The sequence below is a fragment of the Puia sp. P3 genome (assembly GCF_050632245.1).
Lineage (GTDB): Bacteria > Bacteroidota > Bacteroidia > Chitinophagales > Chitinophagaceae > Puia.
Genome location: NZ_CP192583.1, coordinates 2,066,187 through 2,123,857 on the forward strand (window position 1 = coordinate 2,066,187; position 57,671 = coordinate 2,123,857).

Below are 57,671 nucleotides of genomic sequence, written 5' to 3' on the forward strand. Positions count from 1 at the left end.
CAAAGTTCCATGCACCGATAGACGTCGCGGTCGCGGCGGACGGTACGGTCTACGTCGCGGACTACCTCAGCCATCGGATCCGCAGGATCACAAATGGTCAGGTGTCTACGCTGGCCGGCAGTGACAGTACCGGTATTGTCGACGGGCGTGGTGGACTTGCGCGTTTCAGGAACCCATATCGCATCACTACAGACCCAAACGGCAACGTATTTGTGCTCGACGAGGTCGACGCCCGGATCCGAAAGATAACGCCGGCGGGTGATGTGACGGTCTATGCGGGTGTGGCGCAGCCGGGATTTTTGGACGGCCCGGCGGCAAACGCCCAATTCCTGATCAATGCGGGAGGACTGGCCGCGGACAAGGCCGGTAATATCTATGTAGGCGATACCTTCAACGGACGCATCCGGGCGGTAAGCCTGGCCGGAACAGTGACGACCGTAGCGGGAGACGGAACAGTGGGTCTACTTAACGGCGGCGCCAAAACTGCGAAGTTCAGGTATGCAACATCTGTAGCATGTGACGCGGACGGCAATCTCTATGTGGCGGATGCAGGTAATTTCTATGTACGTCAGATCACCCCGATAGGACTGGTCGCTGTGATGGCGGGCAGCGGCGTCAGAGGGTATGTGGATGGCGTTTCGATCCAGGTGCAGTTTGACCAGATGGACGATATGGTCGCGGACAGTAAAGGAAATGTGTTTGTGATCGACGACAACAGGATCCGTAGGGTCACCCCGCAGGGAGCAGTCACGACCATTGCCGGAGCGGATGCGGGTTACGCGGACGGCGACGGCGCCACGGCCAGGTTCAGAAACCCCGGCGGACTGGGGATCGACGCGCAGGACAATATCTACGTAGCCGATATCAACAATAACAGGATCAGAAAGATCAGCTTTGTGCGCTAGGAGCCGGCCGGGGGACCGTGAAATAAAAACAGGACCCTTCCCCGGGGGTCGAATCCACCCAAATGGACCCACCCCCGTTTCTACGATCTTCTTAACCATGGCGAGACCGATGCCGGTACCGGAATATTGGTCGGGCCAGTGAAGCCGCTGAAAGATCCCGAAGATCTTTTCGTGATACTTTTTTCGATGCCGATGCCGTTGTCCTTTACGCTGAACTGCCAGTACAGCGGCGTCTCGCTGCAGGCAATTTCGATGGCTGGAATGGCGGCCGAATATTTTAGGGCGTTTCCGATGAGGTTCTGCATTACGAGATGCATATGGGTTTTGTCCGCAAGGATCGTCGGCATGGGAGGATGTATACGGATCGAAGCGTGTTTCGTGTCGATACTCAATGCGAGGTCTTTAAGGGTGTCCCTTATCACTTCGTCCATATCGACCGTTTGTGAATAGTCGCCCGATCCGAGCCTTGCGATGTCGAGCAGCCCTTTTACCCGGTCCTGCATCCGTTGAGCGCTGCCGGTCGCGATCGAAATATATTGCCTTGCTTTGTCGTCGAGTCCGTTGTCGTATTTCTTTTGAAGCTGTCCCAGGAAGCTCCTAACCATCCGGAGGGGTTCCTGAAGATCGTGTGAAGCCGCGTAGACGAACCGCTCGAGTTCCTGGTTGGCTTTTGCCAGTTCGGCAGACCGGTGCCGGAGGTCCTCCCGGAGGAAATGTTCCCTCGAGATATCCCGGGTAACGCCTACCGTTCGGGTATTGCGGCCTTCATAGTCGTAAAGGGCGATGCACCGGACGTCCACCCAAATGACGGTCCCGTCTTTCCGGATATACCGATGTGCCGGACACTGAAAGATCTTCATCTTGTAGCGGTAGCAGTCGGCAACAAAGGCCGCCACCCTTTCCCGGTCATCGGGGTGGATCAGTTTGCTCATCACATCCTGCCAGCGCCATTCTTTTTCCGGGTCGTAGCCATAAACGGTGGTCAGGGCTTCACTGAAATAATAGCGGTCGCGGGCAAAGTTTCTCTCCCAGATCATGTCATAGCTTGCCCGGGTAGCAAGGAGATACCGCTGATTGCTTTCGGTCGAGCTGCTCTTCCAACCCGGCTGGCTGGGTTATGTCATTCATCTTGATCAGCATCCCCGAAAATCCGTCTTCGCCGTCAAAGCGATTGACCGCGAATTGATATACCACCGGCGCTTTTGTTCTGAATTTCCTTGTCCAGGTGATCGGGCCTCCGGCCACGGCCTTTTCAGCCAGGGCGCGCATCCGCGGTTTCGACGAGACCCTGCAAAATGCGGTCACAGCCATGCCCGCAGTCGGGCCTGTACCGGTGATTTTTTTCACCATTTCTGCGGCTTTCGTATTTAGATAGCGTATCCGCAGGTCGCTGTCTAAAAGCATGAATCCCTGATCAAGATTGTCGGCGATATTTTGTAGTAGCCGAAGTTCGTCGGGACAGGATAGAGAAAGCATAGTCTACGTAAAATTGACCCCAAAACCGTAAGAGGGCGAACCCGGAAAGGGTTTTCTCGGAAAACTAACAAAATGGACGACGCAGGGCTAAGTACTTGTATCTAATTTTAGAGTCGCCAATAAAAATGTCCCGGCAGTTGTCGTTGCCGGGACATCCTGTTTACAGGGATTTAAAAACGTTTACAGAGGAAAAGCCTTTTTCATGGTATTTCCAGGTCGTCTTTTCCGTTACTCTTACCTGGATCGTACCGTTGGAAGACAACTCGACGTTCTCAAGATCGTAGAATCCCGACTGGCAATCGACGGGGATGCTCAGCCCTTCTACCTTCACCTGCGCGGGGATCTCATTGCCGTCTCCTTCGTTGAGGACCTCCAGCACTTCGATGGATTGCATGGGGCAGAAATACAGCACTGCTGCACCATGAGTCATGTCCATTCGGACGGGCGACAGATTAGCTTTAACGGTCCCGCCATGGGATAGTTTTTCTTCTTTCATCCGGGTTTGCAGGACGTGGGGTTGAGAGAATGAGGTGACCGTTACCGGCGTTGATTCGTTTTGCATACACCAAAAATTTTTTGAATGATAAAATTTCCGGGGACATCCTTGACGCACAAAAAAGACCAGACAGTTGCAGAATCAGACTATATGTAATTGACATTTTCCGGAAGAGAACTTCTCTTATCATAGAACATGCAATACGTGGGCCGGGTTCATAAAAAGTGAATTATTTCGATTTTTTAATTTGTGCTTTTTTTTGTAAATTCTCTAGGTGCGAAAGCCCCATTGTCGAGCCAGATCTTCACCTGCGCCGCAAATGCCGGACGGCTCAGCGGAGGCAGTGTCCTCCCTTCTCCCGGCTGCCATCCCCAGCCTACCAGGTCGTCTTTCGCCATGTGCTCATACAGCTGCTCCTTCGTTCGTCCGCCATTGCGTTTCAGGTCAAGCAGTTGCCGGGCCAGCTTGCCCCGGCGTGCGTCCCTGGAAGACCATTGGCGTGTCGGCCGGCGGGAGTCTCCATTTTGGGTTTCCGGGCGGTGTATGCATGCCCGCCGTGTTCTCCGGCTGGTGGCAGTTGGTGCATTTCATCGCGTATAGCCCCCGGCCGTCCGGCCCACGCCTGACGTTCATGGTGTGGGGGTGACTGTCGTCGCCCTGCAGCGGAGCGTCGCCGGAAGGGTGGCAGTTCATGCAACGCGGACTCATCAGCACTTCATAGACGGCCATGAAGGCTTTTACGCTGGTAATGCTATCCTTTACGGAGTATACGGTGGAGGTCCCCCGCCGTAGCGCCCGTGACGGTCCTCCCGGCGGCGGCGCCGCAAGGACCCCGGACAGAAGGATCAGGGACAGGCCGATAATGATCTTCATAAATTACCTCCTTCCTGCTGCAGGCGGGCCGCCCGGTGAATGGACCCGGCGGATGCGGGCATAGGTGCCGCAGCGGCAGAGGTTGCCCGACATGGCATTGTCGATGTCCTCGGTCGGTAGGACGTGGATTTTCACGCAGCAGGACGGCCGCCGCCATCAGCTGCCCGGACTGGCAATAGCCGCACTGCGGCACGCCAAGCTCGATCCACGCCAGCTGGAGGGGATGGTCGTTGTTTGGCGAGAGGCCTTCAATGGTGGTAACCTGTCCGCCCGCAGCACGGCCGACTTTGGTCACACAGGAGCGTACCGCCTCGCCGTTGAGGTGTACCGTACAGGCTCCGCACTGGGCGACGCCGCAGCCGTATTTCGTACCAATGAGTCCCAGCAGGTCGCGAAGGACCCAGAGCAGCGGCATATCGGGATCGGCATCCACCTGATGAGATTGCTGATTGACCTGAAGTGTTAACATGCAGCAGCGGCTGCGAATATTATGCCTAGTGCGGGAAGCTGATCTCGTAGATCCTCGGCCACAGTTTGCCCGTGACGTAAATCTTGTCGGATTTTGCGTCGTAAGCGATGCCGTTGAGAACGTCGGCGTTGGGCGATCTTTGTTTGGCGTCGTCGGTCAGCTGCTGCAGGTCTATTTTTCCGACGACCCTGCCGTTGGACGGGTCGATCTTGACAATGTAGTTGTCCTCCCAGATATTGGCATAGATATACCCCTTTATGTACTCCAGCTCGTTAAGGCTATCGCGCGGTATACCATTCAGCGTGACCTGCAACTGCCGGATCGGCTGGAAATCATCGGGGTTGATAAAAGTGAGTCTGTCGGTGCCGTCGCTCATGATCAGGCTGGTGTCGTTTGTTGTAAGGCTCCATCCCTGTCTGTTGGCGAATTTGAACTGGCCCTGGGGCTTGAATGTCCCCGCGTCATATACAAAAGCGACCTGGTTCTCGTAGGTCAGCTGGTAGAGTCTGTTTTTGATAAAGGAGATACCTTCCCCGAAGTACGTCTTTTTGTCCAGCTCTACTTTACGGTCCATTTTACCCGTCGCGGTATCGATGGGGCCGATCAGCGAGCGCGCCCATCCGAGGTAGTTGGGCGAGCCGGTACTCTCGTAGAGGCGACCGTTGTGGACCGGGAAGCCTTCGGTAAAAAGGGTAGTATCGTGCGGGAAGGTTTTTGTGACCGCGAAGCCGATAACGGGAAGGGTGGGTGCGGGGTCGGCGACGGTGGTGGCGCTGCGGGTGTCGGTGTGACAGGCGGAGAGAATGCTACAGGCGAGGAGGGCGGGTAAGAGGTTGCGCATTTTAGCGTGTGGTTTGAGATGGCTCAAATATAGGGAGAATTGGTAACTTCAGTCCATGATCACCTTGTCACGACTTTTTTGCCGGCCGCTATAGGTGCGGCCCTCACCGCCTCCGCTCAGCCGCATTTCGTAAAACATATTCTGTCCGGCGATTTTGTCTCCGAAGGGGTGGCTGTCGCCGATGTCAACAGGGACGGGAAACCGGATATACTGGCCGGCGCGCTGTGGTTCGAGGCGCCTGCGTGGACCCAACACGAAATTACCGCTCCGAGGCACTATGATCCGGCCACCCAGTTCAGCAATTCTTTTCTGGATTTCGCAATGGACGTCAACCAGGACGGATGGGTGGATCTGATACGGATCAGCCTGCCGGGGGAGGAAGCCGTCTGGTATCAAAATCCGGGGAATAGCCCGGGGCACTGGCCGATGCACGCTATCCTTAAGAATGCCGGCAACGAGTCTCCCGCATTTGTCGACGTGGACGGGGACGGGAGAAACGATATTCTCTGCAATGACCCGATCGCCAAAGAGATGATATGGATGAAAGCTCCTGTGGCTAAGGGTGACACCACGTGGACCCGGCACGTCATCGCCGGAGGGACGGGTGTTCCGGGGACCAGCAGTGGCCCGGCTATTCCTGGGACCGGCAGGTACACCCATGGACTCGGGTTTGCCGATATGAATGGCGATGGCCGCCCGGACGTGATCATTACAAAAGGCTGGTGGGAGCATCCGGTAGATGCGCAATCCCGGAACTGGGTCTTTCACCCCGCAAATCTCGGAGAAGATTGTTCGCAGATATATGTACTAAATGGGGGTAAGGGCAGGCCGGCGCATGATCTGGTCAGCGCTTCGGCACATAACTACGGGATATGGTGGCACGAAAAAGTAGACACGGGCTGGCTGACGCACCTGATCTTTAAAGAATTCTCTGAAACGCATGCCCTTGCGATGGCTGACGTCAACGGCGACGGTCATCCCGATCTGGTCACTGGCAAAAGGTATTTCGCCCACAACGGCGAAGACCCCGGCGCCTACGATGCTTCGGTATTGTACTGGTTCGAGTTCAGGCCTGGGCCCAGCCCCATGTGGATACCGCATCTGATCGACAGCAACTCCGGCGTCGGACTTCAGGTCCTTGTACAGGACCTCGACGGCAACGGAACGGCGGATATCATCGTATCCAATAAAAGGGCGTCTTCTTTTTCGAGCAAAAGAAGTGATCGGGACTTACTTGCAGGGAGGGTTAGGGCCCGTTTCGCTGGCATAGTTTTTCCGTCTCTATGGGAAAAATTAAACTTTATGCCAACGCAAAAAGATCAAAATTCCCCAAAGACTGCGCTGAATTCCAAACTGAGAGAATTCTTCCTCGAACAGCTGCAGGACATTTACTGGGCCGAAAAAAGCTGGTAAAGACTCTACCCAAATTATCAGAAGCGGCTCACTCCGAGGAGCTACGCGCGGCTTTCGACAGCCACCTCACAGAGACTCAGGGTCACGTCAGCCGGGTCGAGCAGGTGTTCGAACTGCTGGGCGAAAAGGCCGAGGCCACGGAATGCCCGGCCATCAAAGGAATAGCCGAGGAAGGTGAAGACATCATCGACGAGACCGAGGAAGACACGGCACAGCGTGACGTAGGGCTGATCTTCGCGGGCCAGAAGGCGGAACACTACGAGATCGCAACCTATGGAGCGCTGGTGCAGCTGGCTAAAGATATGGGACAGAATGAGATTGCCGATCTGCTTGGCCAGACGCTAGCCGAAGAGAAGAAGGCCGACGAAAAGCTGACAGAGTTGGCTATGAATGGTATCAACCGTGAGGCTGCCCAGGAAGTAGCAGACTAAATTTATTGTTTGGGGCCTGGTGACGCCGGGTCCCAAACTTCCCATCCGGATAGATGTAGCGGGTGATATCAATTTTTTGCATCTTCGTAGCATGAATACCCGGTCATTTTCCCTGGAGGTCTCTCCGGCTATCGGCACGGTCACCGCCGAATATACTATCCCCGATGCCCCGAAGCATATCATGACCCTGGCGCACGGCGCTGGCGCAGGCATGCAGCACGCTTTTATGGTGGGACTTGCGACATCGCTGGCAGAGGCAGGGATCGCGACGCTGCGGTTCAACTTTCCGTTTACCGAACACAAGAAGCGAAGGCCCGATACGCCTGCCGTGGCGCATGCCACCATTGCCGCGGCCATCGCCCACGCGCAGGAATCCTATCCCGGGCTGCCGCTCTATGCCGCCGGCAAGTCGTTTGGCGGACGGATGAGTTCGCAATATCTCGCGGCCAATCCGGGAGTAAAGGTGAAGGGCATCGTCTTTTATGGTTTCCCGCTGCATCCCGCGGGGAAGCCTGGTATTGAGCGGGCCGGGCATCTACACGAAATAAGAACCCGGATGCTTTTTTTGCAGGGGACAAAAGATGACCTGGCTGTGTGGGATCTCATCACTTCGGTATGCGCCTCGCTGCCGAAGGCCACGCTGGTGAAGATAGACCGCGCCAACCATATGTTCCAGGCGGGAAAAAGGGATGTGATGGCGGAACTGGTCCAGGCGACGAAGACGTGGGTTGGAAAAAGATAGCCGGGCAAGCGCGCTACAACCCGCCTGATTTGCGGATCTCGTAGACAAAATTCAGTTTGGGCTGCTCGCCGTAGTAGGCTACGGTCTCCTCGCCGATCTTTGTCGCTCCCAGTCGGGAAACGGCTATCTGTGAACGAAGGTTGGTGGCGCCGACATGAAGGTAGACCCTGTCGACGAATTGGAAGGCATAGTCCAGCATCAGTCGTTTGACCATGGGGTTGAGTCCCGTTCCCCAGTACCTGGTGGCGTAGAAGGTGTAGCCGATTTTGATGCTTTTCTCCACGCTGTCGTAGTCGTAGAGCCGGGTGCTTCCGGCGACCTCGCCGGTCTTTTTGTCGACGATCCTGAAGGCTCCCCCGCTTTCCATGGCCCCCCTGAATAAGGTTGTGAAAACTTCACGCTGCCAGCGATCCTTGTTGGGGTGCTGCTCCCAGACTTTGGGGTCCGAAGCTACGGCGTAAAGGTTCTCAAAGTCTTCTTCCACGAGCGGAGCCAACAGGACAATGTCGTTCTCCAGAACGGGCTGCAGGTTTATTTCCATGCCACAAAATTACGTTCGATCCTGGTGGGAAGAGTAGTCCAAATCGGAAAAATGGGTAGTCCAATCAGGCCGTGAATTCCTGAAACTACACGCGGGGCTGCAGTCCGATGATCAGGCCACCGTCGGGCACCCACGCCCGGGGACCCGTCACCCCGATCCATATTGCGCGCTGGATCGGCAAAAATGATTCCAGCAGGCATAATGTCGTGTAAAATGTCTGAGTGACGGTTAAAACGGAACGCTCCGGTAATTCTGTCAGAATGTTGGCGTTGTGGTCATTGGTAATCAATGCGATAGAGCAGGCGCCGAAATCAGGATTGCTTTTTGCGGCCCATAGGAAAAAAGGGAGCAAATATGCCAGAAACCTGGAACAAGCGGGAGCGCGAGAGGAGACAACGGGAGAAGAAGAAACAGAAGATGGAGAAGAAGCAAGAGCGGAAGGACAGCAAGACCCATCATGAATGGACCGACATGCTGGCCTATATCGACGAGAATGGGAATCTTTCTTCAAAGCCGGCTGATCACTCGCACTAACCGCTGCAACAAGATAGGCCCGCCATCACGGCGGGCTTATTTTTTCCCCGGGCGTTGTATCGATGAAATTGTGTGGAATTATTTGCCCAGTCTGCTTGCCCAGCCTGGCGACGGAAATTTCAAATCCTGTGTTGCACCGCTGAATATGCCGCCGGAATGATTTTTGGTGATACCGATATGTTATTATGGAAAAAGCCCTTATCCAGCTATCTGCTTCGGCTCTGCGTAGTCTCCTCATCCAGGAGACGCGTGCATTTATCGATTGTCTGGACAATGGTACGCCTGAAGAACTGGATGCCAAAAAACAGCATCTGCAAGAGATCCACGAGGTACTCGAGCAGAAAGAACGAAAAGAAATGGAGCCGATAGCATGGAGCCGGCACGCGCCAAAGCCAGGATATAAAGATCCTTCCGACAACAAACCTTCTTGATCTCTCGCTGACGGCCACCCGGCCGGCGGGATTTCCGTCGTATATTTATCGGGTGAAATACGCTATCGTTACCACGGGGTCCAGAGGTGATGTCCAGCCTTTTGTTGCCACTGGCGCTCGGCCTGATGAAGGCAGGAAAGGAAGTAGTTCTCGTCGCATCCGAAAATTTCAGGGAATTTGTGGAGGGCTTTGGGATCGCTTACCGGCCCATTGCGGGTGACAGCGAAAACCTCATCAATTCGCCCGCGGCCTTAAAGCTGCTGGAAGGCGGCAACGTTTTTAAATTCTTCTACCATCTGCAAAAGGTTTCCGGCGAGTCAGCCGTGCGCTCGAATCACGATATGCTGGATGCCTGCAGGGACGCCGACTATCTGATCGCGAATGTGCTGACCCTCCCCGTCGTGTTCTCCATTGCCGAAAGATATAATAAAAAGATCGCTGTGGTCTTTCTGAGCCTGCCGCCGATACCGACCCGGGAATTTCCCTTTCAGGCAGTCGGCGTCAGGGGGCATCGGTGGATCAACCGTCTGAGCTATCGCCTGCTGGGACTTAGCTATGCCATGATCCGCAAACAGGTCGACACATTCCGAAAGAGTATCGGTCTTCCTTCCGCCAATGTTTTACAGGCCTGCCTGCGATCGAATATGCTCGCTATCGTGGCCGAGAGCGGGGTCCTGCTCCGGCGCCCGGCCGACTGGCCTCCAACCGCGCACGTCACCGGATTTCTTTATTTATCGCCGGACCAGCGGGCTGCACAGTCAGTGGACACAACGCCGGAAGGACTGGGAGAGTGGCTGACAAAAGGAGAGAAACCGGTATACATCGGATTTGGCAGCATACCGGTGCCCGACCGCCCTCGTCTAATTCGAGCGCTGGACGGGGTTCTGGCCAGGTACCGGGTATTGCTCAGCGCCGGCTGGACGAGGTTCGGCCAGTTGCCCGTACATCCGAATATGTTTGTTACAAAATATTCCAACCACGACTGGCTTCTACCCCGGTGTTGCGTCGCGGTCATACACGGGGGCATCGGAACCGTCGGCGCGGTCCTGCGAAGTGGAATACCGGCCGTCGTGGTCTCCGTCCTGGCAGACCAGCCGGTCAACGGGAAGATCATCGAAAGTAAAGGGCTGGGGATGCATATACCGTTCAAAAAGCTGACTCCCGAAAGGCTGGTGCATGCGATCGGGGCGGTTAGGACGCCGGCGACGATGGAACGCTGCCGTGTCGCCGCCGAAAGGGGTAAACAACGAGGACGGGGTAGGGGAGGCCATCGGCCTGCTTACGGTGTGGATCCGCAAGGGGGCCTCCAAAACCGACTGTATCGGAAAAAAGCCTTTCCTGCCCGCTTTCATGACGGAGACGATCTCCGACTATTTTTACAGCGCCAAACCCTACCAGACCCGGGAAGAGATCAGGGCTGTGCAAACCAACGGTAATACCCAATACATTGCCGGCCAGCGCTACCTGCACCTTTTCTTTACCCCGAAACAACAGGGACAGAATACCTTTTCGGGGGATTGCTGGATCCATCACAGTACGTGGGGGATCCAGCGGGTTAACCTGCTGATCTCGGAATACGCAAATATCAACTACGTCCACCGCCTCGATATCATCCAGGAATTCACGCAGAAAAATGACAGCTCCTGGACCCTGGGCAAAGACAGGTTCATCGTGGAGCTGTCAAAAATTCCTTCTGGTGGAGGAAGTGAAAGGCTCCGTGATGAAAGAATGGGAAAACAGCTTCTCCGCCCAGGTTATTCTTAGCCGGTCCGCTTATGAAACCTTTCAACCGTTGCCCCCGAAGACTCCCGCTCAGGGTGCAAGTTCCCTTTTTTGCCTTTGAAATCGGTGATCATTATCTTTTTTACATTACGGCCCACCGGTATCTTTCTGGAAGACTGCGAAAGATAAGTTGAACCATAGTAAAATTCCATATGCGTGGTTTTTCCGTCGGCAGTGACAACGTCCGCAGAAAAGTCTTCGGGCTGCAGGTCGATCCATCTGACGCCAGAGCCCGCGCGGGCGAGGCTCATGGTGACCAGGCTGTCCTGGTTCTGCGTGGCGATCCAGATATCTTCGTTACGGGCCGTGTGCAGTCTCGCCAAACCTTTTGCATCTCCTTTTACATAGAAACCGCTGGCGGGCAGTGACAGGGGCGTAAAGCCGCCTTTGCCATCGCCTTTCAGAACCAGCCCCATGAAGGCGTCATGGCGTCCGCTGTAGGGTTCCATGCCATAGTCGTTGCCGACCATCAGCAGGTCGAGATTGCCGTCGCCGTCGATATCTGTGGCGTCCAGGCCATAGACGGGTGCTATCTGCGCTTCCGCCGGCAGGGGATGCAGACGGAATTTGCCGTTGCCGAGATTCTCGATATAGCAGCTGGCCATATCCGTGGTTTGCAGCATCAGCGCATTCTCCCTGTCTTTTGGCTTCCAGAGGTCATCGATGCTGGCAAGGCCGTAGGATTTATAGCTGGGATAGCGTTTGCGGACGGAGATCATCTGGCTGGCCATATCGTCCCTCGACGTCATGGGGAAGGGTTTGCGGACGCCGTCCTCTCCCTTCATATAGCAAAATACCATGGCGTCGAGCAGGCCGTTGTCGTCGAGGTCCTTCGCGTATAGGATCATGGGCTCGGCCGGTGTGGCCTTGTAGTTCGAATTGAGGCCCAGATTGCCGGCGATATAGTCGATGTCGCCGTCGTTGTCAAAATCTCCTGCTGCCAGGCTGTTCCACCAGCCTTTATCCGCGGCGATACCCGTGGCATCGCCCAGGCTGACGAAGGCCGTCCCGGTATTCTTCAGGAAGGTCGGGGCCATCCATTCGCCCGTCAGTACGAGGTCGGGCTTGCCGTCGCCGTCGAAATCCGACCATAGCGCGTCGGTGATCATGCCGACCTGTTGTAATTGTGGGCTCCATCTGTTGGTCACGTCGAAGAACGTGCCGGAGTGGTTTTCCAGCAAATAAGACTGCGGCGCCGCCGGATATGCCCCCGAGGTCACTCGTCCTCCCACGAAGAGGTCGAGGTCGCCGTCGCCGTCGAAGTCGGCGGCCCTGACGCATGCTAGCCGTTGGAGAACATCCTGGGCAGTGCATTGTAGTTGGGTGTAAACCTGCCGTGGCCGTCATTGAAATAGAGAATGTCCTGACTGGCAGGGCTGCCGGGCGCCAGCTCATAGCTGCCGCTGACGACATAGAGGTCGAGGTCGCCGTCGTTGTCAGCATCGAAAAAGAGTACTCCCATGTCTTCTCCCGGATGGCTTTCGCCGACGGGCATGCGGGTGGAATCGATGGTGAACTTGCCCCGGGCGTCCTGCATAAAGAACAGACCCTTGTGTCCCACGGCGCCGCCGATATAGAAGTCTTCGTAGCCATTGCCGTCCACGTCGCCCACCGCTATGCCCGGACCATACTGGCTCAGTTTGTGGGGAAGTGCGGGCTGTATATTATAGTCGATAACGTCTTTTTCCTGCGGCTTGTAGTGGATATCGTACTGCCCGGCAACATTCCTGAACAACGGCGACTGGGCGTGGTAGTCGTATGGGGCGATATCACCGGCGGCGTCGCGGTAATTAACCGTCAGCGGCTTGTCGACGGAGACATTCGTCAGCAGCTGCATCTTACCATCGGGCCAGCGGACGCGTACTGAATCGATATGCGATACCCCTCCCAGTCCGAAATGTGCGCGGTAGTCGTCGGTGGACATATACCCGCGGCAGGGCTGGTGCTCGTACATCTGCTGGTGGCCGTTGTCGTAGTAGACGCGAAGGGAGGCGCCGATCCCGTCGCGGTTGGGCCCTTCGCCTGCAAGGGCAACGCTCAGCCAGTGGCTTTTGGCGGGACGACCCGGCGTGTTCAGGGTATTTTCGTAAATGAATGCGGCGTCGTTGATATTGTTGATCACGAGGTCGAGGTCTCCGTCGTTATCGAGATCCGCATAGGCGCCGCCGTTGGAGAAACTGGGGTGCGTGAATCCCCATTCTGCGCTGGTGTTCGTGAACTGAAATCCTCCGTTGTTCCTAAACCCATAGCCCGGCAGCTTTACGATGGGAAGGGAGTCGACCATTTTGAGGTTGTAGTGTCCGTAGCCTCCCTGACCGTTGTTGTAGGCGATATAGTCGAGGTCGGTGACGTCGCGGGGGAGGCCATTGGTAACCACCAGGTCCCGGTAGCCGTCGTTGTCGAAGTCGGCGGCCAGCGGACACCAGCTCCAGTCCGTTTCGTAGATGCCGGCCATAAAGCCCACCTCGCTGAATACGGGATGCCCGTCCGGCGACATGCCCCGGTTGAGCTGCAGCACGTTGCGGACATACTGGTGCGTATAGCCGAAGCGCTGGGCGTTGTAGTAGTTGTAGTATTCATTGCCGGCGAGCATTCTCTTTTTGCGAAGGTTGTTCTCGGGGAGCATTTCCAGCGAGATGATATCCGGAAGACCATCGTTGTTGAAGTCCGCGATATCGGTGCCCATGGCGTTCCAGCCGGTATGGTGAAAATATTCTCCAAGTCGGTCGGTGAAGGTGCCGTCGTGGTTGTTGATATACAAAAGGTCGTTGGATACGAAGTCGTTGCTGACGTAGATATCGGGCCAGCCGTCGCCGTTGAAGTCGGAGATGCAGCCTGCGTGTCCCCATCCTTCAGTCAGGATGCCCGCCTCTTTTGTGACGTTGGTAAATGTGCCATTGCCGTTGTTGCGGTAGAGTCTGTCGTTGTCGAGAGCGCTGCCATCGGTCAGTTTGGGCCTGAAACGGATCGGCGTCTTTGGGTCGTTGATCTGGTTGGTCACCACATAGAGGTCAAGGTCGCCGTCGTGGTCGTAGTCGAAGAATACGCCCTGAGTACTGAAGCCGGTATCGGCGATGCCGTAGGCGACCGCGGATTCTTTGAAGGTAGGGACGCCGTCTTTACCCAGCCCCTGGTTGATATAAAGAAGATTGGTCCGCAGCCTCGGGTCCTTCCGAAAGGAAGCGGAGACATAGACGTCGGGCCAGCCATCCGCATTGATATCGATTACAGAAACGCCCGTGCACCACCTTCCCTCTCCGGTCACTCCGGCTTTTTCCGTCACGTCGTCGAATTTCAGCCCGCCTTTATTGAGGTATAGTTTGTTGGATACCATATTCCCGGCCAGGAATACGTCCTGCAGACCGTCCCGGTTGAAATCTCCTATACCGACGCCACCGCCATTATAAATATTGGCCTGATTGAGGATGTTTAATGAATCGCTTTCGAAAATATGATTCGTAAATTTGATACCGGTGCGGGTCGGGGGAAGCAACTGGAAGAGGGTTTTGGATTGCGGAAAGGCCCTCAGGAATGTAAAAAACAATGCAAACGAAGAAAATATTACACGGAAGATCATGGCTAGCACATCGTTTTGGTCCTGCAATATAAAAAAATAGGAAGGCGATCGGCGTTAAGACCGCCAATTGAAACAAATCGCATAGAAAATGATCGGAATTGGACAGGGGTGCATATATATATCCGCTAAGTTGCCGGCTGAGAATGTAAACGTTTATGATGAAGCTTGCCGACCTAAACTAACCGTTTTAAACATCGAATATGAAGCTTGCCATTGTGAAGAATGGACTCCTGTTGATTTGGCTCTCTTGTTTTCTGGCCAGCGTCCTGCACGCACAAAAACCCCGCCTTGCGGCCCGGGGACCCGCAGCTGATCCATAGCTGTATCAAAGAAGTGACCGATGTCATGGTCCGCGATATCTTCTCACCGCCTGTAGCCAGCAGAATTTACGCCTATGTGACCATTGCGGGTTATGAAGCAGCCCGTCAGGGCAATCTCTCCTATCCGAGCCTCGCAGAAATATTACATGGACTTGCCCCGGTACCGGTGCCGGAAGCGGGAAAGAAATATGACTTCTCCATAGCGGCGGCCGAGTCCATCCTGACCGTGGGCCGGGCGATGGTCATTTCGGAGGCTTCGATTGAGGAATTCAAGACCAGGGTGCTGGCTGAAATAAAGGCTGGCGTGCCGGAAGACGCGTTTAGTAACTCGGTCACATACGGCAGACTAGTGGCTTCGCATATCCTTGCGTGGGCGGCCAGGGACAAGTATAAAGAGACCAGGGCACTGGCTAAATACGACCCGGGCTATGAAGACTGGCAGTGGAAGCCGACTCCTCCCGCTTATATGAAAGCCGTCGAGCCGCACTGGAGCGAGATGCGGACCTTTGTGATCGATTCCGCGAGGCAGTTCATTCCTCATCCGCCTACGCCTTTTTCCAGCGGAAAGGGAAGCCCTTTTATGCGGATGCAATGGAGGTCTATGACGCAGGACTGAAACTGACCGAGGAGCAGCGGGTGATCGCCAATTTCTGGGACTGCAATCCCTTCAAAATGAATGTCAACGGCCATTTGATGTTTGCTACCAAGAAGATCTCGCCGGGGGGACACTGGATCAATATCACGGCCGCGGTCTGTCAGAAGGCGAAGGCCGACGTGGTGAAGAGTCTGCAGGCCTATGCCTGGACTTCGGTCGTTATAGCCGACGCCTTTATCAGCTGCTGGGATGAGAAATACAGGAGCAGGGCCATCAGACCGGAGACCTATATCAATCAGTATATCAGCCCGGACTGGATGCCCCTGCTGCAGACTCCCCCATTTCCGGAGTATACCAGCGGACATAGCGTCGTATCGGCCAGTGCGGCCGTGGTGCTGGCAAGGTTGTTCGGGGATCGGTTTGCCTTTACGGATTCTACGGAGGTAGAGTTTGGTCTGCCGCCAAGGAATTTCGTGTCGTTCCGGCAGGCGGCGGAAGAGGCGGCCGTCAGCAGATTTTACGGCGGGATACACTTCAAACCGGCCATTCAGTATGGGCTGGAAGAAGGCGATAAGATTGGAACCTTCGTGGCAAAACGGATGCCCTGAGGAGGCCGGCCTTCCCCGGCCCGTCTAGCGCTGCTGCTCCTGCTGCCTCGAGTTCATGTATTCGGTGGGGGTCATGTTGAACTGCTTCTGAAAATTGCGCGCGAAATTGCTTTGCGAACTGAAGCCTACCATATCCGATACCTCATAGATCCGATGCTCGCCCCCCGCCAGCAGTTCGGCCGCCCTTTTGAGGCGGGAGATATTGATCAGTTCGATCGGCGACAAGTCGGAGAGCGCCTTTATTTTCCTGTAAAGTGTAATGCGGCTCATGGTCATGATCTTCGCCAGTTTTTCCACGTCGAGGTCCGGGTCGTCGATATTTTTCATGATCGTATTGTGGAGGGTCGAGAGGAATTTTTCGTCGCTGCGGGTGTGCGCCATCGTCTTGATATGCACCAGCGGCGAGATGGCGAAGAACTCGCGGACCATATTCCTGTTCTTCAAAAGGCTGGAGATCTGCGCGAGGAGGTGTTCTTTGGAGAAGGGCTTTTCGATATAGGCGTCGGCTCCCAGCTCGAGTCCTTCCACTTTTGCCTGGATGGTATTTTTAGCTGTGAGGAGGATGACGGGGACGTGGGAATGGTCAAGGGTGGACTTAATAGTCCTGCACAGTTCGAATCCGTCCATTTCGGGCATCATGACGTCGCTGACCACCAGTTGTACGGCTTCGGCCTCCAGAATGTTTAAGGCTTCTTTTCCATTGGTGGCTTTCAGGATGGTGTAGCGGCTGTTGAGAATGCGTTCGAGGAAGTTCAGTATCTCTTCTTCATCGTCGACAAGCAAGATCAAAGGTAACATAAGCGTTCGTTTATAGGTTAGAATGTAGCACCAGTACAAATTTATTCATGCCAGGCCAATTGTCGTCCAAAAAAGCCGGCCTTTGTGCAACAGGACCAGCGAGCGGGCAAGCGCAAGCCCGATGCCGGTGCCTTTTTGTTTATTCGTCTCCTTCAGCCGGTAAAAGGGTTCGAATATACGTTCTTTCATCTCGGCAGGAATGACCGGGCCGTCGTTGGCCATTTCGATAACAATGTCCGGGTCATCGGTATTGCTCTGCGTCAGCCGGACATATATTTGCTGATGGCCGTATTTTACGGCGTTGCTGAACAAGTTGCTGAATATTTTCCTGAGCGCCTCTTCGTCGGCCATGGCGTAGACGTCCGCCGGAGGATAGTCGAAGGACAACTGCAGGTTCTTCTTTTTGCCATCGACTGAAAGCTGAGCCAGGTCTCCTGCATGACGGCGGTGATGTTGACGCGGGTAAAATCGATGCTGAATCCCCTGGTCTCGGTCTGCCGGAAGTCAAGGATTTGATTGACGAGAGCGATCAGCCTGTCCGTATTCCTGTCCATGGTCAGCACGTCCTCCTTTATTTCGGGCAGTTCGTCTATTTTTTCGATGAGGTTCTCCGCGGGTCCCTTGATCAGGGTCAGGGGCGTGCGGATCTCGTGAGCGACGTTGGTAAAGAAGTCGATCTTGGCCTCGTAGATCTCCTTTTCTTTTTTGATCTCCGTCCGGCGGTGATAGCTGCGGACAATGTACCGGATCAGAAGCATGAGCACCAATGCGTAAAGCAGGTAGGCCCAGATAGTGGCCCAGAAGGGAGGGAGCACCACTATGGCCAGTTCTTTCACCAGGGGCTCCAGTGTCCGCCGACGGCAGCCTTCAGCCGGAAGGTGTAGTTGCCGTGCGCTAGTTTGGTGAAATAGACCTTTCTGTTGGTGGGAAGGCGGGTCCAGGTCTTGTCCAGCCCTTGCATGATATAACTGTATTCGGTCCTGTCCGGCGAAGCATAGCTGAGCGCGGCGAAGTCGATGCTGAAGGAAGACTGGTCGTGCGGTAGTGTGATCTTGTCCGTATAGAGGATCGATCTTTTCAGGATCGAACTGTCGGGACCATTCTTCAGATCCACATTGTCCACCTGAAAACCCGTGATATAAATGGATGGCTCAAAATCGGGGATGACAAAGTCATTGGGCTGGAAGGTGATCATGCCGCGGACGCTGCCGAAATAGAGTTTGCCGTCGCTGTCCTTGAAGCCGGAATTGTAGTTGAACTGGTCGTTGAGCAGGCCGTTGCCCCTGGTGTAGACCCTGATGACGCCACTCGCCTTGCGAATATTGACCAGCCCTTTGGACGTAGTCACCCAGTAGTCGTTGTTGTTGTCCTGAATGACCCTGAAGACGAAATTACTCGGCAGGCCGTCTGCGGTAGTGAGCGAGGAATAGGTCTTTCTGTCGGCCTTCAGGCGACAGAGACCCGTACCTTCCGTGGAGAACCAGATATTGTGGTCGCTGTCTTCCGTGATGGCGTTGATGTCGTGGGACGCAAGGCCTTTTCCAGGGGCGGCATTGCCGTCGAGGTGGCCGGTACGGCCCGTTTTGGTGTCCAGAAAATAGACTCCGTTGCCATGTGTGCCCATCCAGAGTACGCCGTCGTGGTCTTCGAGGATGATGGCGATGAAGGCATAAGGGATGCCGGGAATTGGAGTGAAATCATCGGTCTGTTCGTTGTACCAGTAGGCTCCGGCCGCGGTACCCAGCGCTATTTTTCCTTCCGCCGTCCGGATGAGTGTCAGGACAAAATTGCTTTTCAGGTCGTGGGCGCCGGGGCCTGACATATAGTGGCGGATGACCTTTCCGGTCCTTACGTCCATGACGTCCAGGCCGTGTTCGAAGGTCCCGACCCAAAGACGGTTGCCGTCGGCCAGGAGTCCGTGGATATTGGTATAGGCGATATCGGTGGGAGCCCCGACGGCATGAAATGGGTGATCGCGCCCGTCCTGCTGTCCAGTTTGTTGAGCCCTGCGTCCTCGGTACCAATCCATATATTATTGAATGGGTCCTGGCAGATCTCGCGGACGGAACTGCCGCCGATGGAGGACGCGGAATTGTCCGGATAATATTTTTCAAAAAAGGCGTGCTGTTTGGAGTAATAGTTGACGCCGCCGAAGAAGGTCCCTGCCCACACCCCTCCTTCCGAATCTTTGCAGAGGGAGTAGACGGCGTTGTCGGAGAGCGAGTAAGGGTCGAGGAATTTCTTTTTCAGATTGATCGTCCGGCCGGTGGCCATATTCAGGATGAAGATGCCCGATTCGGTGGCGATCCAGAACTCGTCGGCCGAATACTGCAGTATATCCCTTGCGTAGATGGTAGACTTGCCGGAATTGTAGGTAAGTACGTCCCTGTACGCTCCGGTGGCAATGTCGAAGCATTTCAGGCTCCTGAGTCGTTGGTAGCGATCAGCAGACGGTTGCTGCCCGCATAGCGTATACGCTGAGCTTCGCGGGAGTTAGGCTTCGGGGAGTGGGAAAATATATCGTAGGAGGTGAAGTCGTTGGTGTTGTCATTGTATCGCCAGATATGACCGTTGTTGTCGCTGAACCAGATCTCACCCCTCTCCGTCTTGCAAATGCAGTCGGCGTGGAAGTATTTCGACTCGGGAAAGTGCGTCAGCACGTGTGCGGTAAGGTTATACCTGTACACGTTGTTCATGGAAAGAAACCAGAGATTGCCCTTATCGTCGGTTTGTATGTAATTGATCTCCACCAGTGAATCGATCACCCGAACCATCTGCTCGCGTTCGTAGTCGAACCGGTAGAGGCCGTTCTGACCACCCGCATAGAGGGTTCCTTTTTCGTCGCAGAAAAGGCAAAAGACCATGTCGCTGCCGATAGTGTGTTTATTGCCGATAAGGGAGAACAGCTTGAAATGATAGCCGTCAAATCGGTTGAGGCCTTCTTTTGTCCCGAACCAGAGAAACCCGTTCTTGTCCTGTATGGTGCAGTATACGGTGCTGTTCGAGAGCCCGTTCTCCACCTGAAAATGCCTGAAATAGTAAGGCTGCGCGTATGTCCTGAACAGGAAGACGAAGAGCAAGAGGGTTAATATGGCAGACTTTCTCAAATGTAACATTTTGCAAAAATTATGATACGGAGTGAATCAGGCACGTCGCACATAACTTCTACTTTCGACAATGTAATGGATAAAATTAGTCAATTGGACTGAAATCCATGTAAACGTTTGCACCATTATTTAAACCAACAATTAATTGCTGTATGGAAAAAAAGGAAGGTTTTTGTTTTGCTGTTTCCTTCTTGCACTTTTTTCGATTCCTGCATTTTCACAGACAAAGCCTAAGATCACCGTCAGCGGTACGGTGAAAGACAGCACCGGAAAGGGCGTTCCCCAGGTCACTATTACTGAAGGCGGTACCAACAACGGTACTTTTACCGACGCCAACGGTAAGTTCACCATGAAGGTGGCGGGCGAGAACTCTGTGCTGAGTTTCAGCTATGTAGGATATATCACCGAAACAAAGGTGGTGGGCGGCTCTTCGTCCATGAATATCGTGCTGGTGCGCAACCAGGCCGACCTTTCGGATGTGGTGGTCGTGGGTTATGGCACCAGGAGAAAGGAATCGATTACCGCGGCCATTGCGACCGTGACTTCCAAGGACATCGAGCGGGTACACGGCGGTAGTACGGTCAGCACTTCGCTGGCGGGCAAACTGCCAGGCGTAACGTTTCGACAGGCGGAAGGCCGTCCGGGAGCGAGCGCCAGCATCCAGATCCGCAACTTCGGTCCCGCGCTGTATGTAATCGATGGCATTCAGCAGGACGAGGGACAGTTCAACAACCTGTCTCCAAACGACGTCGAAAGCATCACCGTCCTTAAAGATGCTTCCGCCGCCATTTACGGCGTAAGGGCCGGTAATGGCGTGGTGGTCGTAACCACCAAGAAAGGCGCGTCGGGCAGGAACAATATCAATCTCGACGCCTATACCGGCTACCAGAGCTTTTTCCGTTTTCCCAAGGTCCTGAACAATACCTACGACTACCTTTATTATAAGGCAGACGCCGAAATGAACACTTTTGGCAGCACCAGCACCACTCAGGCGATACTGGACGAGGCAAAGAAAGGTCAGGGCCAGTACAGGAGCTTTGACTGGAGAAAGTATGTAATGAGCAACAACGGCGCTCCGCTGAATTCCGTCAACGTCAATATCAACGGCGGAAGCGACAAGGTCCAGTATTATGTTTCCGGTACGAATCTGTATCAGAACTCCGTGCTGGGAAGCCAGTATAATTTCAACCGTACGAATATCCAGTCCAATGTGACGGCCAAGCTGTCCAACGGGCTGAAGGTCGGTTTCGACATCAACGGCCGCGTGGAGACCCGGCAGAACCCGGGTGTTCCTGGCGGTGACGACTATTTCCTCGCCCGTCTCGCCGTACTGCGGAACACGCCGATGGAAAGGCCCTACGCCAATGACAATCCGCAATACCTGAACGACCTCGGACCGCACCTCGAATCGAACTATGCGTTCCTGAACAATCAGCTGTCGGGTCACCTGCGCAGCGACTGGCGCGTGGTACAGACGAATTTCCATATCGACTACGATATCCCCGGTATCAAGGGATTGTCGGTCAGGGCACTGGGTTCCTACTACTTTGCGGACTACATCGAGAATAACCAGGAATACACCTACAAAGCGTATACCTATATCGACAGCAACAATACCTACAAGGTGACGGGCGGCAGCACAAATCCGTGGCGCGACAGAGAGCAGATCAAAAATATCAATACCGACGTCCAGCTGCAGGCCAACTACACGAATACATTTGGTAAACACACGATCGGCGCGACTCTTGTTGCTGAACGGATCAACAACCACCACCTGCGTAACTGGCTGCACGCATCGCCGCAGTCCAACTATCTGCCGCTGGTGACGTTTGGGATCATGGACAGGTATGAGGATGCCGACCAGACGCAGACAAGATCGGGCTATATCGGCCGGTTGACTTATAGCTATTCCAACAAATATTTCTTCGAAGCTTCGGCAAGACGCGACGCCTCTTATTTGTTCGCTCCTGGTTACCGCGTCGGTTATTTCCCCGGTTTCTCGGCGGGTTGGAAAGTCACCGAAGAGCCCTGGTTCAAGGCGCTGCTCAACGACAACTATACGGTGCTCTCGGACCTGAAGATCAGAGGGTCGTACGGCATCCTTGGCGATGACAGGAAAGTTAACAGTACCGACCTGGTGTTGCCGGACTTTACCTATCTGTCGGGTTATAACTATGGCACCGATAATGGCGGCAACCTGCTGACGCCGGCTATCCTGAACGCCGCTATCGTCGCAGCAAGCCGGGACAGGGGCGCCCCTTTCACCACCGTATCCCTGGATGAAGGATAAGGTTACAGATATCGGTACAGACTTCAGCTTCCTCAACGGTCGGCTGACCGGTAGCTTCGACTGGTTCTACCGCAAGCGTACCGGTGTTCCGGGTACAAAGAACGACGTGGTTGTTCCGCAGGAACTTGGCTACAACCAGCCCCAGTATAATGTTGGATCGGACGCCCAGTATGGCGAAGAGGGCTCGCTGACCTACAACACGAGGATACGCGAACTGGGCTTCAGCATCACGGGCAATATGAGCTTTACGAAGAATAGATGGCTGCACGACTACAATCCATTGTTCCAGAACTCGCTGAACCAATATTACACGTCAAGGGAAAACAGGCTTACCAACAATGGCTGGGGTCTTATCTGTATCGGACAGTTCCAGTCACAGGAGCAGATCAATAGCTATAAAGTAGATCTCGACGGACAGGGTAACAAGACCCTGTTGCCGGGCGACCTGATCTATGCCGACCTGAATGGCGATGGCAAGGTCAACAGTTTTGACGGCAATGATAAATCGGATCAGCGTCCCATCGGCTATGGATACGGCACGCAGCCGGAGATCAACTTCGGTCTGAGCATCGCCGCCAACTACAAAGGCGTTGATTTTCACGCCGATTTCTCCGGGGCGTCGGGCTACACCTGGTATCAGAACTGGGAGCAGCGCTGGGCATTCCAGAACAACGGCAACCTGAATGCTATTTTCACGGACAGATGGCACCACCAGAATATCTTCGACCCGAACAGCCCCTGGATCGCAGGAAAGTATCCGGCGAACAGGTACAATATCGGAACGAGCCACAGCAACTATGCGGTACAGTCCACTTTCTGGCTGCACAACGTGACTTCATTCAGGGCCGGGACGATCGAACTGGGCTATTCCTTCCCTCAGTCGATCCTGAAGCGGGCGAAAATATACAAAGCCAGGATCTATGCGAACGTCTATAATGCGTTCTCGCTGGACAACCTGTCTAAGTATAACCTCGATCCCGAGACGATCGACGACAACGGTCTGCAGTTCCCTCAGAACCGGGTAATCAATATTGGTATCAATCTTTCTTTGTAAAATTAGTTGGAGAAGAAAAAAATATTAGAATGAAAAAGCTATTATCGATAACAGCGATCGCGGCCGTGGTCCTGGGCATATCGGGCTGTAAGAAAGACAGCGATTTCCTGAATGTGAATCCGACCACCTTCCTCACGACGGACCAGGTATTTTCCGATCCCAACCTGGCACTTACCGTTCTTGCAGACCTGTATAACAGACAGGAAGATATTACGAGCCTCGACGGCACGAGCGCCGACCCAGGCTGGCGGACCTTTGCCGATTTCAGCGAAAGCTTTCCGTCCGAGAACGGCAGTTCTTATCTCGTACAACGCACCGGCTGGGCATACAATCAGTGGGCAATCGACTGGCCTACCGCCTATACCTATATCCGCGAAGTGAACCTGTTCCTCGAGCGGGACAGCGCCAGCACAGGTCTGGCCGATGCGGACAAGAAGCGGTTCTATGCAGAAGGTCGTTTCTTAAGGGCGATGTATTATTTCGAGCTCTGCAAGCGCTACGGCGGCGTGCCCCTGATCCTGCATTCTCTTACGCTTCCATCAAAAGACGTCAGCACTATCCAGTTCCCCCGCGCGAAAGAATCCGATATCTATGATTTTGTCATCAGCGAGGCGGAGGCCATCAAGGCTGACCTGCCTGCCGACCCCGCAACCAAGTCGAGGGCAAGCAGGGCCGCAGCAGTAGCAATGGAATGCCGCGCGGCACTGTATGCCGGTTCCATCGCGAAGTACGGTGCCTCTACTCCGGCAGTATCGCTGCCTGGCGGCGAAGTAGGTATTTCGGCATCGAAAGCCACAGACTACTACACCAAGTCGCTGAATGCGGCGAAGGAGATCATTGCCGGGACGGACGGGACCTATGGCCTGTACAACAACGGAGGCAATCTTTCCGACAATTACGCCAATCTGTTCCTCGACAAGGCGAGCATCGAGACGATCTATTTCGAAGATTTCAAAACGGGTGGCAAGGTGCACGGATTTACGACGAACGATCAGCCCTATTCGCTGTCGGACGAAGGCGGTGACGCCGGCCGTCTGGATCCTTCGCTGAACCTTGTCGAGCAGTATGAAATGTTGGACAATACATACGCTCCTCTCGCAACGGTGGACGGGACCAACAAGCCCATCTACTACAATGGTATCGGGGATATTTTTGCGGGCAGGGATGCGCGCCTCGCCGGTACGGTGTTGCTGCCGGACGGATTGTACAAAGGGAAAAAAGTAGATATATGGGCAGGCTATGTACTGGCCGACGGATCGATCCTCACGAGCGACGAGGCTGGTCATACCAAGGCACTACCCGGAACCTCCACGCCTGTTCAGGTGGTAGGCATCGACGGACCGATCAACGGCCTCGAGCTGAGGACACAGTCGGGTTTTTACATCCGTAAATATATCGATCCGACCGTAGGTTCGGGCAGAAGGGGCCAGGGTAGTACGGTGGCGTTTATCCGCTATCGCTATGCCGAGGTGCTGCTCAATGCGGCGGAAGCGTCTTTCGAACTGGGTCACCCCGATGACGCGGCAACCTATATGAACAAGGTTCGCGCCCGCGCCGGTCTGACCACTCCGCTCGTCGCCGGAGACATCACATTCGACCGCATCGTACACGAGCGCAGGATCGAGCTGGCTTTCGAAGGACATATCCTCTTCGACATGAAGCGCTGGAGACTTGCGCATAAGGTGTGGGACGGTACGCCTACCAGCGTCACGGACCTAAAGACCAACCTTGGGTGTAGCCGGGACGCACAGCACGCAGCCCTACGGACTCTGGCCCTACAAGGTCTACAATCCTGCCGACCCCACTACCAACGGCAAGTGGATATTTAAGGAGACAAAGCCCGCGCTGGCCACGGGATACAATAAGTTCCTGTTCGGCAACTATTATTCTCAAATTTCCAATGACGCGATTGCTGCCAATCCCAAGCTGATCCGCCAGCCCAATCAATAAAAAATCGACACATGAAACATTCATTATATCTTTTAGGTGTTTTGGCCCTTGCCGCAGCCGCCGGTTGTAAGAAAGACAACTATCCGCAGCCCGGCAGCATGCTGACCGGACATTTATTATACAAGACCGATACGATACAGGTGGAAAGGAACCGGTGCCGTTCCAGATCTACCAGTATGGGTTTGGGAAAGGTTGGTCCTATCGGCTCGACCTTTTCGCAGAACGGCACGCTTTCCGCTATATTATTCGACGGCACCTACAAGATCATCGTCCCTAACGGGCAGGGGCCCTTTATGTGGAAGCAGACCGCCGCGGGCAACCCGGACACGGTCAGTGTAACGCTGAAGGGCAACCAGAGTATCGACCTGCAGGTAACACCCTACTATATGATCCGGAATGCGAATATTACGGTCAGCGGCGGTACGGCAAAAGCGACCTGCAAACTGGAACAGATCATCACCGACGCCAATGCGAAGAATGTGGAGAGGGTAAGCCTCTATATCAATAAGGACCAGTTCGTATCGGGCGGCGATAATATTGCCAAACAGGACCTGGCGGCAGCAAACATAACGGATATGAATAATATCTCGCTCAGCGTAGCCGTACCTTCGGTGACTCCGACACAGAACTATATTTATGCGCGGATAGGACTGAAGATCGCGGGACTCGAGGATATGATCTTTTCGCCGGTGCAAAAGATCTCGTTCTAAGCGACAAGTTTTAATCTCAACAGGCAGTTCGTTTTGGTATATTTGATAATAGGGGGGCGGTTCCCCGCTCCTTTTTTAACTGGACGGAGTCCAGTTCGTATTCGAAGCCTTCGGCTGAGAATACAATTATTAAAGGTGTTGCGGTAAAAAATTATTTTATTGGGTGATTTTTTACCGCAATTCAATATTTGAATAAATACTCTGTATTGAAAAAGATAGCGATCTTTTTTTGTTTTTTGGGATGTCGGCAGGTCTGCAGGCACAGGTGAAGAACAGGGCGCCGCTGCTGGAGGGTAAGTTCGTCAAGCTGCCCGTCACGGCATTCAGGCCGGGCGGATGGCTGCGTAAACAGCTGGAGTTGCAGCGCGCGGGACTTACCGGGCACCTGGGAGAGATCAGCGTCTGGCTGGAGAAGAAGGACAATGCCTGGCTGTCGAAGGACGGGAAGGGGAAATACGGATGGGAGGAGTTACCCTACTGGCTGAAAGGCTATGCGAATATCGGCTATATGCTCCGGGATTCGGCCATGATCAGAGAGTCGCTGTTCTGGATCAATACTGTACTGAAGAATCAGCGGGCGGACGGAGATTTTGGTCCGGCCGTTGAGCGCAAGGGTAACAGAGACCTGTGGACGAATATGCCGATGCTATGGTGTCTGCAGTCCTATTATGAATACTCACACGATCCGCGCGTGCTGAAGTTCATGAGCCGGTATTTCAGGTGGGAGCTGTCGATACCGGACGAAAAATTTCTGGAGGACTATTGGGAGAATAGCAGGGGAGGCGACAATATGCTCAGTGTTTACTGGCTATACAATTATACCGGAGAGCCCTGGCTGCTGGACCTGGCCACGAAGATCGACAAAAACACAGCCAACTGGCGTCAGCATAATAATCTACCCAACTGGCATAATGTAAACGTCGCACAGTGTTTCCGGGAGCCCGCGACCTATTATCTGCAGAGCCACAACAAGAATGATCTGGACGCGACGTACAATGATTTTGCTCTGATCAGGAGCATCTATGGACAGGTGCCCGGCGGCATGTTCGGCGCCGACGAGAATGCACGGAAGGGGTATGACGATCCGCGGCAGGCGGTAGAGACCTGTGGCATGGTAGAACAGATGACCTCGGATCAGGTGTTGCTGCAGATGACGGGAGACGCAAAATGGGCGGAGAATTGCGAGGACGTGGCTTTTAATACTTTTCCCGCCGCGTTCATGCCGGACTACCGGAGTCTGCGGTATCTCACTGCCCCCAATATGGTCGTCAGCGACAGCCGGAATCACGCGCCCGGCATCGCCAACGAAGGACCCTTTCTGATGATGAACCCATTCAGCAGCCGGTGCTGTCAGCACAACCATGCGGCCGGATGGGTATATTATGCGGAGAATGCCTGGATGGCGACGCCGGACAACGGACTGGCCGCGCAACTGTATGTGGAAGGAGTGATAACGGCAAAGGCGGGTGGGCAGACGGTATCTGTCGAAGAGAAGACGCACTATCCTTTTGAAGAGAACATCGATCTTACGGTGAAGACGAAGGGCGGGGTGGTGTCTTTTCCGCTATATCTGCGTGTGCCCGGCTGGTGTTCCGGCGCGCGGGTGGAGATAAACGGAAAGCCCGTGGAACCTGCGACTGACGGTGCATACCTGCGGCTTTCGGGCGCACTGGAAGAATGGCGACAGGGTCAGGCTGGTGCTGCCTATGGCGCTGAAGCTGACTACCTGGGACAGGAACAGGAATAGCGTCAGCGTCAGCTATGGACCGCTGGGCTTCAGCCTGAAGATAGACGAAAAATACCAGCAGAAAGACAGCCGGTCTACGGCGCAGGGAGACGCGGGCTGGCAGGCTTCGGCCGATGCGGCGAAGTGGCCGGCGTTCGAGATCCTGCCTGCTTCCGACTGGAATTATGGATTAGTACTCGATCCATCCGGGGATGTCTCAAAGTCGTTTGCGGTGAAGAGGCGGAATTGGCCGGCGGATAACAATCCTTTTACGAATGAAGCCGCGCCCATAGTTCTTGAAGCGAAAGGGCGTAAGATACCGTCATGGACGATCGACCAGTATGGACTTTGCGGGTTATTGCCGCAGAGTCCGATAGCTTCGGCCGAGCCGGTCGCAGACCTTACTCTGGTGCCGATGGGCGGCGCCCGGCTGAGGATCTCCTCCTTTCCGGTGATCGGTGATGTAAGCACGTATACGAATCCGTTGCTCCCTTCCGGTCCCGATCCTTACAGCTGCTACAAGGACGGATACTACTACTATACGCATACGATGGGAAACCGTCTGGACCTCTGGAAGACAAAGGACCTTACGGATCTGCGGCATGCCGAACACAAGACCATCTACACGCCTCCGGCGGGTACGGAATGGTCGCGTGATCTGTGGGCGCCGGAGATCATGTTCCTCGACGGGAAATGGTATGCCTACTATGCCGCGGACGGCGGGAATAATAAGGGTCACCGTCTCTATGTTTTGGAAAATGCTTCTGCCGATCCGATGGCTGGTGACTGGGTATTTAAAGGTAAGATAACCGATGCGACGGACAAGTGGGCGATAGACGGGGACGTCTTCCGGTATAAAGACCGGCTGTATATGGTATGGTCGGGATGGGAAGGCGACGAGAATGGCGAGCAGGACATTTATATCGCGAGGATGAAAGACCCGCTGACCATCGAAAGCGCGAGGGTGAAGATCGGAAGCCCCGAATATGGCTGGGAGAAGTTCGGGGACATAAAGAACCCGAAGAACGATCCTCCCCATATCAATGTCAACGAGGGCCCGCAGGGGCTCGTACACGGCGACGATCTGTTCGTGATCTATTCGGCGAGCGCCTGCTGGACGGATACCTATGCGCTGGGGATGCTGCGCTATACGGGCAAGGGGATATTCTGGACCCCGGGTCGTGGAAGAAGTCGGACAGCGCCGTTTTTAAGCAGTCGCCGGCCAATGGCGTCTATGCGACAGGGCACAATTCCTTTTTTCTTTCACCGGACGGGAAGGAGAACTGGATCCTCTATCACGCGAACAGCAAGCCAGGTCAGGGTTGCGGGAATACGCGGGCGCCAAGGGCGCAGAAATTCACCTGGAATGCGGCGGGTGAGCCGGTCTTTGGCGAACCAGTAAGAGATAATGTACCCCTGCCCATTCCCCCGAAATAGTATACTTACTGTCAATAGAATTGAGAATAACTAAAAACAAAAGATTCGGATGAAAAAAACAAGTATTCTGGCGGCCCTGTTCGGATTGTCCGTCGCGGCGACGGCCCAGGATTTCCGTGCCCCGGCTTATCCTCTCATCACGCACGATCCCTATTTCAGCATCTGGTCGATGACGGATCGTCTTACCGCGTCGCCGACAAAGCACTGGACGGGAACGGACCAGCCTCTGCTGGGAATCGTGAAGGTGGACGGTCTTTTTTACCGCTTTTTAGGGTCGGAAGACGCGGGTTACAGGACGGTATTGCCTGCCGCGGATGAGAAAGTATATGAGATGGCGTATACGGAGTCGGCGCCGGCAACCGGCTGGAACGAAACAGCCTTTAATGACGGCGACTGGAAAAGGGGCAAGGCTCCTTTCAGCGACAACGTAAGTTCGGCCGGTACGGTTTGGAAGTCGAAGGACCTCTGGACGCGGAGGACGTTCACTATCGCGGGCGGCAGGTCGCAGCCTTTGTTCCTGAAGTTGCAGCACGACGACAATGTAGAGGTATATCTCAACGGGACAGCTATCTATCAGCGGAAGGGATGGACAGGAAAGTATGTCTACATTCCGTTGGAGAAGACTGCGCTGAAAATCGGCAGTAATGTGCTGGCTATTCATGTCGCCAATACGGCCGGCGGGGCCTGGCTGGACTTTGGACTCGTGGAGAAAGCGGTTTTGCCGACCGCAGCTGCGGTGACCGAGGCCGATCAGAAAAGCGTCACAGTCGAAGCCACACAGACCAAATATACTTTCACCTGCGGTAAGGTCGACCTGTCGCTGACCTTTACCTCTCCGCTGCTGCCGAACGACCTGGACCAGCTGTCCAGACCCGTGTCGTATGTCGCGACGAGCGTCAGATCCAACGACGGCAAGTCGCATACTGTACAGGTATATTTCGGGGCGTCCACGGATATTGCGGTAAATACTTCCGCACAGCCTGTGAAGGCGGATAAGTATACAGCCGAAGGACTCTCGATCCTGAAATCGGGCAGCGTCGATCAGCCTGTGCTAAAGAAGAAAGGGGATGACCTGCGTATCGACTGGGGCTATATGTATGTCGCGGCGGCGGGTAAGAACATCGTTCAGTCGATCTCTTCGGCTGTGACGCCCGGTACCCTTTTTTCTGGCGGCGCGTCAGGCGCGGCAACTCAGGGAAAGCATCTCTGGCTGAATACCGTTGCGAGTTTGGGATCAGTCGGCGCTTCGCCGAAAGAGCAGGTATTCCTCGTCGGCTACGACGATATCTATGCGATACAATATTTTCACCAGGACCTCCGTGCGTGGTGGAGGGATAAACCGGGCGCCAGCATCGAGAAAGAGCTGTCGGCGGCCTGGTCCTCCTATACGGATGTGATGAAGAAATGCGCGGAATTCAACCAGCGGGTACATAGCGATGCCCTGAAGGCGGGCGACGCGAAATACGCGCAGCTTTGCGAGCTGGCCTATCGCCAGAGCGTAGCCGCGCACAAGCTGCTGAAGAGCCCCGGGGGCGAGATCCTTTTCCTTTCCAAGGAGAATTTCAGCAACGGCTCGATCAATACGGTCGACGTGACCTATCCCTCCGCACCGTTGTTTCTTGCTTATAACCCAGACTTGCTGAAGGGGATGCTTAACGGCATCTTCTACTTCAGCGAGAGCGGCAAATGGGCCAAGCCTTACTCGGCGCACGACCTTGGTACCTACCCTCTGGCCAACGGACAGACCTATGGAGAGGACATGCCCGTCGAAGAGTCCGGTAATATGGTGATCCTTACGGCCGCCATCGGGAAGGTAGAAGGCAATGCGGACTACGCCAAAAAGCACTGGAAGACGCTGAGCACCTGGGCTGGATACCTCGCCAGGGGACGGTTTTGACCCGGCGAACCAGCTGTGTACGGATGATTTTGCCGGGCATCTGGCGCGGAACGCGAATCTTTCCGTAAAGGCGATCGTCGCGCTGGGGGGTTATGCTCAGCTGGCGGCACAACTGGGAGAAAAAGATACGGCGGAAAAGTACCACGCGCTCGCGAAAGATATGGCGATGAAATGGATGGGTATGGCCGCCGACGGGGACCACTATTCGCTGACCTTCGGCGGTAAGGGTACCTGGAGCCAGAAATACAATATGGTATGGGACAAGATCCTCGGGCTTGGGTTGTTCCCGCAGGAGGTATACAACAAGGAGGTCGCTTACTACCTGACGAAGCAGACCAAATATGGTATGCCGCTCGACAGCCGAAAGGGCTACACCAAATCGGACTGGATCATGTGGACGGCCACCCTGGCCGGCAACAGGCAGGATTTCGAGGCGATCGCCGATCCGGTATTTACCTACGCCAGCGAGACGCCGACCCGCGTGCCCCTGAGCGACTGGCACGAGACTTCGGACGCCAGGCAGGTGGGTTTCCAGTGCCCGCAGCGTAGTTGGAGGATATTTCATAAAAGTTTTGGAGGACAAGCTAAAAAGATAGTCTATGAAGAAAATTATGGTCTTAAGCGTACTCGTGACGCTCGCAATAGGAAGCTCGTTTGGCCAGGGAAAAGTCTGGTCTGCGGACAAGGCCAATGCCTGGTATAGCCAGCACAAATGGCTGACGGGCGCGAACTATATACCTGCCAATGCGATCAACCAGCTGGAGATGTGGCAGGCAGCTACTTTCGATCCGGCGACCATCGACAAAGAGCTGGGCTGGGCAGAGGGCATAGGATTCAATACCATGCGCGTGTTCCTGCATTCTCTGGCCTGGAAGCAGGATCCGGATGGTTTCAAGAATCGCGTGGACCAGTTCCTTTCCATTGCCGACAAGCACCATATCCAGCCCCTGTTCGTATTCTTCGACGACTGCTGGAACAAAGAGCCCAAAGTGGGCATACAACCGGCGCCGAAGACAGGCGTGCATAACTCCGGCTGGATGCAGGACCCGGGTCAGCCGGCGTCCACGGATCCTGCGAATTTTCCGGGCCTGGAAAAATACGTGAAGGACGTGCTCACGACCTTTGCGCATGACAGGCGGATCCTGTTGTGGGATCTGTACAACGAGCCGGGCAACAGCGGTAAGAAGGATTCGTCTCTGGCGCTGCTGTCAAAAGTTTTTGAGTGGGCGAGGGCGGTGAACCCCGATCAGCCGGTGAGTGCCGGGCTTTGGGACTGGCAGCTGGAGAAACTGAACGCCTTTCAGCTGAACAATTCTGACGTGATCACCTATCACGACTATGAAGAGCTGCCGATGCACCGCAGGGTGGTCGAGCTGCTGAAGGCGAACGGCAAGCCGCTGATCTGTACGGAATATATGGCCCGTACGCGGAACAGCCGTTTTGCAACGATCCTGCCGATGCTGAAAAAAGAAAATGTAGCGGCTATCAACTGGGGATTTGTGGATGGGAAGACCAATACCATCTATGCCTGGATACGCCGCTGCCGGACGGAAGCCAGCCGATCGAATGGTTCCATGACATCTTCCATAAAGATGGCACGCCCTACCGGCAGGACGAGGTGAACCTGATAAAAAAGTTAAATGGGGTGAACTAACCCATGAGCGGCCATATCACCAAGGTAACTATTCTCGACATCGCGCGGGAGCTGAATATTACTGCGGCAACGGTTTCACGTGCGCTGAATGATCACCCCGGTATACGCGAGTCTACCAAGAAGGCGGTGCGGGAGACCGCGACCCGCCTGAATTACAAGCACAACAAGATCGCCTCCTCTCTGAGGCTGGGCAGGTCCAGCATTATCGGGGTGATCATCCCATCGGCGGAGATCAATTTCTTCGGCTCCGTCGTTCACGGCATCGAGAAGGTGGCTGCCGAAAATAATTATACCGTCCTGATCTATCAGTCGAACGAGCTGTATGAGCACGAGAAGAAGGGCGTCCAGACCTTTCTGCAGTCGAGGGTAGACGGGGTCCTGGCGTCTATCAGCAAAGAAACCATCAATCTGGACCACTACAGCGAGATCCGCAACAGGGGTATCCCGCTCGTTCTTTTCGACAGGACCGACGACAGGCTGGGGGTGGCCTCCGTGGAAGTCGACGACTTTGCCGGCGCCTTTCAGGCCACAAGCCATCTGATCGATGAAGGATGCCGCCGGGTAGCGCATATCGCGGGACAGCAGCACGTGAATATCTTCAACCTCCGGCTGAAAGGCTATGTCGAGGCCCTGAACGTCCATAATATACCACTGAACGACGACCTGATCGTATACGGCAAGGTCAGCATCGAATCGGGCCGCGAATGCATGAATCAGCTGTTGTCCAGGCCGGTGATCCCGGACGCGGTATTTGCGGTGGAAGATTTTACGGCGCTCGGCGCGATACAGGCGATCAAGGCTGCGGGGCTTCGCATTCCCGAAGATATTGCCATTATCGGGTTTGCCAACGAGGCGTTCGGAGAGTATATCACGCCGTCGCTGTCGACGGTCAATCAGCAGACGGTAGTCATGGGAGAAGAGGCGGCGAGGCTGCTTTTCGAGGGTTTGCGCAGGGGGGCTCGCCGCCGCAGAAACTGGTGCTGAAGCCACAGGTTATTTGCAGAGGGTCGAGTAAGCGGAGTGGAGTGTAACGAAACGCGTGCGGCGGTGGTTCACGCGTGTGGCTGCGGCGGTGTGGGTTTGCATGGTGTAAATATAATATTTGCCGGGCGACGCGTCGTCCGGCTTTTTTTGTTAAAAAAGTATACATTTTAAATAGAATTTCGAATTTTTATCTTCGTTCAACTTTTTAGCTTTGGTTACATAAGAAATTTTATCCTCTAAAAAAGACTGATTGCAAACAGATTGCTGGTGATGGCCAGATGGACGTCCTGCGCCATGACGAGCACACGAATGCTTTGTCCGTATGAGAGAAAACTGCTTTTAAAACAAACCAAAACATAACAACTTATGCGTGTTAGAATTTTCTGCATGTTACTCCTTTTTGGGATGATCGGGCGTCTGGCAGCCGCCCCTGCAGAGACCATCCGGGGACGGGTAGTCGACCAGCTGACGGGAAAGCCATTAGCCGGTGTGTCGGTGTCCGTAAAAGGGAAAAAGGGTGGGGTCACGACCAATGAGGACGGCTGGTTTACGATCAATATTCCTTCTTCCAGCGCCGTTCTTCAATTTTCTTCTGTTGGGTATGTTTCCACGGAGCAGTCGGTGACTGCCGGGTCTTCAAATATTACCATTTCGCTGACGCAGGACCAGAAAGGCATGGGCGAGGTCATCGTAACGGCGCTGGGCATCCAGCGGCAGGCCAAATCGCTGACCTATTCGGCCCAGAAGGTCGGCGGGGACCAGGTCAACGAGATCCGGGACGCCAGTTTTGCCAATACGCTGTCGGGAAAGGTGGCCGGTCTGACGGTGACGCCTACCTCCAACGGTCCCGGCGGGGCCACCCGTATCGTACTGCGGGGGAACAGGAGTATCCAGGGAACGAACAATGCCCTGATCGTCGTGGACGGGGTCGCGATCGACAACCAGACGATCTCGGGTGAGGTAAAGGACGAGGCCGGATCGGCCAATTTCGGGCAGAGCGGCAGCGACGGGTTGTCCAATATCAACCCCGACGATATCGAGTCCATGACCGTGCTGAAGGGCGCCGCCGGTGCTGCATTATACGGAAGCCGCGCCGCCAACGGCGTGATCATTATCACGACAAAGAAGGGAAGAACGGGGAAGATGACCGTAAGTTTGAATTCCGGCCTTCAGGCCGACAACGCGTTCAGCATTCCCAAAATGCAGACCGCATACAGCCAGGGCGTCGGCGGTGTATATGGCACCAATGTGCTGACCAGCTGGGGAGCGAAAGCCACCGGGCAGCAGGTCACCGACTGGCGCGGACAAAGCGCGTCGCTGCATACTTATTCCGGAAGCAACGTAAAAGACTTCTACAGGACGGGGGTGACCACCAACAATGCGATCAGCCTGACCTCAGGGTCCGACAAGATCTCGAGCTATCTGTCCTACGCCAATAATAACGTCAACGGGATCGCTCCGGGCAACCGGCTGATGCGGAATACCTTCAACGGCAGATTTGACGTCAATATCTCCGACCGGCTCTCGGCCGATGCCAAGATCACCTATATCGTACAGGATATCTACAACAAGCCGGGTATCGGCAGCGACGGTCTGCTGGCGGCGAACGTATACAGCATTCCTTCGAGCGTGAATCAAAACGACCTGAAGACCTACAAGACCGTGGACGTGGCGGGCGTCGAGACGCCGACCTTCTGGTCTTCCAAGCCCGATCCCGTGATCATGAACCCTTACTGGACGGTGAACAACACGCACCACGACGAGAACAGGTCGCGGCTCATCGGCCTGGTGTCACTGAAGTACAAGCTCACCGACTGGCTGAATATCCAGGGCCGGGCCAGCAGCGACGCCTACAACGAGTTCAATACGCAGAAATACGCCAACAATACGGCCAACTACGCGCGTCAGCCGGGAGGCTATTACGCCGAAGAGAATAACTATGTCTACGAGCGCAACTACGACGTGCTGCTGAACGGCAACAACAATATTACCAGCGACCTGAAGGTGACCTACAATATCGGCAGCAGTCTGCTGGACCGCGGGTCGAGGCACCGGATCACGATCGCGGACGGGCTGGCATTCGTCAACAAATACGACCTCACCTATGGCTCGACGCTGAAGGAGACGGTTTCGACCGTCAAGCGCGAACTGCAGTCGGTGTATGGTACCGCGCAGTTCTCCTATAAAGACTTCCTGTTCCTGGACGCGACGGCCAGAAATGACTGGTCGAGCACGATCCCGGAGCCCTACAGCTATTTCTATCCTTCCGTAGGTCTGACGGCCGTTCTTTCCGAGATGATGAAGATGCCGGATTGGGTGAGCCTGGCGCGGGTGCGTGGTTCGCTGACCAGGGTGGGGAACGATCCCGATCCGTATCTGCTGGCCCAGACCTACCGTTTCATTCCCGGCGGATTTGGCGGATATATTGCCAGCCAGACGAGCGCGGCTATACCGGGTCTGCAGCCCGAGCTGACGACGGCCTTCGAGACGGGCACCGAATGGCGTTTCTTCGCCGACAGACTCGGGATCGACCTTACCTATTACCGGACGAATTCAAAGAACCAGCTGTTGTCCGTGAGCACGGCGGCTTCTTCCGGATTCTCCAGCCAGTATATCAACGCGGGAAATATCCAGAACTCCGGGGTGGAGATCGTACTGACCGCGCAGCCGGTGAAGACGCGCGATTTCGCCTGGCATCTGACACTGAACTATGCGCTGAACAAGAACAGGGTCGTTTCGGTGGCTCCGGGGCTGGCCTATACCTATCTCGGGTCTGCCGACCTCGTCAGGACGGTGCAGCCCAGGGTTGCGGCGGGAGGTTCCTACGGCGATCTGTATGGTGCACGATGGGCGACGCAGAAAGGGCAGCATCTTGTCGGGGCCAATGGTCTGCCGACCTGGTCGACGGACTACCAGAGCGTGGGTAATTTCAATCCCAACTATACCATCGGATTCAGCAATACTTTCACCTGGAAAGGATGGAATCTCGGCGTACTGGTCGACGGCAAGTTCGGCGGGGTGCTGGCTAGCGGTACGGCTGCCGAGCTGGCGTATAACGGCCTGTCCGAAGTCACATCGAAATACCGGGAAGACGCGACGCTGGTATTGCCCGGCATCCATGCCGACGGTTCGGCGAACACGACTGGCGTGAAGGCGGAAGACTTTTGGAAGAGCGTCAGTCAGGGAGCTTCCAGCAATGCCGAGTTCTTTACGTTCGACGCCACCAGCGTAAGGCTGCGCGAGGTATCACTCGGGTACGATTTCAGAAAGCTACCGGCCTTTATCAAGTCGGCCAAACTGAGTTTTGTAGCGCGGAACCTGCTCTTCCTTTACAGAGGCAAGTCGATCCTCGATCTGCCGGGCATCGGAAAGCGCAAGCTGGATATCGATCCCGAGGCCAGCTACGGCAACAGCAATTTCCAGGGGTAGAGAATTACAGTCTGCCTACTACGAGAAGCCTTGGTCTGAACCTGAAACTTTCATTCTAAAAATCGTCGACAATGAATAGGACAATCAATCAATATATCCGTGCGGGCGTTTCCCTTCTTGCCCTTACCGCCGGGCTCAACGGCTGTACGAAGAAATATGCGGAGATGAACACCAATCCTTCGGCCATATCCGCGATCACGGCGGCGCAGTATCCGCAGATGTTTGCGTACGCGCAGCAGTCCGTGACCCTGAGCCCCGACAATTTCGAGATCGGGGAAGGCGCGGTCGCCGATGTATATTCACAGTATTTTGGTCAGATCGCCGGTTTCAATACGGACCGGTATGGCATCCAGCAGACCTGGCTGCCCGCCGCCTGGAACCCGGCCTATGTATCCGCGGCGCCTCAGCTGCTGACCATCATGGCGGGTACCGACAAGAATTCCGCAATGAATGCCGTCGCCAATATCTGGTGGGTCTGGACCTTTCACCGGATAACCGACTATTTCGGGCCGGTGCCTTACAGCCAGGCGGGCAGCGGGGTGCGCTATCCGAAGTACGACAGACAGGACTCGATCTATTTTGATTTCTTCAAGCGCCTGGACGCGGCCGTGACCGTGCTCAACAGCCACAAGGGCGAGAAACCGTTCGGGACCTTCGACCTCGTCTACAACAAGCAAAGCGACCCGGTATCGGCCTGGATCAAATTCGCCAATACCCTGCGTCTTCGCCTCGCCATGCGCATCTCGGCTGTCAATTCCGCGCTGGCCAAAACACAGGCCGAGGCTGCGGTCGCCGCCGGAGTAATGACCGATGTCGGCACCGACGCCTATATGCAGAAGACCAACGCAACCTATAACGAAGAGAACGCCCTGTCCGTCATCTCGGGATGGGAGGACGTCGGTATGAGCGCCACGATGGCGTCTATCCAGAAAGGCTACAATGACCCCCGTATGCCGATCTTCTGGCAGCCGGCGACCCAGTCCGGCGCCTTCAACGGTCTGCGGAACGGGCTTAGCGACGCGGAGAAAGGAAATATCGACGCCAACTCTTCCGTCAACGTATCACATACGGGTACCCGCTGGTGTACCTATTCCGCGGGCAACTGGAGAGCGGTCTATACGACCCCTCAGGACCTGATGCACGCCGCCGAGGCCTATTTCCTCCGGGCGGAAGGAGCCCTGAACGGCTGGAATATGGGAGACAATGCTCAGAATTTATATGAAACGGGGATTAAGACGTCCATGGCGCAGTGGGGTATTACGGACGCCACGGTCATCAACACCTATGTAAAGAACGTGGCTACTCCGGTAGCGCCCGGCGACGGGATGAATTCCGCCCCGGTCAACAACTATCCGGTGTTGTGGAGCAGCGATCCGACGATGCAGCGGGCGCAGGTGGCACAGCAGAAATGGCTGGCGCTCTGGCCCGACGGGATGGAAGGCTGGGCGGAGTACCGGAGGACAGACCTGCCGAAGCTCTACCCCGTACTGCACAGCGACAATGCGGACGTACCGGTGGGTACGACCATCAAGCGGATGCCTTTCCTGCAGGCGGAGAAACTCGTCAATGCCGATCAGGTAGCAGCGGCGGTGACCCTGCTCGGAGGGCCGGACAATGCGGCGACAAGGCTATGGTGGGATGTGCAATAATTAAAGGCTATATTTAAAGAAAAAGAATGGTGAAGGCAAGTCTGGCAGTAGTTCTCATAATGCTGACGGCAACGGTGGGGGCGCAACCGGCGCTCCTGCCGGAGCCGCGGCACATACAGGTGGGGAAGGGAAGTCTGGCGCTGTCACGACTGAAGGTGGTGGTGCCGGCGGGAGTTGGCGACGAGCTGGGATTTGCCCTTCGGCAACTGAAGGACGTTGTTGGCGTTGGCGGAGACGTGCCGTTCAACTATGTGTTGGAAGGGAAGGGGGATAAAGAGTTTTATCAACTCTCGGTGAAGGACTTCAGGGGTGAAGATAGTGGCCCACAGCGCGGCCGGGCTTTTTTATGCGGTGCAGACCCTGCGGCAACTGGGCCCGGTGTCGCCGGAACTGGAGATTGAAGACCAGCCGGCGCTGGCATACAGAGGGGTGATGATGGATTTTGCGCACGGGTCGCTGTTGAAGATCGGCGAGATCAAAAGGCAGATCGACTTTTTGGCCATGTGGAAGGTCAACCAGTACTATTTCTACAACGAGGTGAGCATGGAAATGAAAGGGTATGAGTCGCTGAATATCGGGGCGGCCTATACGCAGCAGGAGGTAAAGGAAATTATCGACTACGGTCGGTTACGGCAGATGGACGTGGTGCCCTTCGTCGCATTTTACGGGCATTTGCACGACCTGCTGAAACGGGAGAAGTATGCTTCGATGGGGATCGGAAAATACGGAGAGGAGTTGGATCCACGAAACCCCAGTGGTACAGCAGACGCTGAAGGAATGGATCGGGCAGTATGCGCGGCTGTTCAAAAGCCCCTTTGTACACGTAGGATTCGACGAGACCTGGGAGACAAATCGTATCTCGAAGGAGGTCGACAGCACCGTGCATTCGGAACAACTGTGGCTGCAACACCTTGACTTTGTACAAAAGGAGTGGAAGAAATACGGTAAGACTGTACTGGCATGGACAGACATGAACAATTATTATCCGGACATTATGTCCAGGTTTCCCAGGGAGGCGATCCCGGTGATCTGGGAATATTCTCCGGATACGGCTGCGATCAATCACTATCTGGCGCCGGTACTGAAAGAGGGGCGTTCGTTCTTTATACAAAATGCGGTATCGGGCTGGGGACATGTCTATCCCTCTGCCGGCTATACCTACGACAATATGGACCTGACGCTGAAGGCGGGTATGGAACACGGGACGATGGGATATATCACTTCCGTGTGGACAGATGCAGCGGAGCCGCTGATCCGGCCGTCCTGGCCATTTATGGCTTACGGCTGTATCGGGGCCTGGCAGGGAAAGGCTGGTGAAAGGGAGCATTTTATGGATCGTTATTGCAGGACCGTCTATCCGCGGATGACGGATGAGATGAAGACGGCGCTGGATTCGCTGGCGGCGTCGACCGGGACGCTGACGCAGGTATTGGGAAAGAACACGTCCAATCTGCCGGGCGGAACGATCATCGAAAGTTGGTCGAACCCTTTTTCAGCTTATTACCTTGGTAACTCGCGGCAGCATCTGGCGGAGTTGAAGGCGGTGCGCCGGCAGAGCGAGGAGGCCGAAGCGCAGCTCGTGCTGGCGCTGGGAAAGGCGGGGCATGAGGACTCTTCCTTTATCCGCAGCCTGCTCGTGTCGGCACAGCTGGTACACTATACGGCAAGCCGGTTCCTCTGGGCGGTCGTGATCTGCGACCGGTGGAACGAGGCGATGCTCGGGAAGAAGAAAAATGATTTTGTCTATTACGATATCGGCTATATCTGTCACGGTTATATACAGGACATGATGGATGAAGGGGGCGAAGCTGAAGGATGCCTACGCGGCGGCCTGGCTTTCCGAGAGTCAGCCCTACCGGCTGAATACAATGCTGGGGCGCTGGAATGTGGAGTACGGCCTGTGGCAAAAGCTGCTGCTGAAGATGCTGGACTACCGGATCCAACACGACCCGTCCTATGTTGCAACGTCGTCTTTTGAAGAGATCTTTAATCCAAATTTCTAATCGCTATGGAAATCGTTTTTCCGATAGATGGGGATATGCTGCACGCCCGGGACGGCGCCGTGGAAGACGGCAGGCTGCGGGTGCAGGTAGTAGTAAACGCGGAGGCAGGCAGTTCTGTCAGGATCGGAGGGGTCAGGGCCCTTGAGGAGGAGGGATGTTATCTGGCGGGCGTAGTTCTTAGCGGATACGACAATACCATTCTGGTCAGGAACGAGACGACGGGAGAGGAGAAAAGGGTACGCGTATACTGGCTGCCCAATTTTGCGAACGGCTATCGCCTTTCGATAGACGACAATATCTGGTTTCTCCGCGATATCCACGAGAATGAAAAAGTATACAACAGCATTTTCGACAATTCCTATCTGGCCTTTTTGCGGGGCGTTCATGACGTCTACGGGACGAAAATTCATATCAACCTTTTTTATGAGACAGACGGGTTCAACCTGTCGCAGCTGACGGATCGGTTTGCCGCCGAATGGAAGGCGCAGTCGTCGTGGCTGAGACTTTCCTTTCATGCGCTGGGTGAATTCCCCGACAAGCCCTATCAGCAGGCCGACTATGTCACCGTGAAAAGGGATGGCCAGCTGGTGATGAACGAGATCAGGCGTTTTGCAGGTCCCCAACTGATGGGGCCGGTGACGACGCTGCACTGGGGAGAGGCGACCATCGAAGGGTCGCGGGCGCTGCGTGACCTGGGGTACAAGGGGCAACTGGGATATTTCAACGTGGACGACGAACTTCCGGCCGTTTCTTATTATTTGGACGTACAGCAGCGGCGGCATATAAAGAAAAGATTTGTCTGGAAGGATAACCAAGAAGATATCGTCTTCATCCGCAGCAGTATCGTGATCGACAAAACGGGACTTGCAGATATCCGGCCGCACCTCGACGCATACCGGGAGAAGGGAGGCCTTCCGCCCTATGTCGACCTGCTGGTGCACGAGCAGTACTACTATCCTTTTTATTTCAATTACCAGCCCGATTTCAGAGAGAGGATACTGACGGCGGTAGGCTGGGCCGCGAACAACGGGTACGAACCAAGATTTTTAGAAGAATGTATTTTTTAAGATATGGGAAACAGCAGAAGAAATTTTTTACAGAAGACGGCGCTGGGCATGGGGGCGTATTTCCTGCCGGCCTACGCCAGTAATGCGGAGGACCTCGACAGGATCCACGAACAGGCGCAGCGGCTGCCGACGGGTCCGCGATTCAATATGAGCGGGTATGCTGCGCCTAAACTGGACGTGGTGCGCGTCGGTTTTATCGGGATCGGCAACAGGGGTTTTGGAGCGGTCGAGCGGATGACGCGTATCGAAGGCGTAAAGATAAATGCCCTCTGTGACCTCCGGCCCGGGCAGGTGGAGAAGGCGAGGCAGCTGGTGGCTTCCTCCGGCCATAAGCCGGCGCTGTATTCGGGCGGACCGGAGGTCTGGAAGAAGCTGGCGGAAAGAGACGACCTGGATCTGGTCTATATACTGACACCCTGGGCCTTTCATACGCCGATGGCGGTGTTTTCCATGGAACACGGGAAACACGTCTGCGTCGAAGTGCCCGCGGCCAAAACCATCGAAGAAGCCTGGATGCTGGTGAATACCTCCGAGCGGACCAGAAAGCACTGCATGATGGTCGAGAACTGTTGTTATGATGCTTCTGAGCTGCTGACACTGAGCATGGCGCGCCAGGGATTCTTCGGCGAGATCGTCCACTGCGAGGGCGGGTATATCCACAACCTGCAGGAGCTGATGTTCTCCAAAGAACATTTCTATCAGATGTGGGAGTTGGAAGAGGCTTCGCGGCGGGTAGGGAATCTTTATCCGACGCACGGGCTGGGGCCTTTGTGTCAGCTGCTGAACATCAACCGGGGGGACAGGATGGACTATCTGGTGTCGATGTCGTCTAACGATTTTGTCACTGGACCACTGGCGAAGAAGCTGGCCGCAGGCGATTCCTTTTATACGCCGTATGCGGGCCGGAAATACAACGGCACGATGAATACGAGTACGATCCGCACGTCGAAGGGAAAGACGATCCTGGTCCAGTTCGACGTCAGCTCGCCAAGGCCCTATTCGAGGATACAGCTGGTCAGCGGGACCAGCGGGGCGGGGTTGAAGTATCCGGAGCCGGCGCGCTATGCGACGGGGCACGAGTGGCTGAAGCCCGAGGAATACAAAGCGCTGGAAGAAAAATATATGCCGCCCCTGCTGAAAAAGATCGGTGGTCTGGCAAAGGGCATCGGCGATCATGGCGGGATGGACTTTATTATGGACTGGAGGACCATCGACTGTCTGCGCAACGGGCTGCCGCTGGATCAGAACGTCTATGACGCGGCGCTTTGGAGCTCGGTGGCGCCGTTGAGCGTGTGGTCGGTGGCAAATCAAAGTAATTCGATAACCGTTCCCGATTTCACGGGTGGCAACTGGAAAACCAACGCGCCAGTGGATATATCGATGGAGAAAGGCGGGACGACGAAAGTGCTCGGCGCGGGCAGCAGCGCTGCTCTGGGGGGCGTTGTGGCGGACAGCGGGAAGCGCGTGGGGATCATCGGCCTGGACACCTCGCACAGTACGGCTTTTACCGAAGCACTGAATGGCACCATGCCGGACCCGGCGTTTGAAGGCTATAAGATCGTGGCGGCATATCCCCGCGGAAGTAAGGACATCCGGAGCAGTACCGAGCGGATACCGGCCTATACCGAAGAGGTAAAGAAGCACGGGGTCGAGATCGTGGGATCGATAGCGGAACTCCTCCGGAAGGTGGACGTGGTATTGCTCGAGACCAACGACGGACGGCCGCATCTCGAACAGGCGCTGGAAGTCATAAAGGCGGGGAAGCCGTTGTTCGTGGACAAGCCGGTCGCGGGTACGCTGGCGGAGGCAGTGGCCGTGTATGCCGCGGCACGGAAGCATAAAGTGCCTGTCTTTTCAGCCAGTTCGTTGCGATATATGAATGGGATGACGGAAATAAGGGCCGGTTTGACGGTAGGAAGGGTGCTGGGAGCGGATGCATTCAGTCCTGCCCCTCTGGAACCTCACCATCCGGACTTTTTCTGGTACGGGATCCACGGAGTGGGAGACGCTGATAACGGTGATGGGCATTGGCTGTTCGTGGGTTTCGCGGGTGAGCACCGAGGGTACAGACGTAGTGACGGGTGTTTGGACCGACGGAAGGGTCGGGACTTTCCGCGGGACCCGGACCGGAGAGCACGAGTATGGCGGGACGGTGTTTGGTGAGAAGGGCGTCGTAAGAGTAGGGCCGTATTCGGGTTATGAGGCCCTGCTGCGCGAGATCGCGAAATTCTTTAACAGCGGTGTTTCGCCGGTCAGCGAGGAAGAGACGCTCAGCGTCTACGCCTTTATGGAGGCGGCGGACGAGAGCAAGCGGAAAGGCGGCGCAAGGGTAGAGCTGCAGGCCGTGCTGGATAAGGCCGTGAAGGAGGCAGAGGGGATCAAATTTTAAATAAAGGAACATGAAAAATAAAAATTTTGGCCGTAGGGACTTTATCAGGACGACAGGGCTTGCTGCCGCAGGTGCGATGCTTGGGCCGGGGACGCTCAGGGCCGGTGTTCGGTCGCAGCTGCCGGCTGTGCTGGGTGGGACACCGGTGAGGACAAAAGAATGGCCGGCCTGGCCGATATGGAACAGAGAGACTGACGAGCCGCTGGTGGTGGATGATCTGCGAAGCGGCATCTGGTCGAGGGCGTCGCTGGTGACGCGGTTCGAAAAAGAGTGGGGAGATTTTGTGGGCACGAAAAGGTGTTTGAGTGTGGTGAATGGCACCAATGCGCTGATCACGTCATTGCTTCAGCTGGGCATCGGCGGAGGGGACGAGGTGATCGTGCCTCCGTATACTTTTATCGCTACGGTGGCGGCGGTACTGGCGACGGGCGCCATGCCGGTCTTTGTGGACACGGATCCGGCGACATGGCAGATCGACGCGAACAAGATCGAAGCGAAGATAACTTCGAAGACGAGGGCGATAGTACCCGTGCATATCCTGGGCCTGCCCGCGGATATGGTGAAGATCATGGCCATCGCGAAAAAGCACGGACTGGTGGTCATCGAGGATGCCTGTCAGGCACACGGGGCGGAGATCGGCGGACGAAAAGTGGGGAGTTTTGGAGACGCGGGCTGCTTTAGTTTTCAAAACTCGAAGAACCTTGCGATCGGTGAGGGAGGAGCGATAACGAGCAATGACGACGCCTTTATGGATAAATGCTATTCCTATCACAACTACGGGAATCCCTATGGTTCGGTGGTGGGCCAGGTCAATGCGGGTACGCTGATAGCGGGGAACAAGCTGCGGTTGACCGAGTATCAGGCGGCGATCGGCATCGGCCAGCTGAAGCGGCTGGGCGCTGAGACCGAATTACGGAATGCCAATGCGGCTTATCTCCGCGAACGGATCGGCAAAATACCCGGCGTGACCCCATACACATTTTCGCCTGGTGTGACGAAGGCGGCATTCCACCTATTCCCTTTCCGGTATGACGCTAAAGGGTTTAAAGGGCTGCCTCGGGCGGCATTCCTGAAAGCGCTGAATGCGGAAGGGATTCCTTGCTCCGAGGGCTATGCTCCGCTGAACAAGATGCCCTACCTGCAGAACGCCTTCCAGTCCAAGAACTATAAGAAAATGTATACTGCGGCGGAGCTGGACATCAATGCCTTTAATAAAAGGAATAATTGCCCGCTGAACGACAAACTCTGCAACGAAGAGGCGGTATGGTTCTATCAGTCCATGCTGCTGGGGACAAGGGCGGATATGGATGATATAGTCGATGCGATCCAAAAGATTCACGATAACGCGGATAAAATAAAATAATGAAATTTTTTTGACAATGGCTGTTCTGACAACAGCGGTAGCGGGTTTGGCGCAGGGCCATGCGACATTAAAAGCAAAGACATTCAATTCCGGATTTTCGATTGCTCACGATACCTACAACGCCATCGACGTGGCGAGCGACGGGAATGTATACTATGTGCTGAGCTCGCAGTCCATCGATACGGGCGGGCAGATGTATTCTTTTAATCCGCGGACGGGTAAGATAAAGCACTGCGGCGACCTGACGGAAGCCTGCGGGGAGAAGGGTTTGAAGACGATCTCGCAGGGGAAGAGCCATGTGCATTTTGTGGAATCGAAGGGGAAGTTATATTTCGGGACGCACGTAGGATATTACAGCATGGTGGATGGAATGGAGAAGATGGGGATACCGCCTGCCGGTTATAAAGAATATCCGGGCGGACATATTCTGTCCTATGACCTGAAGACGGGGAAATTCGAGGACCTGGCGCTCGCGCCGCACAAGGAGGGTATTCTCACGCTGAATATGGATACCGTTCGCGGTCTGATCTATTGTATCAGCTGGCCGACGGGATATGTATTCCGGTATGACCTGGCGAACAAGCAGCTGACCGAGATCGGTCCGCTGTCCGGTGAGGGGGAGAACGGGGCGGGTAAGAATTTCAGGACGCTGTGCCGGTCACTGGCGATCGATCCGGGCGACGGGTCGGTATATGCAACCAGTTCCGAAGGAACGATCTTTAGGCTCAGGCCCGGGGCCGACAGGCTGGAAGCATTGCAGGAGGATATGAAAAAAGACTATTTTGGGCTATATGATCCGACTTCGGCCGGGCATATGGGATATAACTGGCGGCAGACCGTATGGTATCCCGGCGATAAAACCATATACGGAGTACACGGGAATTCCGGGTACCTGTTTCAGTTCGATCCGCGTGCGCAGCGGGTGAACGTGATCGACCGGATCACCTCACGGCCATCGAAGCGCAGTGGGATGTTTGACGAGTTTAGCTACGGCTATCTGGGATTTACTTTGGGGCCGGACAAGCATACCCTGTATTATCTGACCGGCGGGCCCGTTTATGTCGACGGGCACATTGTGAAAGGGAAGAGCAGCACGGCGATGGGGGAAGCGAAAGGGTTGGAGGACCTACACCTTGTGACTTACAATATTGCCACCGGTAAATATATGGACCACGGCGCGATCTTTTATGGAGACGGCGCCCGGCCTCTTTATGTAAATTCGATAGCGGTGGCGAAGGACGGAACAGTCTATACGCTGGCGCGGATCACAGAGAATGGAAAGACCCGAACGGACCTGGTGCAGGTGGCGCCGGTAAAACTATAAGTATGAAATGGATCTTCGGTATTTTGGTAGTGCTGGGTCTTCGTTCGGAAGCGCAGCTGGTCGCGGGTGTGGGCAGGATGAAGATCACGCCTGAACTGCCGATGTGGCTTTCGGGTTATGCGGGACGGGAGAAGCCGGCTACCGAAGTGCTTCAGGACCTCTGGGCCAAGGCGCTGATACTGGAAGATGGAAAGAACAGGGCGGTGATCGTGACGACCGATCTGCTGGGGCTTTCGCACCAGGTTTCGGCGGACGTGGCAAGGCTGGTGGATAGCCTGTATGGCATCAGGCGGGAGCAATTGATCCTGAACTCTTCGCATACGCATTCGGGACCGATGGTGTGGCCCTGTGTGGATATGATCTTTGACTTTACGCTGGACGAACAGCGGCGGGTATCACAGTATTCGCAGCGGCTGACGGCCGATCTTGTAAAGGTGATCGGGATGGCGATAGCGGACCGCCGGCCGGCGCAGTTGTATTCGGGGCTTGGGTCGGCCGGATTTGCGATCAACCGCAGGAATCAGATCCATCCGAACGGGCCGGTCGATCATGATGTGCCGGTTCTGAAGGTAGTCCGGCCCGGCTCGCCGGGTGAACGCGGCAGTGAAAAGACGGCGGCGATCCTGTTCGGATATGCATGTCATAACACTACACTGGTAGACAACAATTTTTTGATCAACGGGGACTATGCGGGCTTTGCCCAGGCGATGCTGGAGGAAGAAAATCCGGGGACGACCTGTATGTTCCTGATGGGATGCGGCGGGGATCAGAATCCCGATCCGCGCGGGACGGTGGAACTGGCGAAATTGCACGGCCGTGAGCTGGCCGATGCAGTGGGTGAGGTGCTGAAAGGAGGGAAAATGCAGCCGGTTCGGACGCCGATCCGGACGGCGTATACGACGGTAAATCTGCCGTACCGCTCGTTCGACGTAGCGGAATATCAGAAGGAGATCGTAGGAGACAATAAATTTTTACAAAGAAGGGCCAGACTGATGCTGTCGGCCTATAACAGGGGCTTCACGCCGGATCACCTCGTGTACCCGGTACAGGCGGTGCGGTTTGGCACCGATTGGTGCGTGCTCGCGCTGAGCGGGAGACGGTCGTGGACTATTCGCTGAAGGCGAAACGGCTATTCGCGGGTGAGCACCTGTATGTGGCAGGATATTCCAGCGAAGTGATGTGTTATATCCCTTCGCTGCGGCTGCTGAAGGAAGGAGGATATGAACCTGATGAGAGTATGATCTACTATGGATTTCCCGGACCGTTTGCCAATAGCGTAGAAGACAGCGTTACCATGGCGATCCGGAGAGTAATGAAAAAGTTGGCGCGAGATGACAAAGAATATTGCCATCATTGGAGTTTTGTTCTTCGTATTCGGGTTTATCACCTGGGTGAACGCGATCCTGATCCCGTATTTTAAGATCGCGTGCGAATTGAATAATTTCCAGTCCTATCTGGTAGCATTTGCGTTCTATATCTCCTATCTGGTGGTATCGCTGCCTGCGGCCTACCTGCTGAGAAAGATCGGTTTTAAGAAGGGAATGATGCTGGGTTTCTGGATCATGTCCCTCGGGGCTTTTGTTTTCGTGGGGGCGGCGCTCAGCAGGGCCTATGCGGGGTTTCTGTCGGGTCTGTTTGCGATAGGCGGAGGGCTGGCCATTCTGCAGACTGCCGCCAATCCCTATATCACGGTGCTGGGGCCCAGAGACAGGCCGCGCAGCGGATCAGTATTATGGGGATCTGTAACAAGACGGCGGGTATACTGGCGCCGCTGCTGTTTGCGGCGGTGATCCTGCGACCGAACGATAGTATATTGTTTAAGAGTCTGCCGCTGATGCGGGAGGCGGAGCGTGCGGCTGCGCTCGATGCACTGATCCGACGGGTGATCCCACCCTATATTTGCGTGGGGGTGGTATTGTTTGGACTGGGCTGTCTCGTGCGGTATTCCTCGCTGCCCGAGATCGGCACGGAGGAGGCGGTGGAGGGGAAAAACAGTCTGCTCCAGTTTCCGCACCTGGTACTGGGCGCGGTTGCGATCTTTTTACACGTGGGTACGCAGGTGCTGGCGATCGACACGATCATCGGCTATGCCGGGTCGATGAATATCCCCCTCCTGGAAGCAAAGGTCTTCCCCTCGTACACGCTGACCGCGACCATCGGCGGGTATTTAATGGGCATCATCTGTATTCCCAGGTTTATCAGTCAGGCGAAGGCATTTCTGGTTTGTACGGTCTTAGGCGTAGCGCTGTCATTGCTGGTCGTGCTGAGCAGGACAGAGAATTCGATCTGGTTCCTCGTGCTGCTGGGACTGGCGAATTCCCTGATCTGGGCGGGTATCTGGCCGCTGGCGCTGGACAGTCTGGGACGGTTCACAAAGGCGGGAGCTTCGCTGCTGGTGATGGGGCTTTGCGGAAACGCGATACTGCCGCTGGTCTATGGCTGGCTGGCGGACCGCAACGGGCTGCAGCAGGCCTACTGGATCCTGCTGCCCTGCTATTGTTATTTATTTTTTTACGCCAGCTATGGCCACAGGATAAGGAACTGGGGTATTTTTAGTCAATGAAGGGAATTAGAATCATCAACGGTAAAGTCATCACGCCGCAGGGCCTTTTGTCCGGGGGTTATCTGTATTTGCGCGACGGGAAGATCGTGGAATCGGGTTCGCCCGGCGACAGAGTGATCGACGCCGCGGGCTGTTATGTGTCGCCGGGTTTTATCGATATCCACGTACACGGTGGCGGCGGGCATGATTTCATGGATGGGACCGAGGCCGCGTTCCATGGCGTTGCAGGGACGCATGTTCAGTATGGCACGACGGCGATGCTGCCGACGACGCTGACGGGTTCGGAAGAGGAGCTACTGCATATTCTGGATGTTTACGAGCGGGTGTCTGGAAAAACACGGGCGGCGCCCGGTTTCTGGGGATGCACCTCGAGGGGCCATACTTTGCGATGAACCAGCGGGGGGCGCAGGACCCGCGCTATATCCGGGACCCGAACCCCGCCGAATATGGAGAGATCCTCCGGCGGCCGCATCTTGTTCGTCGCTGGAGCGCCGCGCCGGAGTTGCCGGGCGCGCTTGAGTTTGGGCGGTATGCGAGGGAGAAGGGCGTACTGGTTTCCTGGGCGCATACAGACGCTCTTTATGAAGAGATCCTGGAGGCGTGGAACAACGGGTATTCGCTGGCGACGCACCTCTATTCGGCGATGACCGGTGTCACTAGACGGAATGCTTTCCGGTATGCCGGCGCGGTCGAAGCGGCCTTTCTGATCGAAGACATGGACGTAGAGATCATCGCTGATGGTGCGCATCTCCCCGGTCCGCTGCTGCAACTGGTCTATAAGATAAAAGGGGCGGCGAGGACGGCGCTGATCACGGATGCGATGCGGGCGGCAGGAATGCCGGAGGGAGAGAGTATGCTGGGGAATATCCAAAACGGACTCCCGGTGATCGTGGAAGATGGCGTGGCGAAACTGCTGGACAGGAGCGCGTTTGCGGGGAGTGTGGCGACGGCGGACCGGCTGGTCAGGACGATGGTTCAGGTCGCGGGTGTGCCGCTGGTCGAAGCGGTACGAATGATAACGACAACGCCGGCGGCGATTTTGGGACTGGCGGGTAGCAAGGGGGCTCTCGCGCCGGGTTATGACGCCGACCTGGTCATCTTTGACGAAAACATCAGGGTCCGTGCGACCATCGTCAACGGAGAATTGGTTTATGAAAACACAAATATTTAGATCCAGATCGGAAATGGGGGCAGAGGCCGCGGCCGCGGTGAGCGGCCGGATCGGCCGGCTGCTGGCAACGCAGGACACGGTGAATATGATCTTTGCCGCGGCGCCTTCGCAGAACGAATTTCTGGCGGCCCTGCTGCAGTCGCCCGTGGACTGGTCGCGGGTGCGCGGCTTTCATATGGACGAGTACATCGGGCTCCGGCCGGACGCGAAGCAGGGATTTGGGAATTTTCTCCGCGAGCGCCTGTTCGACAAAGCGCCTTTTCTCTCGGTCGACTATATCGACGGGAATGCCGCCGATCTGGGAGGCGAATGCGTACGGTATTCGCGGCTGCTGCAGCGCTATCCTGCCGATATCGTTTGTATGGGCATCGGAGAGAACGGACATATCGCCTTCAACGACCCGCCGGTGGCCGATTTTACCGATCCCTTCCTCGTAAAGGTCGTTGAACTGGACGGGCCGTGCCGGAGGCAGCAGGTCAATGACGGGTGCTTTGCTTCGCTGCAGGAGGTGCCGACGCACGCGATCACGCTGACGGTGCCGGCACTCATGGCAGGCCGGTATGTGTATTGTATGGTGCCGGGCAGGCTAAAGGCGGAGGCGGTATACAACACCGTGAAGCAGCCGATCGCGGAGGCGTATCCCTCGACGATACTTCGGCAGCATGCGGAGGCGGAACTATTTCTGGATGAGGACAGCGCTGAAAAAATAGAAGAATGAAACATTTGCTGGTTATGATAGGCTTGATGGGATTGGGAGCAGAAGGCAGGGCGCAGATCCGGCTGATCACGCTGGACCCCGGCCATTTTCACGCGGCCCTGGTCCAGAAGTCGGGCTATCCGGACATCGATCCGACCGTCCACGTCTACGCACCGGAGGGGCAGGAATTGAAGGCGCATCTGGCGCTGATCGACAAATACAATACCCGGAGTGAGGACCCCACGCACTGGAATGAAGTAGTGTATACGGGTGAGGATTTTTTGTCGCGGATGTTTCAGGAGCGGGCGGGAAATGTGGTCGTGCTGGCGGGAAACAACCGGAGAAAGATCGACTATATCGAACAGGCGATAGATTCGGGGTTTAACGTTTTTTCGGACAAGCCGATGATTATCGAAGCGCGGGATCTCCCGCGACTGCAGCGGACATTTGAGACGGCCGGGCGGAATGGGACGGTCTTATACGATATCATGACCGAACGATATCAGATCACTACCATCCTGCAGCGGAGACTTTCGATGATACATTCTGTGTTTGGGGTACTGGAGAAGGGGACGGTTGAAAATCCCGCGGTGACAAAGGAAAGCGTACATCATTTCTTCAAATCCGTGTCGGGCAAGCCGTTGATCCGGCCTTCCTGGTATTTTGACGTGACACAGGAAGGTGAGGGGATCGTGGACGTTACGACCCATCTGGTGGACCTGATCCAGTGGGAGTGTTTTCCGGAGCTGGCGCTGGATTATCATAAGGATATTAAGATGCTGGCTGCGCGGCGCTGGCCGACTGAATTGAGTGTAGCCCAGTTTCGGAAAGTGACCGGGGTCGGGCGCGACTCTCCGCTGAGCGTATACGCGAACGGAGTGATGGACTACGCGATAAAGGGCGTACATGCGCGGGTGTCGGTGCGGTGGAATTTCGAGGCGCCGCCCGGAGGCGGGGATACGCATTTTTCGATTTTACGGGGGACGCTGGCGAACCTGGTGATCCGGCAGGATTCGGCGCATGGGTACAAGCCGGTATTGTCGGTCGAGCCGCTGCGAATGACCGCAGTCTATGAGCGCGCGCTGACCCGCGTGATAGCGGGCCTGCAATCGGAGTATCCGGGACTGGCGTTGCAGAAGACAGCTGCTGGCTTCCAACTGGTTGTGCCGGCGCGGTTCGATCTGGATCATGAAGCGACCTTTGCTGAAGTGACGAAGAAATATCTTGGTTTTGTAAAGACGGGAAAGTTGCCGCCCTGGGAGGTTCCCGATATGCTGGCGAAGTACTATACGACGACAAAAGCGCTGGAAATGGCGAGGGCGTCGCAGCGTTAAAAAAGTATACAAAGCTGACGGGGAAATATAGTTATGGGTTGACGTTTACGGCTAATTTTAAATCATGAATATGCTATACGCATCGAAGGATTATAAGGGCATTTCTGTGAATGCGGGGGCAAGGTGGTCGTTCTTCCGCTCGGCGCCATCGAGCAGCACGGCCCCCATCTTGCCGTGTCGACGGATACGGATATCGTCACCATGGTGGCGATGGGTGCGGAAGAACGCTTGTCGGGCGAGATTGTGTTTTGTCCGACGCTCTCGTTCGGGTCGAGCCACCACCACCTGTCTTTTGGAGGTACACTTAGCCTTTCGCCTGCCCTGTATACGCAGGTGGTGGTCGATCTGGTGGGGTCGTTGCTGAAGAATGGGTTCAGGAGGATCGTGCTGCTCAACGGGCACGGGGGAATATAACGCCGGTGAAGCAGGCGCTGGCCATCCTGAATGCGGACAATCCGCTGTCGCGCGAGGCGAATATCGTCCTGGCGACCTATTGGGAGCTGGCGGGAGACTCCTTCGCGGGCCAGGCGCCGATGGAGAGCCCGGCGCTTAGTCATGCCTGCGAATACGAAACGAGTCTGATGCTGCACTTGTTCCCTTCGAAGGTCTTTATGGACAGGGTGGAGAGGGCGGGTCGGCCGGACAGCAACGGATATACGGGCTGGGAAGACGACGAGCCCTATCGGGGAGTGACGATATTTAAAGGGACGGAATATATCTCCAGCAATGGCAGCAGCGGCGAGCCGCAACTGGCGACGGCAGAGAAGGGCGCGCATTTGTATGAAAAGGCCGTCGCGGCGCTGGTGAAATTTTTGAAAGCTTTTGCGAAGCTGGCCCTTTTGCCGGCACTCCGCCCGGCGGACGGACCCGAAAGGATCTCCACAGGAACACCTACAGGGGCGTATTCGCCGGGAGTGAAGCAGGACGAGCTGCTGTTCGTCAGCGGCCGGGCTCCCCGGACCCGGTCAGCGGAGAAGCTGGTGCGAGGGACGATCGAAGAGGAAACCTTGCTGACACTGGAAAATATCAGACGAATTGTAGAGGCCGCGGGCGGGACGGTGCGCGACATCGTCAAGTGTACGGCGCACCTCAGCGATATGAATGACTTTGACCGGTATAACAAGGCCTATGCATCTTTTTTCGGCGGCGTTTTTCCTGCCAGGACGACGGTGCAGTCCGTTTTGGGTGACGGGTTAAAGGTGGAGATCGACGCCGTGGCGGTCATAAAGAAATAGCACTATGAATAACAAGATACCAATAGGGACGGTTGGACTGGGTTTGATGGGCAGCAGTATTGCGACATGCATACTGGCCGCCGGGCATGCCGTCACCTCGCTGGTCAAGACCATGGATCAGGCGGAAGAAGCGCGTCAGCGGATCCTGGATACCTGGAAGAACTGGAGGAAGAGGGAATGCTGAAGGGGAAGCCCAAAGAGTTGCTCGGTAAACTGACCATTACGGACGACGTGGCGTTGTTGAAAGCCCATGGAGTGGTGATCGAATCGATCATCGAAAGCGTGGAAGAAAAAGAAGTCGGTCTACCGGCGACTGGAAACCGTGCTTTCGCCGACAGCGATCATCGGAAGCAATACATCGGCAATACCGGTGACGGTTCTGCAGGAAGGATTGCAGCATCCCGAACGGGTACTGGGAATACACTGGGCCGAACCCGCGCATATCACCCGGTTTATGGAAGTCATCTGCGGCGACCAGTCGGAATTGCGGTTTGCGGAGACTATCGTTGCGCTTGCAGAGTCGTGGGGCAAGGAACCTTCCCTGCTGAGAAAGGATATCCGCGGCTTTATTACCAACCGGATCATGTACGCGATGCTGCGGGAGGCGTTCCACCTGGTGGAGAAGGGCTATGCGACAGTGGAAGACGTGGACAGAAGTCTGCGGAATGACCTGGGGTACTGGATCACGTTTGCGGGGCCCTTCAGATTTATGGACCTGACGGGTATCCCGGCCTACCTGACGGTGATGAAGGACCTGTTCCCCGATCTGGATAATTCCACCGCCACGCCCCAGCTCGATGGAGCGCCTGGTTGCGGACGGAGCCAGGGGCGTCAGTAATGCGAAAGGGTTTTATCCGTATACACCCGGGAGCGCGGAGCACTGGGAGAAAACATTTATCGAGTTCAGCTACGATATCCGGAAGCTGGCGGAAAAATATGGTAAAAAGATATGACAGCGGCGACAGCGATAAAATTGATCAGGGCGACGGAAGTGGTTGTTCCGGCGCGGCCAGGGAGTCTTAATTCGGAAAACGTGCTGGATACGGACGCGGCTTTTGCTCAGCGGCATCTTACCGGCGGCAGCTGGACGGAGTTTGCGAACCAGCCGAAATGGATCGTGGAGATCGTGTTGGAGAATGATCTCGTTGGAATAGGAGAGACCTATCGCAGCGCTTCGAAAGAACTGGTGCAGGAGGCGATGGGCCGACTGGTAGGCGCAGATGTGTTGAAATTGAACTGGAGGGCCCTGCCGGTCGAAGACCAGCGGATCTATGAGGCGTTCGAGACGGCCATACTGGATCTGGCGGGTAAGATTCTCGGAGCTCCCGTTTGCCAGCTGCTGGGTGGGGCTTTTCGTTCCGAGGTCGACTGCAACGGATGGACCGGCCGGCGGACTCCGGAGGACGCCGCGCAGAAGGCCTGGGAGGCGATGGAGAAGGGGCACAAGGTGTTTAAGTTCAAGTGCTCGGATGAAGACCCGGTTCGGCTGTGGACCACGGAGATTCGCAAGCGCTGCGGAGACGGGATCAGGATCATCCTCGACCCCAATCAGCGGTGGAATGACGTACAAACGACAATGCGGCTGATGGATGGGGTGGACACCGGCATCATGCTGGGTCTCGAAGATCCGATCAGGCATTCCGACGTGGAAGGATATAAATATTTGAAGGCCCAGCTGGGTATCCCGTTATACCGGCATATCTCGCTGCCGTATACGCAGGATATAAAGGATATCATCAAATTCGTCAGGGCCGATGCGACGGATGGCTACAACTTCAACGGCGGCGCCTACAACTGTCTGCTGCTGGCGGAGATCGCAGAGCTGGAAGGGAAGACCTGCTGGCGCGGGTCGGAGGTCGACCTCGGTATCTCCGAGACGATGGGGCTGCACATCGCCGCGGCGAGTAAGAGCTGTACGATCCCCTCGGATATTTTTGGCGAACTGGTGCGGGTGGATGACCTCATCGTTGAAGGCATCGCCTTTCGCCGCGGAGCGGCGGCGGTACCCACGAAGCCGGGCCTGGGAGTGGAACTGGATCGCGCAGCGCTGGGCAGGTTCGCTACAGGACAACAACTGGAGAAAACGGTTTAATATACTAACAAGCTTATGAAGAAAGGACTGATCGCCTGGGTGACCCTGGTATTTTGCAATTTGATCTGGTCATTCCATTTTACGAGTATCAAACTGACGCAGGATCAGGTGGGGCCCTATTTTACCGTTTGGGCGCCGATGCTGCTCGCGACGATATTCCTTTTGCCTTTTGCCGTCCGGGACTTCAGGAAGGGCAAAAAAGGATAAAGGACGTGCTGATCTTCGTGCAGCTGGGTGCGCTCGGCGCCTTTCCCTCGCAGGTATTCATGACCTACGGGACGCAGCTGTCCCTGGCGAGTAACGCGGCCATTCTGGTGCTGGCGCTGCCGGTGATTACGGCGGTGTTTGCCTTCCTGATCCTAAAAGAGAAAATGAACGGGCTGCGCTGGGCTAGTTTTGCCATTGCCATCCTGGGGGTTGTCCTTTGCAGTACCGACGATATCCGGCGGATGGACCTGGGGTCGAAGTACGCGGTGGGAAATCTGCTGATCTTTCTGGCGATCGTTGGGAATGCCTACTACAACGTGGGCTGTAAAAAGGTGGCGGAACGCTTTACGGAAATGGAGATGGTCTTTTATACCTATCTGGTGCTGGTGATCATGCTGACGCCGATGGTATTGTATTACGAGCCGGCGATGTTCGCTCGGGTGCCGCATTTTACCACAAAGACCTGGCTGGGGATGGCGTCGCTGACGCTGTTCCATAACTTCCTGTCGATGCTGTTATTCTTCTGGGTGCTGAAATTCCTCGATGCCACGCAGGTGGCGCTGTCCAACTATATGGTGTCGTTCCTCGGATTGCCGATATCGGCTTTTGTGCTGGGAGAGCGGCTAAGCCTGCAGTCGGTCGTCGGCGGGCTCCTTGTGCTGGTGGCAACGCTTATCCTGACCATCGTGGATCACCGGACATACCGAAATACGCTAAAACTAAATACATAGACTATGATGGAAAATGAATTATTTGGAGTGGTGCCGATCGTTCCGACTCCTTTCAGGGGAAGACGAAGAGATCGACGAGGATGCCTTGCGCCGACTCATTGATTTTGCGATAGCCGGCGGGATAAAGGCCGTTTGTCTGCCGGCGTATGCGAGCGAGTTCTATAAATTATCGGATGACGAGAAACTGCGGGTCGTAAAGATAGCCGTCGAACACGCGGCGGGCCGGATAAAGATCGTGGCGCAGTCCAACAGTCCATCCTTAAAAATAGCGATCAGGCTGGCACAGGCAAATGTAAAGGCAGGGGCCGACGTCATCTCGCTGGCCGTGCCGAGGATCTTTGGCCTGCCGGAGGAATCGATCCGGGAATACCTGTCGGGATTTCTGTCTTCGATCCCCACGACGCCTGTGCTGGTGCAGGACTTTAACCCCGGCGGCTCGTCCATCAGCGTCGGGTTTATCAAACAGCTGATGGAAAAACATTCCAATTTCAAATACCTCAAGCTGGAGGAGCCCCTTTGCGCGCCGAAATTCGAAGAGATCATCTCAACTACCGGCGGGAAAGTAGGTCTTTTCGAAGGCTGGGGAGGACTTTATATGCTCGAGCTGACCCCGCTGGGTATCGCAGGCGTGATGCCGGGGCTGGCGGTCTCGGATATCCTGCAAAAGGTGTTTGTATTGCGGAGGGAAGGGAAGCATGACGAGGCCTTCGACCTTTTCGAAAGGTGATGCCGCAGATATTCTTCTCGCTGCAGAATATGGAACTATTCCACTATGC

Annotated in this window: 56 protein-coding genes and 5 pseudogenes (2 of these 61 cut by a window edge); 44 read left to right on the top strand and 17 right to left on the bottom strand. The window is 55.4% G+C overall.

From position 1 onward, the window contains the following. A protein-coding gene (locus ACQ86N_RS12460) for a hypothetical protein (RefSeq protein WP_431215430.1) crosses the window boundary here: on the top strand, positions 1-905 show its 3' portion. The gene continues 163 nt to the left of window position 1, outside the view; 905 of the gene's 1,068 nt are visible here — the last part of the coding sequence; the start codon falls outside the window, past its left edge; it ends in the stop codon at positions 903-905. A gap of 80 nt (positions 906-985) precedes the next feature. Here the strand turns inward: ACQ86N_RS12460 and ACQ86N_RS12465 are convergent, their stop codons facing one another. From ACQ86N_RS12465 to ACQ86N_RS12495, 7 genes are all read right to left on the bottom strand, one after another. Continuing rightward, positions 986-1,942 carry a sensor histidine kinase gene (locus ACQ86N_RS12465; protein ID WP_431215431.1) on the bottom strand — a complete coding sequence of 319 codons (957 nt, stop codon included), beginning with the start codon at positions 1,940-1,942 and terminating at the stop codon, positions 986-988. A 1-nt stretch (position 1,943) separates the two neighbouring features. Beyond that, complete coding sequence (locus ACQ86N_RS12470) at positions 1,944-2,381, bottom strand: PAS domain-containing protein (protein ID WP_431215432.1); 438 nt, start codon at positions 2,379-2,381, stop codon at positions 1,944-1,946. A 160-nt stretch (positions 2,382-2,541) separates the two neighbouring features. Beyond that, positions 2,542-2,943: a hypothetical protein gene (locus ACQ86N_RS12475; RefSeq protein WP_431215433.1), complete on the bottom strand. Its 402-nt coding sequence runs from the start codon at positions 2,941-2,943 to the stop codon at positions 2,542-2,544. Positions 2,944-3,119: 176 nt separating this feature from the next. Then, a complete protein-coding gene (locus ACQ86N_RS12480; RefSeq protein WP_431215434.1) occupies positions 3,120-3,275 on the bottom strand; it encodes a hypothetical protein in 156 nt (51 codons plus the stop codon). A gap of 46 nt (positions 3,276-3,321) precedes the next feature. Continuing rightward, a complete protein-coding gene (locus ACQ86N_RS12485; protein ID WP_431215435.1) occupies positions 3,322-3,606 on the bottom strand; it encodes a hypothetical protein in 285 nt (94 codons plus the stop codon). A 22-nt stretch (positions 3,607-3,628) separates the two neighbouring features. Further along, the gene (locus ACQ86N_RS12490; protein ID WP_431215436.1) at positions 3,629-4,219 is read right to left on the bottom strand and encodes a (2Fe-2S)-binding protein; all 591 of its coding nucleotides are present in this window, start codon (positions 4,217-4,219) and stop codon (positions 3,629-3,631) included. A gap of 25 nt (positions 4,220-4,244) precedes the next feature. Next, complete coding sequence (locus tag ACQ86N_RS12495; RefSeq protein ID WP_431215437.1) at positions 4,245-5,060, bottom strand: glutaminyl-peptide cyclotransferase; 816 nt, start codon at positions 5,058-5,060, stop codon at positions 4,245-4,247. Between the two features lie 39 nt (positions 5,061-5,099). On the opposite strand from ACQ86N_RS12495, the gene ACQ86N_RS12500 reads away from it, so the two are divergent. The 3 genes from ACQ86N_RS12500 to ACQ86N_RS12510 are packed head-to-tail and all read left to right on the top strand — an operon-like array spanning position 5,100 to position 7,646. Next, positions 5,100-6,473 carry an FG-GAP-like repeat-containing protein gene (locus ACQ86N_RS12500; protein WP_431215438.1) on the top strand — a complete coding sequence of 458 codons (1,374 nt, stop codon included), beginning with the start codon at positions 5,100-5,102 and terminating at the stop codon, positions 6,471-6,473. Then, positions 6,467-6,904, top strand: coding sequence for a ferritin-like domain-containing protein (locus tag ACQ86N_RS12505; RefSeq protein ID WP_431217381.1), 438 nt, complete (start codon positions 6,467-6,469; stop codon positions 6,902-6,904). The genes ACQ86N_RS12500 and ACQ86N_RS12505 overlap by 7 nt, the downstream gene beginning before the upstream one ends. 19 nt (positions 6,905-6,923) lie before the next feature. Next, on the top strand, positions 6,924-7,646 hold the full coding sequence (locus ACQ86N_RS12510; RefSeq protein ID WP_431215439.1) for an alpha/beta hydrolase family protein: 723 nt from the start codon (positions 6,924-6,926) through the stop codon (positions 7,644-7,646). 13 nt (positions 7,647-7,659) lie between these two features. Here ACQ86N_RS12510 and ACQ86N_RS12515 read toward each other — a convergent pair whose 3' ends face one another. Then, positions 7,660-8,187 (bottom strand): GNAT family N-acetyltransferase, encoded by a 528-nt coding sequence (locus ACQ86N_RS12515; protein ID WP_431215440.1) that lies wholly within the window; start codon positions 8,185-8,187, stop codon positions 7,660-7,662. A 354-nt stretch (positions 8,188-8,541) separates the two neighbouring features. Between ACQ86N_RS12515 and ACQ86N_RS12520 the strand changes: the two genes are divergently transcribed. From ACQ86N_RS12520 to ACQ86N_RS12535, 4 genes are all read left to right on the top strand, one after another. Then, the gene (locus ACQ86N_RS12520) at positions 8,542-8,721 is read left to right on the top strand and encodes a hypothetical protein (protein ID WP_431215441.1); all 180 of its coding nucleotides are present in this window, start codon (positions 8,542-8,544) and stop codon (positions 8,719-8,721) included. Positions 8,722-8,906: 185 nt separating this feature from the next. Further along, positions 8,907-9,152 (top strand): hypothetical protein, encoded by a 246-nt coding sequence (locus tag ACQ86N_RS12525; protein ID WP_431215442.1) that lies wholly within the window; start codon positions 8,907-8,909, stop codon positions 9,150-9,152. Positions 9,153-9,241: 89 nt separating this feature from the next. Beyond that, on the top strand, positions 9,242-10,588 hold the full coding sequence (locus ACQ86N_RS12530; protein WP_431215443.1) for a nucleotide disphospho-sugar-binding domain-containing protein: 1,347 nt from the start codon (positions 9,242-9,244) through the stop codon (positions 10,586-10,588). Continuing rightward, entirely contained in the window at positions 10,572-10,916 is a 345-nt protein-coding gene (locus ACQ86N_RS12535) for a hypothetical protein (protein ID WP_431215444.1), read from the top strand. The genes ACQ86N_RS12530 and ACQ86N_RS12535 overlap by 17 nt, the downstream gene beginning before the upstream one ends. Here the strand turns inward: ACQ86N_RS12535 and ACQ86N_RS12540 are convergent. Together ACQ86N_RS12540 and ACQ86N_RS12545 are read right to left on the bottom strand one after the other, a co-directional pair. Then, positions 10,913-12,154, bottom strand: a complete 1,242-nt coding sequence (locus tag ACQ86N_RS12540) for an FG-GAP repeat domain-containing protein (protein ID WP_431215445.1) — start codon at positions 12,152-12,154, stop codon at positions 10,913-10,915. The two genes, ACQ86N_RS12535 and ACQ86N_RS12540, sit on opposite strands and share 4 nt — an antisense overlap. 62 nt (positions 12,155-12,216) lie before the next feature. Next, a complete protein-coding gene (locus ACQ86N_RS12545; protein ID WP_431215446.1) occupies positions 12,217-14,511 on the bottom strand; it encodes a VCBS repeat-containing protein in 2,295 nt (764 codons plus the stop codon). A 288-nt stretch (positions 14,512-14,799) separates the two neighbouring features. On the opposite strand from ACQ86N_RS12545, the gene ACQ86N_RS12550 reads away from it, so the two are divergent. Then, on the top strand, positions 14,800-15,447 hold the full coding sequence (locus tag ACQ86N_RS12550) for a hypothetical protein (RefSeq protein ID WP_431215447.1): 648 nt from the start codon (positions 14,800-14,802) through the stop codon (positions 15,445-15,447). Next, positions 15,423-16,034 carry a vanadium-dependent haloperoxidase gene (locus ACQ86N_RS12555; RefSeq protein ID WP_431215448.1) on the top strand — a complete coding sequence of 204 codons (612 nt, stop codon included), beginning with the start codon at positions 15,423-15,425 and terminating at the stop codon, positions 16,032-16,034. The genes ACQ86N_RS12550 and ACQ86N_RS12555 overlap by 25 nt, the downstream gene beginning before the upstream one ends. A gap of 24 nt (positions 16,035-16,058) precedes the next feature. Here ACQ86N_RS12555 and ACQ86N_RS12560 read toward each other — a convergent pair whose 3' ends face one another. The 6 genes from ACQ86N_RS12560 to ACQ86N_RS12585 form a co-directional block, all read right to left on the bottom strand. Continuing rightward, positions 16,059-16,832 (bottom strand): response regulator transcription factor, encoded by a 774-nt coding sequence (locus tag ACQ86N_RS12560; RefSeq protein ID WP_431215449.1) that lies wholly within the window; start codon positions 16,830-16,832, stop codon positions 16,059-16,061. A 45-nt stretch (positions 16,833-16,877) separates the two neighbouring features. Next, positions 16,878-17,144 (bottom strand): sensor histidine kinase, encoded by a 267-nt coding sequence (locus tag ACQ86N_RS12565; protein ID WP_431215450.1) that lies wholly within the window; start codon positions 17,142-17,144, stop codon positions 16,878-16,880. Continuing rightward, on the bottom strand, positions 17,126-17,668 hold the full coding sequence (locus ACQ86N_RS12570; protein WP_431215451.1) for a sensor histidine kinase: 543 nt from the start codon (positions 17,666-17,668) through the stop codon (positions 17,126-17,128). Before ACQ86N_RS12570 ends, ACQ86N_RS12565 begins: the two co-directional genes overlap by 19 nt. Further along, positions 17,665-18,690, bottom strand: coding sequence for a ligand-binding sensor domain-containing protein (locus ACQ86N_RS12575; protein WP_431215452.1), 1,026 nt, complete (start codon positions 18,688-18,690; stop codon positions 17,665-17,667). The genes ACQ86N_RS12570 and ACQ86N_RS12575 overlap by 4 nt, the downstream gene beginning before the upstream one ends. After that, a complete protein-coding gene (locus ACQ86N_RS12580) occupies positions 18,681-19,106 on the bottom strand; it encodes a ligand-binding sensor domain-containing protein (protein ID WP_431215453.1) in 426 nt (141 codons plus the stop codon). Before ACQ86N_RS12580 ends, ACQ86N_RS12575 begins: the two co-directional genes overlap by 10 nt. A 143-nt stretch (positions 19,107-19,249) precedes the next feature. Then, positions 19,250-19,939 (bottom strand): ligand-binding sensor domain-containing protein, encoded by a 690-nt coding sequence (locus tag ACQ86N_RS12585; RefSeq protein WP_431215454.1) that lies wholly within the window; start codon positions 19,937-19,939, stop codon positions 19,250-19,252. A gap of 172 nt (positions 19,940-20,111) precedes the next feature. Between ACQ86N_RS12585 and ACQ86N_RS12590 the strand changes: the two genes are divergently transcribed. From ACQ86N_RS12590 to ACQ86N_RS12635, 10 genes and pseudogenes are all read left to right on the top strand, one after another. Continuing rightward, the gene (locus ACQ86N_RS12590) at positions 20,112-22,229 is read left to right on the top strand and encodes a SusC/RagA family TonB-linked outer membrane protein (RefSeq protein WP_431215455.1); all 2,118 of its coding nucleotides are present in this window, start codon (positions 20,112-20,114) and stop codon (positions 22,227-22,229) included. Further along, entirely contained in the window at positions 22,219-23,283 is a 1,065-nt protein-coding gene (locus tag ACQ86N_RS12595) for a hypothetical protein (protein ID WP_431215456.1), read from the top strand. Before ACQ86N_RS12590 ends, ACQ86N_RS12595 begins: the two co-directional genes overlap by 11 nt. 29 nt (positions 23,284-23,312) lie before the next feature. Then, on the top strand, positions 23,313-25,112 hold the full coding sequence (locus ACQ86N_RS12600; protein WP_431215457.1) for a RagB/SusD family nutrient uptake outer membrane protein: 1,800 nt from the start codon (positions 23,313-23,315) through the stop codon (positions 25,110-25,112). Between the two features lie 132 nt (positions 25,113-25,244). Then, on the top strand, positions 25,245-25,943 hold the full coding sequence (locus ACQ86N_RS12605; RefSeq protein WP_431215458.1) for a DUF3823 domain-containing protein: 699 nt from the start codon (positions 25,245-25,247) through the stop codon (positions 25,941-25,943). Positions 25,944-26,172: 229 nt separating this feature from the next. After that, positions 26,173-27,690, top strand: a complete 1,518-nt coding sequence (locus ACQ86N_RS12610) for a beta-L-arabinofuranosidase domain-containing protein (protein ID WP_431215459.1) — start codon at positions 26,173-26,175, stop codon at positions 27,688-27,690. 394 nt (positions 27,691-28,084) lie between these two features. Then, positions 28,085-28,759, top strand: a pseudogene (locus tag ACQ86N_RS12615) (glycoside hydrolase family 43 protein); the annotation flags it as partial. Between the two features lie 77 nt (positions 28,760-28,836). After that, positions 28,837-29,106 (top strand): family 43 glycosylhydrolase, encoded by a 270-nt coding sequence (locus ACQ86N_RS12620; RefSeq protein WP_431217382.1) that lies wholly within the window; start codon positions 28,837-28,839, stop codon positions 29,104-29,106. Between the two features lie 49 nt (positions 29,107-29,155). After that, a pseudogene (locus ACQ86N_RS12625) lies at positions 29,156-31,599 on the top strand (glutaminase domain-containing protein). A gap of 3 nt (positions 31,600-31,602) precedes the next feature. Further along, on the top strand, positions 31,603-32,625 hold the full coding sequence (locus ACQ86N_RS12630; protein ID WP_431215460.1) for a 1,4-beta-xylanase: 1,023 nt from the start codon (positions 31,603-31,605) through the stop codon (positions 32,623-32,625). Positions 32,626-32,660: 35 nt separating this feature from the next. Continuing rightward, a complete protein-coding gene (locus tag ACQ86N_RS12635; protein WP_431215461.1) occupies positions 32,661-33,641 on the top strand; it encodes a LacI family DNA-binding transcriptional regulator in 981 nt (326 codons plus the stop codon). 236 nt (positions 33,642-33,877) lie between these two features. Here the strand turns inward: ACQ86N_RS12635 and ACQ86N_RS12640 are convergent, their stop codons facing one another. Then, complete coding sequence (locus ACQ86N_RS12640) at positions 33,878-34,030, bottom strand: hypothetical protein (RefSeq protein ID WP_431215462.1); 153 nt, start codon at positions 34,028-34,030, stop codon at positions 33,878-33,880. Between ACQ86N_RS12640 and ACQ86N_RS12645 the strand changes: the two genes are divergently transcribed. From ACQ86N_RS12645 to ACQ86N_RS12760, 24 genes and pseudogenes are all read left to right on the top strand, one after another. Next, entirely contained in the window at positions 34,029-37,070 is a 3,042-nt protein-coding gene (locus ACQ86N_RS12645) for a SusC/RagA family TonB-linked outer membrane protein (protein WP_431215463.1), read from the top strand. The genes ACQ86N_RS12640 and ACQ86N_RS12645 overlap by 2 nt on opposite strands. 71 nt (positions 37,071-37,141) lie before the next feature. Next, positions 37,142-38,719: a SusD/RagB family nutrient-binding outer membrane lipoprotein gene (locus tag ACQ86N_RS12650; protein WP_431215464.1), complete on the top strand. Its 1,578-nt coding sequence runs from the start codon at positions 37,142-37,144 to the stop codon at positions 38,717-38,719. Between the two features lie 26 nt (positions 38,720-38,745). Then, positions 38,746-39,120, top strand: a complete 375-nt coding sequence (locus tag ACQ86N_RS12655) for a hypothetical protein (protein ID WP_431215465.1) — start codon at positions 38,746-38,748, stop codon at positions 39,118-39,120. Further along, positions 39,029-39,634 carry a family 20 glycosylhydrolase gene (locus ACQ86N_RS12660; RefSeq protein ID WP_431215466.1) on the top strand — a complete coding sequence of 202 codons (606 nt, stop codon included), beginning with the start codon at positions 39,029-39,031 and terminating at the stop codon, positions 39,632-39,634. The genes ACQ86N_RS12655 and ACQ86N_RS12660 overlap by 92 nt, the downstream gene beginning before the upstream one ends. A gap of 1,093 nt (positions 39,635-40,727) precedes the next feature. Then, the gene (locus tag ACQ86N_RS12665) at positions 40,728-41,789 is read left to right on the top strand and encodes a hypothetical protein (RefSeq protein ID WP_431215467.1); all 1,062 of its coding nucleotides are present in this window, start codon (positions 40,728-40,730) and stop codon (positions 41,787-41,789) included. Positions 41,790-41,792: 3 nt separating this feature from the next. Next, the gene (locus tag ACQ86N_RS12670; protein ID WP_431215468.1) at positions 41,793-43,952 is read left to right on the top strand and encodes a Gfo/Idh/MocA family oxidoreductase; all 2,160 of its coding nucleotides are present in this window, start codon (positions 41,793-41,795) and stop codon (positions 43,950-43,952) included. Beyond that, the gene (locus tag ACQ86N_RS12675) at positions 43,942-44,178 is read left to right on the top strand and encodes a hypothetical protein (protein WP_431215469.1); all 237 of its coding nucleotides are present in this window, start codon (positions 43,942-43,944) and stop codon (positions 44,176-44,178) included. The genes ACQ86N_RS12670 and ACQ86N_RS12675 overlap by 11 nt, the downstream gene beginning before the upstream one ends. A gap of 10 nt (positions 44,179-44,188) precedes the next feature. Further along, entirely contained in the window at positions 44,189-45,541 is a 1,353-nt protein-coding gene (locus ACQ86N_RS12680; protein WP_431215470.1) for a DegT/DnrJ/EryC1/StrS family aminotransferase, read from the top strand. A gap of 16 nt (positions 45,542-45,557) precedes the next feature. Then, positions 45,558-46,865 (top strand): hypothetical protein, encoded by a 1,308-nt coding sequence (locus ACQ86N_RS12685; RefSeq protein ID WP_431215471.1) that lies wholly within the window; start codon positions 45,558-45,560, stop codon positions 46,863-46,865. A gap of 2 nt (positions 46,866-46,867) precedes the next feature. Continuing rightward, entirely contained in the window at positions 46,868-47,983 is a 1,116-nt protein-coding gene (locus tag ACQ86N_RS12690) for a neutral/alkaline non-lysosomal ceramidase N-terminal domain-containing protein (protein ID WP_431215472.1), read from the top strand. A 213-nt stretch (positions 47,984-48,196) separates the two neighbouring features. Beyond that, the gene (locus ACQ86N_RS12695) at positions 48,197-48,655 is read left to right on the top strand and encodes a hypothetical protein (RefSeq protein ID WP_431215473.1); all 459 of its coding nucleotides are present in this window, start codon (positions 48,197-48,199) and stop codon (positions 48,653-48,655) included. After that, complete coding sequence (locus tag ACQ86N_RS12700) at positions 48,598-49,428, top strand: hypothetical protein (protein WP_431215474.1); 831 nt, start codon at positions 48,598-48,600, stop codon at positions 49,426-49,428. Before ACQ86N_RS12695 ends, ACQ86N_RS12700 begins: the two co-directional genes overlap by 58 nt. Then, positions 49,425-49,820 (top strand): hypothetical protein, encoded by a 396-nt coding sequence (locus ACQ86N_RS12705; RefSeq protein ID WP_431215475.1) that lies wholly within the window; start codon positions 49,425-49,427, stop codon positions 49,818-49,820. Before ACQ86N_RS12700 ends, ACQ86N_RS12705 begins: the two co-directional genes overlap by 4 nt. Further along, positions 49,817-50,599, top strand: a complete 783-nt coding sequence (locus ACQ86N_RS12710) for an N-acetylglucosamine-6-phosphate deacetylase (RefSeq protein ID WP_431215476.1) — start codon at positions 49,817-49,819, stop codon at positions 50,597-50,599. Before ACQ86N_RS12705 ends, ACQ86N_RS12710 begins: the two co-directional genes overlap by 4 nt. Positions 50,600-50,612: 13 nt before the next feature. Then, complete coding sequence (locus ACQ86N_RS12715; protein WP_431215477.1) at positions 50,613-51,317, top strand: glucosamine-6-phosphate deaminase; 705 nt, start codon at positions 50,613-50,615, stop codon at positions 51,315-51,317. Continuing rightward, positions 51,314-52,630, top strand: coding sequence for a putative oxidoreductase C-terminal domain-containing protein (locus ACQ86N_RS12720; protein ID WP_431215478.1), 1,317 nt, complete (start codon positions 51,314-51,316; stop codon positions 52,628-52,630). The genes ACQ86N_RS12715 and ACQ86N_RS12720 overlap by 4 nt, the downstream gene beginning before the upstream one ends. A 174-nt stretch (positions 52,631-52,804) precedes the next feature. After that, positions 52,805-53,385, top strand: a pseudogene (locus ACQ86N_RS12725) (creatininase family protein); the annotation flags it as partial. A 48-nt stretch (positions 53,386-53,433) separates the two neighbouring features. Next, complete coding sequence (locus ACQ86N_RS12730) at positions 53,434-53,865, top strand: RidA family protein (protein ID WP_431217383.1); 432 nt, start codon at positions 53,434-53,436, stop codon at positions 53,863-53,865. 46 nt (positions 53,866-53,911) lie between these two features. Further along, positions 53,912-54,703 (top strand): annotated as a pseudogene (locus ACQ86N_RS12735) (3-hydroxyacyl-CoA dehydrogenase family protein). 111 nt (positions 54,704-54,814) lie between these two features. Beyond that, entirely contained in the window at positions 54,815-55,957 is a 1,143-nt protein-coding gene (locus ACQ86N_RS12740; RefSeq protein ID WP_431215479.1) for a mandelate racemase/muconate lactonizing enzyme family protein, read from the top strand. A gap of 15 nt (positions 55,958-55,972) precedes the next feature. Further along, positions 55,973-56,328 (top strand): annotated as a pseudogene (locus tag ACQ86N_RS12745) (EamA family transporter); the annotation flags it as partial. A gap of 78 nt (positions 56,329-56,406) precedes the next feature. Then, the gene (locus tag ACQ86N_RS12750) at positions 56,407-56,895 is read left to right on the top strand and encodes a DMT family transporter (protein ID WP_431217384.1); all 489 of its coding nucleotides are present in this window, start codon (positions 56,407-56,409) and stop codon (positions 56,893-56,895) included. A 13-nt stretch (positions 56,896-56,908) separates the two neighbouring features. After that, entirely contained in the window at positions 56,909-57,622 is a 714-nt protein-coding gene (locus tag ACQ86N_RS12755) for a dihydrodipicolinate synthase family protein (protein ID WP_431215480.1), read from the top strand. After that, positions 57,622-57,671 carry the start of a hypothetical protein gene (locus ACQ86N_RS12760; protein ID WP_431215481.1) on the top strand. 85 nt of this gene lie beyond the right edge of the window, so the window shows 50 of its 135 coding nt (coding positions 1-50); it begins with the start codon at positions 57,622-57,624; its stop codon lies beyond the right edge, outside the window. Before ACQ86N_RS12755 ends, ACQ86N_RS12760 begins: the two co-directional genes overlap by 1 nt.

Bases quoted from the DNA above. Each gene is read 5' to 3' on its own strand.
- ACQ86N_RS12465 (WP_431215431.1), bottom strand. From the start codon at position 1,942: ATGATCTGGGAGAGAAACTTTGCCCGCGACCGCTATTATTTCAGTGAA.
- ACQ86N_RS12470 (WP_431215432.1), bottom strand. From the start codon at position 2,381: ATGCTTTCTCTATCCTGTCCCGACGAACTTCGGCTACTACAAAATATC.
- ACQ86N_RS12475 (WP_431215433.1), bottom strand. From the start codon at position 2,943: ATGCAAAACGAATCAACGCCGGTAACGGTCACCTCATTCTCTCAACCC.
- ACQ86N_RS12480 (WP_431215434.1), bottom strand. From the start codon at position 3,275: ATGGCGAAAGACGACCTGGTAGGCTGGGGATGGCAGCCGGGAGAAGGG.
- ACQ86N_RS12485 (WP_431215435.1), bottom strand. From the start codon at position 3,606: ATGGCCGTCTATGAAGTGCTGATGAGTCCGCGTTGCATGAACTGCCAC.
- ACQ86N_RS12490 (WP_431215436.1), bottom strand. From the start codon at position 4,219: ATGTTAACACTTCAGGTCAATCAGCAATCTCATCAGGTGGATGCCGAT.
- ACQ86N_RS12495 (WP_431215437.1), bottom strand. From the start codon at position 5,060: ATGCGCAACCTCTTACCCGCCCTCCTCGCCTGTAGCATTCTCTCCGCC.
- ACQ86N_RS12515 (WP_431215440.1), bottom strand. From the start codon at position 8,187: ATGGAAATAAACCTGCAGCCCGTTCTGGAGAACGACATTGTCCTGTTG.
- ACQ86N_RS12520 (WP_431215441.1), top strand. From the start codon at position 8,542: ATGCCAGAAACCTGGAACAAGCGGGAGCGCGAGAGGAGACAACGGGAG.
- ACQ86N_RS12525 (WP_431215442.1), top strand. From the start codon at position 8,907: ATGGAAAAAGCCCTTATCCAGCTATCTGCTTCGGCTCTGCGTAGTCTC.
- ACQ86N_RS12530 (WP_431215443.1), top strand. From the start codon at position 9,242: ATGTCCAGCCTTTTGTTGCCACTGGCGCTCGGCCTGATGAAGGCAGGA.
- ACQ86N_RS12545 (WP_431215446.1), bottom strand. From the start codon at position 14,511: ATGATCTTCCGTGTAATATTTTCTTCGTTTGCATTGTTTTTTACATTC.
- ACQ86N_RS12555 (WP_431215448.1), top strand. From the start codon at position 15,423: ATGGAGGTCTATGACGCAGGACTGAAACTGACCGAGGAGCAGCGGGTG.
- ACQ86N_RS12560 (WP_431215449.1), bottom strand. From the start codon at position 16,832: ATGTTACCTTTGATCTTGCTTGTCGACGATGAAGAAGAGATACTGAAC.
- ACQ86N_RS12575 (WP_431215452.1), bottom strand. From the start codon at position 18,690: ATGGACGTAAGGACCGGAAAGGTCATCCGCCACTATATGTCAGGCCCC.
- ACQ86N_RS12580 (WP_431215453.1), bottom strand. From the start codon at position 19,106: ATGGCCACCGGCCGGACGATCAATCTGAAAAAGAAATTCCTCGACCCT.
- ACQ86N_RS12595 (WP_431215456.1), top strand. From the start codon at position 22,219: ATGAAGGATAAGGTTACAGATATCGGTACAGACTTCAGCTTCCTCAAC.
- ACQ86N_RS12600 (WP_431215457.1), top strand. From the start codon at position 23,313: ATGAAAAAGCTATTATCGATAACAGCGATCGCGGCCGTGGTCCTGGGC.
- ACQ86N_RS12605 (WP_431215458.1), top strand. From the start codon at position 25,245: ATGAAACATTCATTATATCTTTTAGGTGTTTTGGCCCTTGCCGCAGCC.
- ACQ86N_RS12630 (WP_431215460.1), top strand. From the start codon at position 31,603: ATGAAGAAAATTATGGTCTTAAGCGTACTCGTGACGCTCGCAATAGGA.
- ACQ86N_RS12635 (WP_431215461.1), top strand. From the start codon at position 32,661: ATGAGCGGCCATATCACCAAGGTAACTATTCTCGACATCGCGCGGGAG.
- ACQ86N_RS12645 (WP_431215463.1), top strand. From the start codon at position 34,029: ATGTTACTCCTTTTTGGGATGATCGGGCGTCTGGCAGCCGCCCCTGCA.
- ACQ86N_RS12640 (WP_431215462.1), bottom strand. From the start codon at position 34,030: ATGCAGAAAATTCTAACACGCATAAGTTGTTATGTTTTGGTTTGTTTT.
- ACQ86N_RS12650 (WP_431215464.1), top strand. From the start codon at position 37,142: ATGAATAGGACAATCAATCAATATATCCGTGCGGGCGTTTCCCTTCTT.
- ACQ86N_RS12655 (WP_431215465.1), top strand. From the start codon at position 38,746: ATGGTGAAGGCAAGTCTGGCAGTAGTTCTCATAATGCTGACGGCAACG.
- ACQ86N_RS12665 (WP_431215467.1), top strand. From the start codon at position 40,728: ATGGAAATCGTTTTTCCGATAGATGGGGATATGCTGCACGCCCGGGAC.
- ACQ86N_RS12670 (WP_431215468.1), top strand. From the start codon at position 41,793: ATGGGAAACAGCAGAAGAAATTTTTTACAGAAGACGGCGCTGGGCATG.
- ACQ86N_RS12680 (WP_431215470.1), top strand. From the start codon at position 44,189: ATGAAAAATAAAAATTTTGGCCGTAGGGACTTTATCAGGACGACAGGG.
- ACQ86N_RS12685 (WP_431215471.1), top strand. From the start codon at position 45,558: ATGGCTGTTCTGACAACAGCGGTAGCGGGTTTGGCGCAGGGCCATGCG.
- ACQ86N_RS12690 (WP_431215472.1), top strand. From the start codon at position 46,868: ATGAAATGGATCTTCGGTATTTTGGTAGTGCTGGGTCTTCGTTCGGAA.
- ACQ86N_RS12695 (WP_431215473.1), top strand. From the start codon at position 48,197: ATGACAAAGAATATTGCCATCATTGGAGTTTTGTTCTTCGTATTCGGG.
- ACQ86N_RS12700 (WP_431215474.1), top strand. From the start codon at position 48,598: ATGGGGATCTGTAACAAGACGGCGGGTATACTGGCGCCGCTGCTGTTT.
- ACQ86N_RS12705 (WP_431215475.1), top strand. From the start codon at position 49,425: ATGAAGGGAATTAGAATCATCAACGGTAAAGTCATCACGCCGCAGGGC.
- ACQ86N_RS12710 (WP_431215476.1), top strand. From the start codon at position 49,817: ATGAACCAGCGGGGGGCGCAGGACCCGCGCTATATCCGGGACCCGAAC.
- ACQ86N_RS12715 (WP_431215477.1), top strand. From the start codon at position 50,613: ATGGGGGCAGAGGCCGCGGCCGCGGTGAGCGGCCGGATCGGCCGGCTG.
- ACQ86N_RS12720 (WP_431215478.1), top strand. From the start codon at position 51,314: ATGAAACATTTGCTGGTTATGATAGGCTTGATGGGATTGGGAGCAGAA.
- ACQ86N_RS12740 (WP_431215479.1), top strand. From the start codon at position 54,815: ATGACAGCGGCGACAGCGATAAAATTGATCAGGGCGACGGAAGTGGTT.
- ACQ86N_RS12750 (WP_431217384.1), top strand. From the start codon at position 56,407: ATGGACCTGGGGTCGAAGTACGCGGTGGGAAATCTGCTGATCTTTCTG.
- ACQ86N_RS12755 (WP_431215480.1), top strand. From the start codon at position 56,909: ATGAATTATTTGGAGTGGTGCCGATCGTTCCGACTCCTTTCAGGGGAA.